Source organism: Planococcus soli (genome assembly GCF_016881065.1).
Taxonomy (GTDB): domain Bacteria; phylum Bacillota; class Bacilli; order Bacillales_A; family Planococcaceae; genus Planococcus; species Planococcus soli.
The window spans coordinates 1-56,123 of record NZ_WXYN01000016.1; the positions used below are offsets into that span (position 1 = coordinate 1).

62 protein-coding genes and 1 riboswitch (1 of these 63 running past the window's edge) are annotated in these 56,123 nt (G+C 45.3%); of the genes, 39 read left to right on the forward strand and 23 right to left on the reverse strand.

Annotated elements, in window-relative coordinates; genetic code table 11:
- Positions 1–191 precede the first annotated feature (191 nt).
- Positions 192–443 (forward strand): anti-sigma factor, encoded by a 252-nt coding sequence (locus GJB59_RS07665; RefSeq protein ID WP_142826680.1) that lies wholly within the window; start codon positions 192–194, stop codon positions 441–443.
- A 36-nt stretch (positions 444–479) separates the two neighbouring features.
- Positions 480–1,037, forward strand: coding sequence for a copper resistance CopC family protein (locus GJB59_RS07670; protein WP_142826681.1), 558 nt, complete (start codon positions 480–482; stop codon positions 1,035–1,037).
- 105 nt (positions 1,038–1,142) lie between these two features.
- Here GJB59_RS07670 and GJB59_RS07675 read toward each other — a convergent pair whose 3' ends face one another.
- Entirely contained in the window at positions 1,143–2,036 is an 894-nt protein-coding gene (locus GJB59_RS07675; RefSeq protein ID WP_142826682.1) for an SDR family oxidoreductase, read from the reverse strand.
- Positions 2,037–2,355: 319 nt separating this feature from the next.
- On the opposite strand from GJB59_RS07675, the gene GJB59_RS07680 reads away from it, so the two are divergent.
- Together GJB59_RS07680 and GJB59_RS07685 are read left to right on the forward strand one after the other, a co-directional pair.
- Entirely contained in the window at positions 2,356–3,315 is a 960-nt protein-coding gene (locus GJB59_RS07680) for a LacI family DNA-binding transcriptional regulator (protein ID WP_142826683.1), read from the forward strand.
- Positions 3,316–3,553: 238 nt separating this feature from the next.
- Positions 3,554–3,718 carry a hypothetical protein gene (locus GJB59_RS07685; RefSeq protein ID WP_185959990.1) on the forward strand — a complete coding sequence of 55 codons (165 nt, stop codon included), beginning with the start codon at positions 3,554–3,556 and terminating at the stop codon, positions 3,716–3,718.
- 21 nt (positions 3,719–3,739) lie between these two features.
- On the opposite strand, the gene GJB59_RS07690 is transcribed toward GJB59_RS07685, so the two are convergent.
- From GJB59_RS07690 to hxlA, 6 genes are all read right to left on the reverse strand, one after another.
- Positions 3,740–4,819 carry an AI-2E family transporter gene (locus tag GJB59_RS07690; protein WP_142826684.1) on the reverse strand — a complete coding sequence of 360 codons (1,080 nt, stop codon included), beginning with the start codon at positions 4,817–4,819 and terminating at the stop codon, positions 3,740–3,742.
- A 178-nt stretch (positions 4,820–4,997) separates the two neighbouring features.
- Positions 4,998–5,354, reverse strand: coding sequence for a winged helix-turn-helix transcriptional regulator (locus GJB59_RS07695; RefSeq protein ID WP_142826685.1), 357 nt, complete (start codon positions 5,352–5,354; stop codon positions 4,998–5,000).
- Complete coding sequence (locus GJB59_RS07700) at positions 5,326–6,186, reverse strand: Cof-type HAD-IIB family hydrolase (protein ID WP_142826686.1); 861 nt, start codon at positions 6,184–6,186, stop codon at positions 5,326–5,328. The genes GJB59_RS07695 and GJB59_RS07700 overlap by 29 nt, the downstream gene beginning before the upstream one ends.
- Positions 6,187–6,218: 32 nt before the next feature.
- Positions 6,219–6,839, reverse strand: a complete 621-nt coding sequence (locus tag GJB59_RS07705) for a cyclase family protein (RefSeq protein WP_142826687.1) — start codon at positions 6,837–6,839, stop codon at positions 6,219–6,221.
- A 166-nt stretch (positions 6,840–7,005) separates the two neighbouring features.
- Entirely contained in the window at positions 7,006–7,560 is a 555-nt protein-coding gene (gene hxlB / locus GJB59_RS07710; RefSeq protein ID WP_142826688.1) for a 6-phospho-3-hexuloisomerase, read from the reverse strand.
- A gap of 1 nt (position 7,561) precedes the next feature.
- Positions 7,562–8,203, reverse strand: a complete 642-nt coding sequence (gene hxlA, locus GJB59_RS07715) for a 3-hexulose-6-phosphate synthase (protein WP_142826689.1) — start codon at positions 8,201–8,203, stop codon at positions 7,562–7,564.
- Between the two features lie 275 nt (positions 8,204–8,478).
- On the opposite strand from hxlA, the gene zwf reads away from it, so the two are divergent.
- From zwf to GJB59_RS07755, 8 genes are all read left to right on the forward strand, one after another.
- Complete coding sequence (zwf, locus tag GJB59_RS07720; RefSeq protein ID WP_236015521.1) at positions 8,479–9,996, forward strand: glucose-6-phosphate dehydrogenase; 1,518 nt, start codon at positions 8,479–8,481, stop codon at positions 9,994–9,996.
- A gap of 161 nt (positions 9,997–10,157) precedes the next feature.
- On the forward strand, positions 10,158–10,721 hold the full coding sequence (locus GJB59_RS07725) for an NADPH-dependent FMN reductase (protein WP_142826690.1): 564 nt from the start codon (positions 10,158–10,160) through the stop codon (positions 10,719–10,721).
- Positions 10,722–10,914: 193 nt separating this feature from the next.
- Complete coding sequence (locus GJB59_RS07730; protein WP_142826691.1) at positions 10,915–12,681, forward strand: SulP family inorganic anion transporter; 1,767 nt, start codon at positions 10,915–10,917, stop codon at positions 12,679–12,681.
- Positions 12,682–12,708: 27 nt separating this feature from the next.
- A complete protein-coding gene (locus tag GJB59_RS07735; protein WP_425325247.1) occupies positions 12,709–13,041 on the forward strand; it encodes an ArsR/SmtB family transcription factor in 333 nt (110 codons plus the stop codon).
- A gap of 191 nt (positions 13,042–13,232) precedes the next feature.
- Positions 13,233–13,667 carry a MarR family winged helix-turn-helix transcriptional regulator gene (locus GJB59_RS07740; RefSeq protein ID WP_142826693.1) on the forward strand — a complete coding sequence of 145 codons (435 nt, stop codon included), beginning with the start codon at positions 13,233–13,235 and terminating at the stop codon, positions 13,665–13,667.
- Positions 13,668–13,737: 70 nt separating this feature from the next.
- Positions 13,738–14,721, forward strand: a complete 984-nt coding sequence (locus tag GJB59_RS07745) for a ring-cleaving dioxygenase (protein WP_142826694.1) — start codon at positions 13,738–13,740, stop codon at positions 14,719–14,721.
- A gap of 13 nt (positions 14,722–14,734) precedes the next feature.
- Complete coding sequence (locus GJB59_RS07750; protein ID WP_185959991.1) at positions 14,735–15,328, forward strand: NADPH-dependent FMN reductase; 594 nt, start codon at positions 14,735–14,737, stop codon at positions 15,326–15,328.
- A gap of 248 nt (positions 15,329–15,576) precedes the next feature.
- Positions 15,577–16,182, forward strand: coding sequence for a flavin reductase family protein (locus GJB59_RS07755; protein ID WP_142826696.1), 606 nt, complete (start codon positions 15,577–15,579; stop codon positions 16,180–16,182).
- Between the two features lie 73 nt (positions 16,183–16,255).
- On the opposite strand, the gene GJB59_RS07760 is transcribed toward GJB59_RS07755, so the two are convergent.
- Positions 16,256–18,652 (reverse strand): putative bifunctional diguanylate cyclase/phosphodiesterase, encoded by a 2,397-nt coding sequence (locus GJB59_RS07760; RefSeq protein ID WP_328822963.1) that lies wholly within the window; start codon positions 18,650–18,652, stop codon positions 16,256–16,258.
- A gap of 517 nt (positions 18,653–19,169) precedes the next feature.
- On the opposite strand from GJB59_RS07760, the gene GJB59_RS07765 reads away from it, so the two are divergent.
- From GJB59_RS07765 to GJB59_RS07775, 3 genes are all read left to right on the forward strand, one after another.
- Entirely contained in the window at positions 19,170–19,958 is a 789-nt protein-coding gene (locus tag GJB59_RS07765) for an N-acyl homoserine lactonase family protein (protein ID WP_142826697.1), read from the forward strand.
- A 32-nt stretch (positions 19,959–19,990) separates the two neighbouring features.
- On the forward strand, positions 19,991–20,959 hold the full coding sequence (locus tag GJB59_RS07770) for an aldo/keto reductase (protein WP_142826698.1): 969 nt from the start codon (positions 19,991–19,993) through the stop codon (positions 20,957–20,959).
- Between the two features lie 161 nt (positions 20,960–21,120).
- Positions 21,121–21,654: a glutathione peroxidase gene (locus GJB59_RS07775; RefSeq protein WP_142826699.1), complete on the forward strand. Its 534-nt coding sequence runs from the start codon at positions 21,121–21,123 to the stop codon at positions 21,652–21,654.
- Positions 21,655–21,758: 104 nt separating this feature from the next.
- Here the strand turns inward: GJB59_RS07775 and GJB59_RS07780 are convergent, their stop codons facing one another.
- The 3 genes from GJB59_RS07780 to GJB59_RS07790 all read right to left on the reverse strand — a co-directional run bounded on the left by GJB59_RS07780 (position 21,759) and on the right by GJB59_RS07790 (position 23,878).
- Positions 21,759–22,157: a RidA family protein gene (locus GJB59_RS07780; protein WP_142826700.1), complete on the reverse strand. Its 399-nt coding sequence runs from the start codon at positions 22,155–22,157 to the stop codon at positions 21,759–21,761.
- A 177-nt stretch (positions 22,158–22,334) separates the two neighbouring features.
- The gene (locus tag GJB59_RS07785) at positions 22,335–23,210 is read right to left on the reverse strand and encodes a hydroxymethylglutaryl-CoA lyase (RefSeq protein WP_142826701.1); all 876 of its coding nucleotides are present in this window, start codon (positions 23,208–23,210) and stop codon (positions 22,335–22,337) included.
- Entirely contained in the window at positions 23,210–23,878 is a 669-nt protein-coding gene (locus GJB59_RS07790) for a GntR family transcriptional regulator (protein ID WP_142826702.1), read from the reverse strand. Before GJB59_RS07790 ends, GJB59_RS07785 begins: the two co-directional genes overlap by 1 nt.
- 379 nt (positions 23,879–24,257) lie before the next feature.
- On the opposite strand from GJB59_RS07790, the gene GJB59_RS07795 reads away from it, so the two are divergent.
- The 9 genes from GJB59_RS07795 to GJB59_RS07835 all read left to right on the forward strand — a co-directional run bounded on the left by GJB59_RS07795 (position 24,258) and on the right by GJB59_RS07835 (position 33,403).
- On the forward strand, positions 24,258–25,466 hold the full coding sequence (locus tag GJB59_RS07795) for a CaiB/BaiF CoA transferase family protein (RefSeq protein WP_142827218.1): 1,209 nt from the start codon (positions 24,258–24,260) through the stop codon (positions 25,464–25,466).
- 19 nt (positions 25,467–25,485) lie between these two features.
- Complete coding sequence (gene leuC, locus GJB59_RS07800) at positions 25,486–26,904, forward strand: 3-isopropylmalate dehydratase large subunit (protein ID WP_142826703.1); 1,419 nt, start codon at positions 25,486–25,488, stop codon at positions 26,902–26,904.
- Positions 26,905–26,907: 3 nt separating this feature from the next.
- Positions 26,908–27,507 carry a 3-isopropylmalate dehydratase small subunit gene (leuD, locus tag GJB59_RS07805; RefSeq protein WP_142826704.1) on the forward strand — a complete coding sequence of 200 codons (600 nt, stop codon included), beginning with the start codon at positions 26,908–26,910 and terminating at the stop codon, positions 27,505–27,507.
- Positions 27,508–27,570: 63 nt separating this feature from the next.
- A complete protein-coding gene (locus GJB59_RS07810; protein ID WP_142826705.1) occupies positions 27,571–27,831 on the forward strand; it encodes a hypothetical protein in 261 nt (86 codons plus the stop codon).
- Positions 27,824–29,347 (forward strand): sodium:solute symporter family protein, encoded by a 1,524-nt coding sequence (locus GJB59_RS07815; protein WP_142826706.1) that lies wholly within the window; start codon positions 27,824–27,826, stop codon positions 29,345–29,347. Before GJB59_RS07810 ends, GJB59_RS07815 begins: the two co-directional genes overlap by 8 nt.
- 25 nt (positions 29,348–29,372) lie before the next feature.
- Positions 29,373–30,632, forward strand: a complete 1,260-nt coding sequence (locus GJB59_RS07820; protein ID WP_142826707.1) for an MFS transporter — start codon at positions 29,373–29,375, stop codon at positions 30,630–30,632.
- Positions 30,633–30,656: 24 nt separating this feature from the next.
- Positions 30,657–31,259 (forward strand): flavin reductase family protein, encoded by a 603-nt coding sequence (locus tag GJB59_RS07825; RefSeq protein ID WP_142826708.1) that lies wholly within the window; start codon positions 30,657–30,659, stop codon positions 31,257–31,259.
- Between the two features lie 282 nt (positions 31,260–31,541).
- Positions 31,542–32,561, forward strand: a complete 1,020-nt coding sequence (locus GJB59_RS07830; RefSeq protein ID WP_142826709.1) for a 2-hydroxyacid dehydrogenase — start codon at positions 31,542–31,544, stop codon at positions 32,559–32,561.
- A 389-nt stretch (positions 32,562–32,950) separates the two neighbouring features.
- Positions 32,951–33,403: a hypothetical protein gene (locus tag GJB59_RS07835; RefSeq protein ID WP_142826710.1), complete on the forward strand. Its 453-nt coding sequence runs from the start codon at positions 32,951–32,953 to the stop codon at positions 33,401–33,403.
- Between the two features lie 225 nt (positions 33,404–33,628).
- Here GJB59_RS07835 and GJB59_RS07840 read toward each other — a convergent pair whose 3' ends face one another.
- The 3 genes from GJB59_RS07840 to GJB59_RS07850 form a co-directional block, all read right to left on the reverse strand.
- Positions 33,629–33,814: a LapA family protein gene (locus GJB59_RS07840; RefSeq protein ID WP_185959992.1), complete on the reverse strand. Its 186-nt coding sequence runs from the start codon at positions 33,812–33,814 to the stop codon at positions 33,629–33,631.
- 181 nt (positions 33,815–33,995) lie between these two features.
- Complete coding sequence (locus tag GJB59_RS07845) at positions 33,996–34,373, reverse strand: hypothetical protein (RefSeq protein WP_142826712.1); 378 nt, start codon at positions 34,371–34,373, stop codon at positions 33,996–33,998.
- A 184-nt stretch (positions 34,374–34,557) separates the two neighbouring features.
- Positions 34,558–35,913, reverse strand: coding sequence for a hypothetical protein (locus GJB59_RS07850; RefSeq protein ID WP_142826713.1), 1,356 nt, complete (start codon positions 35,911–35,913; stop codon positions 34,558–34,560).
- A 254-nt stretch (positions 35,914–36,167) separates the two neighbouring features.
- Between GJB59_RS07850 and GJB59_RS07855 the strand changes: the two genes are divergently transcribed.
- From GJB59_RS07855 to GJB59_RS07865, 3 genes are all read left to right on the forward strand, one after another.
- Positions 36,168–36,572: a (deoxy)nucleoside triphosphate pyrophosphohydrolase gene (locus GJB59_RS07855; protein ID WP_142826714.1), complete on the forward strand. Its 405-nt coding sequence runs from the start codon at positions 36,168–36,170 to the stop codon at positions 36,570–36,572.
- Positions 36,573–36,604: 32 nt separating this feature from the next.
- Positions 36,605–39,499 carry a DEAD/DEAH box helicase gene (locus GJB59_RS07860; RefSeq protein WP_142826715.1) on the forward strand — a complete coding sequence of 965 codons (2,895 nt, stop codon included), beginning with the start codon at positions 36,605–36,607 and terminating at the stop codon, positions 39,497–39,499.
- Positions 39,500–39,635: 136 nt separating this feature from the next.
- Positions 39,636–40,082, forward strand: coding sequence for a DUF4357 domain-containing protein (locus GJB59_RS07865; RefSeq protein ID WP_142826716.1), 447 nt, complete (start codon positions 39,636–39,638; stop codon positions 40,080–40,082).
- A gap of 57 nt (positions 40,083–40,139) precedes the next feature.
- Here GJB59_RS07865 and GJB59_RS07870 read toward each other — a convergent pair whose 3' ends face one another.
- Positions 40,140–41,372, reverse strand: coding sequence for an AI-2E family transporter (locus tag GJB59_RS07870; protein WP_142826717.1), 1,233 nt, complete (start codon positions 41,370–41,372; stop codon positions 40,140–40,142).
- Between the two features lie 353 nt (positions 41,373–41,725).
- Between GJB59_RS07870 and GJB59_RS07875 the strand changes: the two genes are divergently transcribed.
- Entirely contained in the window at positions 41,726–42,097 is a 372-nt protein-coding gene (locus GJB59_RS07875) for a hypothetical protein (RefSeq protein ID WP_142826718.1), read from the forward strand.
- A gap of 72 nt (positions 42,098–42,169) precedes the next feature.
- Here the strand turns inward: GJB59_RS07875 and GJB59_RS07880 are convergent, their stop codons facing one another.
- The gene (locus GJB59_RS07880) at positions 42,170–42,754 is read right to left on the reverse strand and encodes a TetR/AcrR family transcriptional regulator (protein WP_142826719.1); all 585 of its coding nucleotides are present in this window, start codon (positions 42,752–42,754) and stop codon (positions 42,170–42,172) included.
- Between the two features lie 156 nt (positions 42,755–42,910).
- Between GJB59_RS07880 and GJB59_RS07885 the strand changes: the two genes are divergently transcribed.
- Positions 42,911–43,645 (forward strand): glucose 1-dehydrogenase, encoded by a 735-nt coding sequence (locus tag GJB59_RS07885; protein WP_142826720.1) that lies wholly within the window; start codon positions 42,911–42,913, stop codon positions 43,643–43,645.
- Positions 43,646–43,707: 62 nt separating this feature from the next.
- Here the strand turns inward: GJB59_RS07885 and GJB59_RS07890 are convergent, their stop codons facing one another.
- Positions 43,708–44,310 carry a hypothetical protein gene (locus GJB59_RS07890; protein ID WP_142826721.1) on the reverse strand — a complete coding sequence of 201 codons (603 nt, stop codon included), beginning with the start codon at positions 44,308–44,310 and terminating at the stop codon, positions 43,708–43,710.
- Positions 44,311–44,379: 69 nt separating this feature from the next.
- The gene (locus GJB59_RS07895) at positions 44,380–44,724 is read right to left on the reverse strand and encodes a hypothetical protein (protein WP_142826722.1); all 345 of its coding nucleotides are present in this window, start codon (positions 44,722–44,724) and stop codon (positions 44,380–44,382) included.
- A gap of 137 nt (positions 44,725–44,861) precedes the next feature.
- Here GJB59_RS07895 and GJB59_RS07900 point away from each other — a divergent pair, with 137 nt between their 5' ends.
- Together GJB59_RS07900 and GJB59_RS07905 are read left to right on the forward strand one after the other, a co-directional pair.
- Entirely contained in the window at positions 44,862–45,251 is a 390-nt protein-coding gene (locus GJB59_RS07900) for a DUF4181 domain-containing protein (RefSeq protein WP_142826723.1), read from the forward strand.
- A 5-nt stretch (positions 45,252–45,256) separates the two neighbouring features.
- Positions 45,257–45,649, forward strand: coding sequence for an RDD family protein (locus GJB59_RS07905; protein ID WP_185959993.1), 393 nt, complete (start codon positions 45,257–45,259; stop codon positions 45,647–45,649).
- Between the two features lie 170 nt (positions 45,650–45,819).
- Here the strand turns inward: GJB59_RS07905 and GJB59_RS07910 are convergent, their stop codons facing one another.
- A complete protein-coding gene (locus GJB59_RS07910) occupies positions 45,820–46,407 on the reverse strand; it encodes a hypothetical protein (protein WP_142826725.1) in 588 nt (195 codons plus the stop codon).
- 153 nt (positions 46,408–46,560) lie between these two features.
- On the opposite strand from GJB59_RS07910, the gene GJB59_RS07915 reads away from it, so the two are divergent.
- Positions 46,561–47,286, forward strand: coding sequence for a class I SAM-dependent methyltransferase (locus GJB59_RS07915; RefSeq protein WP_142826726.1), 726 nt, complete (start codon positions 46,561–46,563; stop codon positions 47,284–47,286).
- 115 nt (positions 47,287–47,401) lie between these two features.
- Here GJB59_RS07915 and GJB59_RS07920 read toward each other — a convergent pair whose 3' ends face one another.
- Positions 47,402–48,073: an HAD family hydrolase gene (locus GJB59_RS07920; protein WP_142826727.1), complete on the reverse strand. Its 672-nt coding sequence runs from the start codon at positions 48,071–48,073 to the stop codon at positions 47,402–47,404.
- 94 nt (positions 48,074–48,167) lie between these two features.
- Positions 48,168–49,106, reverse strand: coding sequence for a Gfo/Idh/MocA family protein (locus tag GJB59_RS07925; RefSeq protein WP_142826728.1), 939 nt, complete (start codon positions 49,104–49,106; stop codon positions 48,168–48,170).
- Positions 49,107–49,204: 98 nt separating this feature from the next.
- Here GJB59_RS07925 and GJB59_RS07930 point away from each other — a divergent pair, with 98 nt between their 5' ends.
- Complete coding sequence (locus GJB59_RS07930; protein ID WP_328822964.1) at positions 49,205–49,444, forward strand: PTS sugar transporter subunit IIB; 240 nt, start codon at positions 49,205–49,207, stop codon at positions 49,442–49,444.
- A 134-nt stretch (positions 49,445–49,578) separates the two neighbouring features.
- On the opposite strand, the gene GJB59_RS07935 is transcribed toward GJB59_RS07930, so the two are convergent.
- Positions 49,579–49,989: an Lrp/AsnC family transcriptional regulator gene (locus GJB59_RS07935; RefSeq protein ID WP_142827219.1), complete on the reverse strand. Its 411-nt coding sequence runs from the start codon at positions 49,987–49,989 to the stop codon at positions 49,579–49,581.
- 117 nt (positions 49,990–50,106) lie between these two features.
- On the opposite strand from GJB59_RS07935, the gene GJB59_RS07940 reads away from it, so the two are divergent.
- Positions 50,107–50,868, forward strand: coding sequence for an MBL fold metallo-hydrolase (locus GJB59_RS07940; protein ID WP_142826729.1), 762 nt, complete (start codon positions 50,107–50,109; stop codon positions 50,866–50,868).
- Positions 50,869–51,363: 495 nt separating this feature from the next.
- Positions 51,364–52,257 carry an alpha/beta hydrolase gene (locus tag GJB59_RS07945; protein WP_142826730.1) on the forward strand — a complete coding sequence of 298 codons (894 nt, stop codon included), beginning with the start codon at positions 51,364–51,366 and terminating at the stop codon, positions 52,255–52,257.
- Between the two features lie 197 nt (positions 52,258–52,454).
- On the opposite strand, the gene GJB59_RS07950 is transcribed toward GJB59_RS07945, so the two are convergent.
- Positions 52,455–53,117, reverse strand: a complete 663-nt coding sequence (locus tag GJB59_RS07950; protein ID WP_142827220.1) for a sulfite oxidase-like oxidoreductase — start codon at positions 53,115–53,117, stop codon at positions 52,455–52,457.
- Between the two features lie 81 nt (positions 53,118–53,198).
- A riboswitch (SAM riboswitch) is annotated at positions 53,199–53,309 on the reverse strand.
- 171 nt (positions 53,310–53,480) lie between these two features.
- Between GJB59_RS07950 and modA the strand changes: the two genes are divergently transcribed.
- The 4 genes from modA to GJB59_RS07970 form a co-directional block, all read left to right on the forward strand.
- On the forward strand, positions 53,481–54,251 hold the full coding sequence (gene modA / locus GJB59_RS07955) for a molybdate ABC transporter substrate-binding protein (RefSeq protein ID WP_142826731.1): 771 nt from the start codon (positions 53,481–53,483) through the stop codon (positions 54,249–54,251).
- Complete coding sequence (gene modB, locus GJB59_RS07960; RefSeq protein ID WP_142826732.1) at positions 54,248–54,931, forward strand: molybdate ABC transporter permease subunit; 684 nt, start codon at positions 54,248–54,250, stop codon at positions 54,929–54,931. Before modA ends, modB begins: the two co-directional genes overlap by 4 nt.
- Before the next feature lie 4 nt (positions 54,932–54,935).
- Positions 54,936–55,580 (forward strand): ATP-binding cassette domain-containing protein, encoded by a 645-nt coding sequence (locus GJB59_RS07965; RefSeq protein WP_142826733.1) that lies wholly within the window; start codon positions 54,936–54,938, stop codon positions 55,578–55,580.
- A gap of 83 nt (positions 55,581–55,663) precedes the next feature.
- Positions 55,664–56,123: the start of a ThiF family adenylyltransferase gene (locus tag GJB59_RS07970; RefSeq protein ID WP_142826734.1), read on the forward strand. It continues 560 nt past the right edge of the window; only the first 460 of its 1,020 coding nucleotides appear in the window; it begins with the start codon at positions 55,664–55,666; the stop codon falls past the right edge of the window.

Sequence of the window (56,123 nt, forward strand, 5' to 3'; positions counted from 1 at the left end):
GTTCCCATTCCTATGGGTACTGGCTGGCTTGATGCTTGCGGCTCTGACGACTGCAGTAGCTGTTCGCACACGCAAACAGTAAGATTTATTGACGGTCATGAAAAGCTAGCCTTAACCGGCTAGCTTTTTGTTTGCCGCAACAGCGGCTCATGCTGGATAACGGTTAAGAATACAAAGGGAGGGATTCAATTGTGAAGATGGAATGCGACCTTGTGGTAGACTACATCAATGGATCTTTGCCATTTGATAAACAGTGGGAAGAGAGAATTGAAAAGCACTTGGCGGTTTGTCGGGAGTGCAGGGAACTTGCAGAATTGATGAGCGAACTTCCCAAATTAATGAATGAAACAACATTCTTTAAAGATATGAAAGCCAGGATATTGGCTATAGTATTTGAAGAAAGGACGGAATCGGGTTCTTCATCATATGGCTACAGCGTGTAAAAAAGCCAAAAGAACTGGAAATGGAGGGACTAAGAGATGAAAAAAATAATGATACTGCTTGTACTGGCAACTTTTTCGCTGCCTTTGATCGGGCAGGCGCATACGACGCTGTCTTCGTCATCACCTGCAGAAGGAGAAGTCATGGTTGAACCGTTGGAAGAGGTGGTTCTAACTTTTGGAACTGTCATCGAACAGGGAAGCTCGATGACGCTGGAAAGTGAAGGCACTAGTTATGAATTTGACGAAATCACACTTTCAGATAGTGTCATGACGGGATCTCTGTCGGAAGAACTGCCAAATGCGGCTTACACCATCCGCTGGGAAATCATTGGAGCAGATGGCCATCCGATAGAAGGCGAAGTGCCGTTTGAGCTGAATGTTGAAGCGGTTGCAGAGGAACCTGCGGCAGAAGAGGCAGAAACAGAGGAAGAACCAACAACAGAAGAAGCTGTAGTTGAAACAGAAACTCCAGCTGAAGAAGAGAATGCTGTCCAACCCGCAGAAGATGAAGGGAACTCGATGATTACAGTTTTCCTTGTGGTAGCATTACTGGCAGTCGCATTTATCGCTTACAGGCTATTGAAGAAAAAGTGAAAAATGATCGATTGTTGCAGGAAAGTGACTTTAAGATAAAGAAAAAGCTTACAGCGCCGAAAAATCGGGCGTTGTAAGCTTTTTTTATAATGATTAGACTTTGTTTTAAGCAGTTGGCATTCCGCCGGTTATGCTGTAAATTTGTCCAGTCACGTAGCTGGATTCGGTTGAAGCCAGGAATACGTAGACAGATGACAATTCAACAGGCTGTCCTGCGCGGCCAAGTGGCGTCTCAGGTGTGCCTTTTCCGAATTCAGGAATGTTTTCCTGCGGCTGTCCGCCGGAAATTTGCAGAGCTGTCCAGATTGGGCCTGGAGCAACCGAATTTACACGGATGCCTTTTTCGGCCAATTGTTTAGATAATGCTTTCGTGAAGCCGATGATGGCAAATTTCGTTGCTGCGTAATCGAGCAGCATCGGGCTCGGGTCAAACCCTTCAACAGAGCTGGTTGTGATGATGGAAGCCCCAGCAGGAAGATGCGGAAGTGCTGCTTTTACGGTCCAGTACATGGAATAGACGTTGACTTGGAATGTTTTTTCAAGCTGCTCTGTCGGCAAATCCAAAATGTCTTCGACCGCTTGCTGCTTGCCTGCCACTAATGCCAGGATGTCCAGTCCGCCAAGTTCGGAATGTGCCTTTTCGACAAGTTCTTTGCAGAAAGATTCGCTGCTCAAATCTCCAGGAATCAAAATAGCTTTGCGCCCTTCAGCTTCGATCAGTTTTTTGACTTCTTCTGCATCCGGCTGTTCGACCGGCAAGTAGTTAATGGCGACGTCTGCGCCTTCCCGTGCGTAGGCAATAGCAGCTGCACGGCCGATTCCAGAGTCACCGCCGGTTACAAGCGCTTTACGTCCGGTTAGTTTGCCTGATCCGGTATAGCTCGTTTCTCCGCAATCGGGAAGCGGGCTCATTTCGTTTTGAAGGCCTGGCGGCTCTTGATATTGTTTCGGAAAGTTGTCCGTTGTGTATTGTGTTCTAGGGTTTGGGATATTCGTCATTTGAATTTCTCCTCCTGTTGGTATTAAATGGGTTCTTTCTTTATCTACCACTTAAAAGAAAGGTGAAACCTGCATGAGAAAATGTAAGCGATTCATGAAAAAATAATTGCTCTTTGAATGAAAAATCAGCCATCATCTTTAGCTGCCCCGTAGTTATAACACGCTAAGTATCAAACAAGCGTAATACAAAAGGTCTTGTTTAATGTCGGGAAGCTTTTATAAGGATTTAGCAAGCTCGTTCTTTATTTTATTCATGTTAAAATCACTTATATGACAGACATACCTTATTAAGATGAACTAGAAGCGAGGAGGCGATATATTGGCTACTATCAGGGATGTTGCCAGATTGGCGGGAGTGTCTGTAGCCACTGTTTCACGTGTCTTGAATGACCATCCATATGTAAAACGGGAAAAAGTGGAAGCGGTAAAAAAAGCCATTGCAGAAACGGGATATATCCAAAACATCAATGCGATCAACTTGAAAAAGGGCAAAACGAACTTAGTGGGTATGGTGCTGCCGCTGCTGGACCATCCGTATTTTTCGCAATTGATGCAAGGCATATCTACGGCTGCTTCCGTTCATCACTACAAGCTTGTGCTTTATCAGACTGGATATCAGGAAGGGCAGGAAATGGAGGCATTGGAGATGTTGAAACTCAAGCAAATCGACAACCTGGTCATTTGTTCGAGACAAGTTTCTTTGGCTGTTATAGAACGCTTTCGCCAATACGGAAATATCGTGCTGTTTGAAAATGGCGGGAACACGCCATTGAGTTATACATTCGTCGATCACTATGCTTGTTTCATGAATGCGTTAACTTATTTGTATGACCGGGGACATCGGGAAATCGGGTTTTCCATCAATCGATCCGATGGAACGAACAGCAAGCAGAGGGAGCAGGCTTACAAAGATTTTTTGGAAACGAAAGGGCTGCGGTACCGTAAAGAGTATATCGTTAAAGACTGTCTTTACCTGGAAGACGGCGAACGCGTGTTAAAGCAGTTCTCAAAATTGCAGCAGCGCCCTACAGCTTTACTTGCAACCAGTGATCAAGTGGCAGCCGGAATAATGATCGCCAGTCCTGAATACGGAATCTCCATTCCGGAAGATCTTGCGATTATCGGCTTTGATAATCATCCGATTGCCAAGGCGATGAACATCACAACAATTGGCATTCCGCTAAATTCCATTGGGCAGACTCTCTTTGAACAGACCCTGTCAGAATCAGCTTCACATAAAGAAGTTCCCGTTAGCTTGATTGAAAGGCTGACAGTTTGAATGCGGAAACTGTATAAGGCTGTTGGTGACGAAATGGCAAAAAGCAGCCCGGGCTGGAGTCAGTAAAAGACAGAGACTTAGGCGTGATCATGCCCTGAAATAGGTTACACTCACGAAAGACATCGCTGAATTATTAAAAACTAGCGGGAACTGCTTTTCACCTTAAGCATAGTTTATGATATCGTTCTCAGGTCAAGTGATTTCCTGCAACTTTATTAAGCTGGTTTGAAGGGGGAAAATGAATAGGAACTATTGGAGTGAAATCATGCTCCAAGAAGAAATTTTCCGAAGAGACAGAGGGAAAGCAACGGGTTCTGCACAAGAAAAGCAGAAACTGTATGAGTATGAAGCCATAGAAACCCGAATAGAGTCACTTTTTCAAGTGACCAACATTCGGGTTTAATTTTTGGTGAGATTTTTTAGCTTATACTTCTCTTGTAGCTGTCTCTTCAATTTCTTTTCGTTTGCTATAGAAATTAGTAATCACTGTTTTTACAACGGCGTAGAAAGGAACGGCCAGTATGATGCCCCAGATTCCGGCAATATTCCCGGCGGCCAATATTAATGTGATCACAGTCAGCGGGTGAACGTTCAGTGCATTGCCCATGATGTTAGGCGTTATTAGGTTTCCTTCAATCTGCTGTGCAACAAGCATGATAATGGCTACGTAGACAGCCATTATCGGATCTTGAAACAGTGCGATAATCATGGCTGGAATTACTGCGATATAAGGTCCAAGGAAAGGGATGACATTAGTCGCGACACCGATTAAAGCGAGCAGGAACGCATAGTCAAGTCCGATGATCAAGTATCCGATCAGCAGCATGGTACCTACAATCAAACTCACAAATAGCTGACCCACGATGTAGGACTTTAAGGTTTCATCTATATCATGCAAAGTTTTGCGAATCCAGGTTTTTCTTTCTCCTGAAAAGAAATGGGCGACGAATGGCGCAAACTTCTCGTGGTCGATCAGGATATACACCAGGAAAAAAGGAACAAGAACAAGAGCGAGCACACCAGATAACAGACTTGTCAAGAAAGTCAGAAGCCATGAGCCGATATTGGCTGCCCAGTCCGTAAATTGTCCAGTGACACTGTTTATTTGTTCTCGGACAGAATCCGGCAAGTGTTCACGCTGGTTTAGAAGATATTGCCCGTAGTCCTCTGTGCTTTCAATAATTTCTGGAAAATTGCTTGCAAGGGAGTTTGCCTGCTCGGAAACAATCGGAGCCAGCAACACATAAAATAACCATATAAGGAGACCCATGAACGCAAAAATGAGTAAGATGGCTGCCCATTTGGGAACCTTCTTTTTTTGCAGGAAACGCAGGATGGGCCGTGTTAAGTAAAACAGCGCTCCACCCAGCAGCAAAGGCAGGAAAATCGTTTCTGCGACAACGAAGAGTGGCGAAAACACACCCTGTACTTCAATAAATAAACGAATGATGACTAAAGTTAATATAATCGCGACAGCTGTTTGAAACCAGACTTTATGTGTCATTAGAACACTCCTTTCGATAGAGAGTTAGTGTGGGGGATGACGAGGAAAAAGGCGCGAATATGCTGCCCGCTTTTATCATACGTACCCTTTGCAGAATCACTTTAACCGGCATAATTCGAATTCACGAAAAAAGACGGATTGCATTTATCTGCAACCCGCCTTGTTTATTTAGTAGTTTTTAGCTGTTTTCTATTTTCGTATCCAATAGGTTATGTTCCATGTAATCCTTGCCCCATTCATACATGGAGTCAAGAATGGGAATCAGGCTGCGTCCCTGGTCAGTCAGGGAGTACTCGACTTTAGGGGGCACAACCGGATAGATTTCGCGGTGCACAATCAAATGTTCTTCCAGTTCACGCAATTGAGTCACAAGCATGCGCTGGGTGATGCCTGGCATCAGATTTTTCAGCTCGCCAAACCGTTTTGTTCCTTCTTTGCCTAAATGCCAGAGGATCAACATCTTCCACTTTCCGCCGATGATCGAAAGCGTCAGTTCTTTTTCGCAATTAAAGCTTTTTTCTCCCAAGTTGGGCATGGTCTTCGCTTCCTCTCTCCGCTGCAGCCACTTTCTGCGGTTCTAAAATAAACGCATCAATCGCATGGCGTACACCTTCGTCATTGTTGGTAAGCGAGGTGTAGTCGGCAATCTCTTTCACTTCCTGTACAGCATTGCCCATGGCGATGCCAAAACCGGCCGCTTTGACCAGCTCAAAATCATTGTGGTTATCGCCGATTCCGATAATTTCGGAGCGGTCGATGCCAAGATGGTTCGCCAGGAATAAAAGAGCGGTTCCTTTGTTTGCTTCGGGATGTGTCACTTCCAAGTAGTTCTTTTTGGACTTCTCGATATAGGCCGAGTCGCCGAATATTGTCTGCAATTCTTTTTGCAGAAGATCTAACACATCAGGTTGGTCGATAAAGAGCAGTTTCGTAAACCCTTTTTGCGCAAGCCCAATCAAGTCCGGTTCTACCGCATACGGGACTTGGACAGCTTCGGCATAAGCGATCAACTTATCGGTTTCTGCGGCCCCGTAAAGAATATCGTCCTGATAGACCTGCAAGTGAATGTTTTTCTCGCGGGCAATGTGGATTAACTTTTTGGCAATGTCAGGGGAAACGGCGCGCTCATACAATGCGTTTGCTTCCCCTGCAGCCTTGATCATGGCACCTTGGTAAGTTATTAGCGGTGCATCAATTCCCAACTGCTGTGCCACGAGTTTTGCAGAAGAGAACATCCTCCCCGTCGCAATCGTGACCACCGTTCCCAGTTCCTTCGCTTTTTGGACGGCTTCCACCGTTCCCGGTGAAATCGTCAGTTCGTCTGTGAAGAGCGTCCCATCAAGGTCGATTGCAATCATTTTATACATAGGTTCGCTCCTTGGAAATTCTTTTGCCAACTTTAAAAATTCAATCCTTCAAACAGCATGACTCTGGCAGGAGAAGCGTCGGTGCCGGCTAATTTTAGCGGTGCTGCGACCATAAAGTATTCGCCTTGCTCAACTTCCTTCAAGCGCAGGCCTTCGATGATGATGATGTCATGGGCGAATAAGGTTTTATGCGTTGGGTGGCCTTCCTGGCTTCGTTCGATTCCGAGGGCGTCTGTTCCCACTCCGCGAACCCCGAGCTCTGAAAGATAGTTTGCACCATCTTCTGCAAGGTAGATAAAGTCAAAATTGAAATGGTCGTCAAAAGAGTTTTTTGTTTTAAATAGAACAAAGTCTTCCTTTTCAATCTCGAAGCCCTCCAGGTCCGCTTTTGAAATGCCGTTCTCGGATGCCGTCAAATCCAGCACTTTGCATTGTCCTACAAGTTTGTCCAACGAAATCGATTCAAACGTTTCGCCGCCAACAGTCATATGAAGCGGGGCGTCGATGTGCGTTCCCGTATGGACATCCATCTCCAAACGTGTTTCTGTCACATAGCCGTTTGTCAGCTGATTTAGTTTTGGCTGTTTTTCCGGCTTGTCTTTATATACGGCCATTCCTTCAAAAATTTCACCTGTTACATCATACATTTTCATCCAATCAATCCTTCCGTTGCAGATAGTTTCTTTCACAGTATGTTCAGCTTGGCATGCTTTTTGGGCGTCTGTCCAGTGATAGTGCTTGGACTACTCCCGGCTTTGGGTCTGTGGAATAAGGAAAATAAGCATGAGCCTAAAAAAATCAGGCTCATGCTTATTTATTTTACTCTAAATTGGCGTGCCTGCCGTACATAGTATCGGATTCGAGCCCTTTTTTATCCATAAATCTCAGGATCACCGCATCGTAGAAAAGGAGAAGCGACTGCTCAAACAGCGAGCCCATCGGTTGGATGGACTTGCCGCTGGCGCCGTCCGCTTTTGCTTGAGCCGGAATTTCAATTGTAATGTCTGCGAGACTTCCAATTGTAGACTGAGGATTAATGGTAATGGCCACTACCAAAGCGCCGATGTCTTTTGCTTTTTCTGTCATCGCTGCAAGGCTCTGGGTTTCGCCCGAACCGGAACCGACGATGAAAATATCACCGGGTTCCAAATTCGGAGTCACCGTTTCGCCTACCACATATGCATCCAAGCCGACGTGCATCATGCGCATGACAAAGGCTTTTGCCATAAAGCCCGAGCGGCCGCCGCCTGCGACAAATATTTTCTGTGCCTGTAGGATGCCGGCCACCAGCTTTTCAGCTTCTGTATCGTCAATAAGTGTTAGCGTCTGGTTTAGTTCGGCCAAAATTTCTTCTGTAAAGCTCGTGGTGTTCATGTTACACGGTCACGCTTTGTTTGATCAGGTTCTGGATTTTTTCAGCTTCTGCGCCTTTGTCGTCTTTGCTTGTAATGCCGCCGCCGACAATGATCAGGTCAGGCTGTGCTTTGATGACTTCTGGCAATGTTTCCAGTTTGATGCCGCCAGCTATAGCTGTGCGTGCGTTTTTCACGACGCTTTTAATGGTGCGCAAGTCTTCAAAAGAATCTTTGCCTTCTGCCTGCAAATCGTATCCAGTGTGGACACAGATGTAATCTGCTCCAAGGAGATCAAGTTCTGCCGCACGTGTTTTAATGTCTTTTACTGCAATCATGTCTACAAGGATTTTCTTGCCTTGTTTTTTCGCTTCTTCCACTGCACCTTTGATAGATGAATCTTCTGCTTGTGCAAGGATTGTGACAATGTCTGCACCTGCCGCAGAGGCATTCGATACTTCATAAGCTGCAGCGTCCATAATTTTTACGTCTGCAAGAACTTCCAGGTTCGGAAACGCTGCTTTCATTTCTGTAACGGCTTTTAAGCCTTCTTTGTTAATGACCGGAGTTCCGATTTCAACGATATCGATAAACGCCTCTACTTCTTTAACCAATTCGATTGCTTGTGGAATGTCTACTAAATCTAATGCTAGTTGTAATTTCATATATGTGAATCTCCTCATATTCTTATTTTGGCTCACACTCAGTCTAAGTCCTATTGGTGTTTTTGTGAAGTACGCACTTTGAAATCACATACTGACAAAAAGTATACCATCAGTGGCGGCGGGGATAGAATTGTTTCTGTGCCAGGCACCTAATGGTTTTTAAACTGCGTACTTACATAAAAGGAGACAAGCCACTATAATGGAAGCTGTTGTGATTATCAGATGCGTTTACAAGCTGCAGAAAATAGAGTGATAGAGTGGGAGAGGTTTAGTGCATGAGTATCGAGAGTTTAACGGAAGAATTTAATCATATAGATGAATTGGATGAATCTCAAAGAGAATGGGTCATGCAAGACATGACTTTTGTTTTGTTTGGAGCGACCGGGGATCTGGCACAGCGAAAGCTGTTTCCTGCGCTTTATAACTTATATCTTGATAACAAGCTGCCAGACACAATTTCGATTGTAGGATTGGGCAGAAGAAATTACACAGACAGAGTGTTTCAAGAGAAAATAGAAAAATCGCTCCATACCTATTCCAGAAAAGCTGTTCGATCAGCTACTTTGCAAGATTTTTTAGAGAAGTTCCGGTATTGCATATTCGACGCAACCGAAACACAGGCCTATCACCAGCTGGATGAACTCATCGAAAAAAGAGAAAACGAACTGGGCATTCCGCAAAATCGGCTGTTTTACTTGTCAGTGGCGCCAGGGTTAATCGATGGAATTGCTTCCAACCTGCACGCAACCGGAGTCTCAAAGAGCAGCGGATGGAATCGTCTCATTGTTGAAAAACCATTTGGCCGGGATCTGGAGACGGCAAGAACGCTCAATCATAATTTGGGGAAAGTGTTCAGGGAAGAGGAAATCTACAGAATTGACCATTACCTTGGCAAGCCGATGGTTCAAAACCTGAAAACCCTGGTTATGGCAAATCCGGTGCTGGGGTCGCTGCTGAACCATCACCAAATTTCAAATGTCCAAATTACTGCGAGCGAGACGGTCGGGATAGAAGACCGCGCAGGTTATTACGACAAAGCCGGGGCGATTCGCGACATGGTCCAAAATCACCTGTTGCAGCTGGTAATGATGACTGCCGTCCATTTGCCGGACAACCTTATGGTAAGTACAAGCCGGGTCAATAAGACCGAAATCATTGAGTCGCTTCAACCGATTGTAAAAGAACATGCGCATCAGAACATTATCCGTGGACAGTACGAGTCTGGAGAGATTCAAGATTCCCCGGCTGCCGGGTACCGGGAAGAAGAGGGAGTCGCTGATCTCTCGAAAAACGATACGTATGTTGCTGCACGAATTGCGATTGACCATCCATCGTGGAGAGGAATTCCTTTTTATATCCGGACCGGCAAGCGAATGAACGAAAAATCTACACAAATTGTCATTGAGTTTGAAAACAGAGCGATGGATTCAGAAATGCTAAAAGGAGCCGCTCCCAATTTGGTGATGGTTGAAATCAGCCCCAATGAAAGCATTTCGCTGCGCGTAAATTTAAAAGATGCTGCCAGCAACGAATTCAAGCCGGTTTGGACCAATTTGTCTACAAACTCAGAAGATCAGCCGGAAGCTTACGAGCTGCTATTGTTCGATGCACTCCGCGGCAACGCCACATTCTTTGCCAACTGGAGAGAAGTGGAACTGTCGTGGGAATGGATTCAGCCGGTATTGGAAGCTTTCCAGGAAGATTTACTGCCGTTGCATTTTTATCCTGCCGGTTCAAAGGGTCCGAGGGCTGCCAACGAATTGTTGATGGTCGATGGATATAAATGGTGGTAGAAAGCATTCTTAGAGAGAGCACATAGCACCGCTGAGGATTAAAAAGACTATTCAGACATTTAGTTTGAAACTGAGAGTTATTTGTCATATGATAAAGGGGCATCAAGGAGTGAAAGTTCACAAATCAAAAGAAGGATCACAATTTGAGGAGGAATTTATCTATGACAAAAATCGGCATCATCACAGGAAGCACACGTCCTGGACGCAACAGCGTTCAGGTTGCAGAATGGGTTAAGAACATCGCAGACAAGCGCGGAGATGCAGAGTATGAAATCGTGGATTTGGCGGATTACAATTTGCCGATGTATGCAGAGCCAATATCAGCTGCATATAGCCAGGATTACAAAACCCCTGAAGCGATTCCGTGGTCTCAAAAAATTGCAGAACTGGATGGCTATGTCTTCGTTTGTCCGGAATATAATCATGGCGTAACGTCAGCGTTGAAAAATGCCATCGATTACTTGTATGTAGAGTGGAACAACAAAGCAGCAGGCATTGTCAGCTATGGTTCTTCAGGCGGCGTCCGTGCGGCTGAATCGCTGCGCATCATTTTAGCGGAGCTGCAAGTAGCTTCTGTCCGAGCCCATCCGGCAATGTCTTTATTCACTGATTTTGTTAAGATGAGTGAATTCAAACCGGCTGATGTCCATGAAGGTTCGGTTACAACATTGCTCGATCAGGTCAATGCCTGGACCAATGCGTTTGAACCTTTGCGGAATAAATAAGAAATCTTACAGAACATTCAATGGCCAAGAGCAGTCCGTTTTTCGGATTGCTCTTTTTGTGTTGAAGATCTTTTGGGTCAATAAATTATCTTGAATCGAAAATAGTTGACAATCGATCGACTAGGTGTATATTGGAACTAATAAATATTCAAATAATCAGATATACTATAAAAAGAAAAAGAAGGTCTTTATTATGAAGAAGAAGCCGTTTTTCACTGGAAGATACGCAGGTTATTCATTCCAAAGCTTCAAAAAGGACCTTCTCTCAGGTTTGGTTGTCGGCGTTATCGCCATTCCTTTAGGGATGGCTTTTGCCATCGCTTCCGGAGTAAATCCAGAGTACGGAATCTATACCACCATCATTGCTGGTATTCTCATTTCGATTTTCGGCGGATCCAAATTTCAGATTGGCGGTCCTACAGGAGCCTTTATCCCGGTCTTGTTTGCCATAGTCATCGCTTACGGGTACGAAAGCTTGCTGCTGGCAGGATTTATGGCGGGCGTCATCATGCTCTTTATGGGGATTTTCAAACTTGGTTCATTGATAAAATACATCCCGCGTCCGGTAACGATCGGCTTTACGTCTGGAATAGCTGTCATCATTTTTGTGGGACAGGTGGCTAACTTTTTAGGACTGACTGGTGTAGAAAAACATGAATCCTTCTTGCCGAATGTCAAAGAAATCTTCCTCCATATCCAAACAGTCAATCTATATAGTGTCTTAACCGCTGTTGTCTGCCTGATCACAGTTATTATAACTCCAAAGATTATTCCCAAAGTTCCCGGGCCTTTGATCGGTTTACTCGTTTCGACAATCGTTGCGAGTGTGTTTTTCCCTGCTGAAGTTGCAACGATCGGTTCTACTTTTGGGGAAATTTCAAATGCTCTTCCGCAATTTCATGTTCCTGAAATTACTTTTGAGCGCCTCCAACTGCTGATTGGCCCAGCATTTGTCATTGCTATGTTGGGTGGGATTGAGTCTTTGCTCTCTGCCGTTGTTGCTGACGGCATGACAGGCAGTAAGCACAACAGCAATCGTGAACTGGTTGGGCAGGGGATTGCGAATATGGTTACCCCTTTGTTCGGCGGAATTCCTGCTACCGGCGCCATCGCCAGAACAGCAACCAATATAAAAAACGGGGCAGTGTCTCCTTTTTCAGGAATAATCCATGGGGTGGTTGTTTTCCTAGTCCTTATTCTATTTGCCCCTTATGCCTCAGTGATTCCATTAGCGAGCATGGCGCCGGTCTTGATGATCGTCGCCTGGAATATGAGCGAAAGGCATGTATTTGTCGCCCTGTTAAAAACAAAAACAGCAGATTCGCTGGTTTTGGCTGCCACTTTTCTGTTGACCGTTTTTGTCAGTTTGACTGTCGCTGTAGAAGTCGGGCTCCTATTTGCTGTCCTATTGTTCACCAAACAAATGAGTGAGTTGCTGGTAACAGCTAAAGCGCTGCCGGACCCAAACCACAAAGATGAAAAAATGGCGACGCATATGGTGACAGATATTCACGATTGCCCGCAAATAAGCATATACAATATAGAAGGGCCTTTGTTTTTTGGTTCAGCTCAGGCTTTTGAGCAATCCATTATGAATACCATCAATTACAAACCGAATGTACTGATGCTCAGAATGGGCAAAGTGCCTTTTATGGACACAACAGGTGAATCGTACTTGTCCAGCATCATCACAGATTTTTCAAAGCAAGGCACTGTTTTAATCTCTGGCATGAAACCCCATCCGATATCGGTAATGAAAAAAACCGGATTGTATGCCTATACTGGAGAAGAGCATTTCTTTGAGCATACCGGCGAAGCTATCAACTTTTCCTTGGGCAAGCTCGACAAAACCAAATGCTTGGGCTGCCAGCATTTTGCTTTCAAGGAATGTACGGCTCTTTCAGCTGGACTGGAATTCGTAAAAACGGCAACCGATAAAGAAGCGAACAATTTAAAATAGCTATAGAAGGGAAGAGAAGGCTTGGATATGGAAATGCAGCGGTTTAAATCTGAATTTTTTAAGGCTTTGGCTCATCCGCTTCGGATTCGCATTCTGGAAATATTAGCTGAAGGCGATAAAAGTGTGAATGAAATCCAGCTATTAGCTGAAAGTGAAGGATCGGCAGTATCACAGCAACTGACGGTTTTAAAAGCGAAAAATATTGTCACCGGCACAAAAGAAGGAAATCGCGTCATTTATTCGTTGCGGGACCCGATGATCACGGAACTATTGGATGTGGCTAAAAGGATCTTTAACAACCAGCTGTCGGAAACGATTACGATTTTGGACCGGCTCAAGTACACGGATAAAGAAGAATAGAGTTTAATGGAAACACGGAGGAATGGAGAGGCTGATATCCATTCCTTTTTTATGCAAAAAAGAGATGCGGAACGTCTGTATTCGGCAGGCTAAAAGATAATTCAGCGCAGATGGTTGACGTCGGAAAATACACATGGTATGATTATCTCGAATTAAAGATATATTAATTCAAGGTAAATGAGGTGAACCGAATGGAAGTGCTGAATCTTAACTTGAAAGCATTGACTGTACTGGTTCGGGCCACAGATGCTCTTCACGAACTGATTAAAAGGGATGTCGCGCAATACGGGCTGAACCCGACCGAATTTTCGGTGCTGGAATTGCTGTACCATCGGGGAAGACAGCCGATTCAATCCATCGGCAAAAAAGTCTTGATTGCCAGCAGCAGCATCACTTATGTGGTCGATAAACTGGAAGCGAAAAATTACGTCGAACGAAAAGCATGCCCGGAAGACCGGCGTGTGACCTTCGCGGAACTGACGACTGAAGGCCAGCAAATAATGGAGACGATTTTTCCGAAGCATGAACAAGCCATCAACAATGTGTTTCAAGGAATTGAGCAGCAGGAACTGGAAGAAATGATCTGCACCGTCAAAAAGATAGGCTGCCGATCACAAAATGCTTAAATTTTTTTAATCCTATATCTCGGCTTCGAGATAATAACCATACTAATACCAAAAATGAGGAGAGATACTTATGAACGAATTAAAAGGAATGCACCACGTAACCGCCATCACGAGCAGCGCTGAAAAAAACTACGAGTTTTTCACTTACGTACTGGGCATGCGCCTGGTTAAAAAAACCGTTAACCAGGATGATATCCAAACCTATCATTTATTTTTTGCGGATGACAAGGGTTCGGCGGGGACCGACATGACGTTCTTCGATTTCCCGAACATCCCGAAAGGCACTCACGGCACGAATGAAATCTACAAAACAGCATTCCGTGTTCCAACGGATGATGCCTTGTCTTATTGGATCAAACGCTTTGACAAATACGAAGTGAAGCACAAAGGCATCCAGGACGTATTTGGCAAGAAAACCTTATCATTCGTCGATTTCGACGATCAGCAATACATGCTGGTATCGGACGAAAACAACGAAGGCGTAGCATCCGGGACGCCGTGGCAGAATGGGCCGGTTCCCCTGGAGTTCGCCATCACTGGCCTTGGCCCAATCCATATCCGCATCGCGGAATTTGAATCATTCAAAGAAGTATTGGAAAAAGCCATGCTCATGCGCCAAGTCGCAAAAGAAGGATCTTTCTACCTGTTTGAAGTAGGCGAAGGCGGAAACGGCGCACAAGTGATTGTCGAGCACAATAAATTGTTGCCTTCCGGACGTCAAGGCTTCGGAACTGTTCACCACGCAGCCTTCCGTGTAGCGGATACGAGCGTGTTGCAGGAATGGATCGACCGTATGCAAAATCTTGGATTCAATACGTCCGGCTACGTCGACCGCTTTTTCTTCGAATCGCTGTATGTGCGGGTAGCACAAGGCATCCTGTTCGAATGGGCAACAGATGGGCCTGGCTTTATGGGCGATGAGCCTTACGAAACAGTGGGCGAAAAATTGTCATTGCCGCCATTTTTAGAGCCGAAACGCGACCAAATCGAGAAATTGGTGCGACCGATTGATACGGTGCGCAGCACACGCACCATCGAAAAAGAATATCTGTAAACAGGGGGAAAACATGAGTATTTTCAGTAAATTATTCGGAAAACAACAAGAGGAGGAAACAACAATGACTAAACTAAACATCGGCATCATTTTAGGGTCCACACGCGAAGGGCGCTTAAGCCCACAGGTCGGAAACTGGGTAAAAGAATTGGCAGACAAACGCGGAGACGCGAACTATACAATCATCGACATCGCAGATTATAAATTGCCTTTGCTTGGCGAACACGGCAGTGACGCATCTGGCGCGGCCGGCTGGTCTGAAGCGGTCGCGAAACAGGACGGTTTCGTCTTTATCGCACAGGAATACAATCACTCGATCACAGGATCATTGAAAAATGCACTCGATTACTTGCGTGTGGAATGGAACAATAAAGCAGCCGGCATCGTATCTTATGGGTCAGTAGGCGGAGCACGTGCTGCAGAACATTTACGCGGTATTTTAGGTGAATTGTCAGTGGCGGATGTGCGCGTCCACCCGGCTCTGTCCCTGTTCACAGACTTTGAAAACGGTGCCGAACTAAAAGCGGCGCCAGTCCAGGAAGATTCTGTCAATCAAATGCTGGACCAGGTCATCCCGTGGTCAACGGCATTGAAAACCATCCGTTAATCCATCTTTTAGATATAAATCACAGAATGTGCATAAACAGCTGCGCATTCTGTTTTTTTAGCTACAATAGAGATGTGCAGGGATATACTTAGAGGAGTAGAATTTGTTTCCCTGCTCTTACAATAGAAAAAATAATGTGACTCCTATTCTTCGATGATTGGCCAAGCGCCAGCGCGTCCACAGGTTAAGTGAAGCAGGAAGCAAAATCAATGCAAATTTCAATTCCATCAGTAAAGGAGCAGATAAGAATGATTTCAATCGATCCGGAACAAAACAAAGAACGGGACAACTACAAACTGCTGGTCGGCTCGATCATTCCGCGTCCCATCGCATTCGTCACGACGCAATCAGAGTCGGGCGTGGTCAACGGAGCGCCGTTCAGCTATTTCAACATCGTCTCCTCCAATCCGCCCATGGTCTCTCTGTCAATTCAGCGGCCGACAGCGGAGCTGAAGGATACAGCTCGCAATATTTACGCGAATGGCGAGTTTGTGGTGCATATTGTGGACCGCGATAATGTCGGCAAGATTAATGAAACTGCGGCTTCTTTGCCACCTTCGGAAAGTGAAGTGGAAATGGCCGGCCTGACGCAGATTCCGAGTCAGCTCGTTTCGGTTCCAGGGGTTCAGGAATCGAAAATCCGTATGGAGTGCCGCTTAGTGGAATCTGTTGCACTGGGAGGCGACGGTCCTGGCAGTGATTTGTTTATCGGACAAATCGTCCAGTTTCATGTGGACGACAGTATTTACGAAAACGGCCGCATCGACCCGCGAGGATTGGATGCAGTGAGCCGGCTCGCAGGATCGAGCTATGCGGCAATTGGCGAGATCTTTTCGCTGGAGCGGCCAAAATAAAAAAGGAAGAAAAGGCGCTTTTTGGAAAGCGCCTTTTCTTCCTTTTTGCTTGAATTGATATCTTTTCTACCGATTAAACGATCTTCTCGGAAGGCAATCCTTGTGCAAGCAAAGCTGTAAATTTCTCGGCAGTCAGCGGCTTGCTGTAGAAATAGCCCTGGATTTCATCACATTCGAGTTCTTTCAGCAATGCCAGCTGCTCTTCGGTTTCCACACCTTCCGCAATGACCGACATGTCCAAGCTGTGGGCAATGAAAATCATGGCCTCAACCAGTGCTTTGTCATCAAGGTTGGTAGCCATGTCCTGAACAAAAGGTTGAGCGATTTTCAAGTTGTTGAGCGGAAAGCGCTTCAGGTAGCTCAACGATGAGTAGCCGGTGCCAAAATCGTCGATGGCAATCTGCACGCCCAATTGCCGCAATGCCTGCATGCGGAAAATGGCTTTTTCCGCGTCATCAACGGCAACGCTTTCCGTAATTTCAAGTTCGAGCGAAGAGGCGGGAAAACCTGTTTGCTCAAGAGCCTGTTCGATTGTGTACAGCAAATCATCTTGTGCAAACTGCAGGGGAGATAAATTCACAGCCAGTTTCAGCTGAGAAAATCCTGCGTCATGCCATTCTTTAGCCTGCCGGCAGGCTGTATAGAGCACCCATTCACCCATTGGCAGGATCAGCCGTGTTTCTTCTGCCAAAGGAATAAACTCGCCTGGTGAAATAACGTCCCCGCCTGCTTTTTGCCAGCGGATCAATGCTTCCATGCCGATAATTTCTCCTGTTGAAGTCTCAACCTGCGGCTGGTAGTGCAAGATAAACTCATCATAAGTAATTGCGCGGCGCAGATCGTTTTCGAGTGCTATTTTTCTAGAGGAGGTAAAAGCCATTTCATCCGTAAAGAATTGATAACTGTTCTTCCCCTTTTCCTTGGCATGATACATGGCGCTGTCGGCGTGCTTCAGTAATTCTTCTGTTGTGTCACCATCTTTAGGAAAGACAGCGATGCCGATGCTCATTGAGATATGCAATTCCTGTTCATTGACAGTAAGCGGCTTTGAAAGAGCGGACTGCAGCCTGTGGATCATTGGGATAATGTCGTTTTCGGTTTGGATATCGTTGAGAATTAACGTGAATTCATCGCCGCCCTGCCGGGAAATGACATCGTTGGAACGCAGGTTTTCGCTGATTTTTTGCGAAAAACGCCGCAGCAATAAATCCCCAAACTCATGGCCGAAAGTATCATTAACGTTTTTGAACCGGTCCAAATCAATGAACACAACAGCGACTTTTTTTGAACTTTGTGCCGCCGCAGAGATGGAGGTTTCAAGTTTTTCCAAGAACAGCCGCCTGTTCGGCAATCCGCTCAGCACATCGTGGTAGGCCATGTGCTTCATCTGTTGCACTGCTTTTTCCAGCTGTTGGTTTTTGGAAGTAATTTCTTCCGTTCGCTGTTCGATTTTGTGCTCGAGCACGGAAGTCAGGCTGTGGTATTGGTATAACAGCTTTTGGTTGTTCCGCAAAGTAAAAATCTGTCTGGTGATCAACAGGAGAACAGAAGCTCCAGCGCCGGCAATCAGCCCGTTCATCTCTCCCTGTTGTTCAAAGATCATGACGACAAACAGCAGAATCATGCTGAAGTATGGAAGCAGCAGCCGCAAAGTGATTTTTCCGTCAGGCAGTGCAATAGCGGTTTGCAAAACTGGTTCTTCGGAACTTTCAAGTGACTGCAAGCCGGCAAGTGCCATCAAGAGCAGGCCAAAAGACCATAGAGGATCGTATAAATTACCATAGCTGTAACTGCCGGCAATCGTTGAGTAAAGATGTACGTTATCTGCAATTACCTGCACGATCAACCCCGCTACAATAAAAGCCAGTACGCGACGCGGGAAAAAGTGGAGAGAGCCGTGGTAAAGGCTGATGGCCCCGAACAGCAGCAGCAAGTCACCGACAGGGTAGCCGATCGATACAGCAAACAGCAGAGGAGTTGAAGAGCCTGCAACAAGGGGGTAAATTAGAAAATGCCAGCTGAGCGCTGTGGATACCGAGACAAGGACACCCATATCAAAAAGAAATTTAATCTGGTAGGCGCTCTCTTTCTTTTGTAAAATTTGATAAGCAAAAGCAGCTATGTAGAAAAACATCTGAAGAAAATAAAACAAATCTGGCCATCCCGGATAGGCGACTTCGCTGGTTGTTGCGATGTGGCTGTATAACCAAAAGCTTTCAGCGATCGTGTAGCTGAAGCATCCCAGTGAAGCCAAAAGCCAGAAATAGCGGTCCCTGCCGGCTGATTTCAAATAGACAGTGAGCAGGGTGATTGCAGCAGCCAAAGGAGCGATCCATGACAGTAAATGAAGGGCCAGCAATTGGCTGCTTCCGGTACCCCCAAATATAATCCAGCCATAATAGACGGAAATGTGAAGAAGGATAAAACCAGAAAACAGTTTTTTTGTTTTGGAAGGAATAATCTTCTTCACCTCATTTTTAGTATGGGAATTTGAAAAGAACTATTAGAATTTAACAAATTCATTCATATTTCTTTCCATTATAAAGAAGTTTATCGTATAAAGAAACACAAACATTACAGATAATAACAATTTTGTGTAAATAATTACTCATTTTTTCAGGTGAAAAGTCTAATGGCCTATTTAAATGGAAGGTACTTTTATATGGTTCACGGTAAAGAAATCTACTTTAATCCGGAATAAAAGAACAGCATTGTTGGATAACCATATAGAATTGTCATGAAAATTATTAGTAGTTACCAATAAAAAACGGGTAATTGAAATGTTGATGTGTGGATGAAATGGAAGCACAGCTAAAACGGAAAGTTACCATTTCGGCTGTGATTTTTTGAAAGTGATTTTTTCTAAGCAGCTTTAAGAATTTAAACTTTTATAAACTAAAGGATATTTAAGCGGTGCTATGGAATACATAGAAGGTGCGTGAAATAAACTTAATTTTCAAACATAATTTTATGTTAGGAGAGAAGCCGTGAGCGAAGGGGTCTACGAAGTGTTTGCCATCAAATATGCTGCAAGAGAAGCGAGGGCATCTGAACATTTTTATGGCAGGAGCGATCCCCATGAAGATGGTTCCATGCCGATGGATTATTTTATCTGGGTCGCGAAATCCAATACACACACGGTTGTCATTGACGCGGGATTCACTGAAGCGGTGGCGGCCCGAAGAAAGCGTGACTTTTTAAGATGCCCCATTGAAACCTTGGGCAGTTTGGACATCAAAGCGGAAGATGTCAAGCATGTCATCGTGACGCATATGCATTACGACCATATCGGGAATCTGGAAAAGTTTCCGGATGCCCAATTTATTCTGCAGGAAGCCGAGATGATGTTTTGGGCAGGGAAGAACGCTTCCCGCAAGGAGTTCAGGAAATTGGTGGAAGCGGAAGACGTCTTGCATCTGGTTAAAGAAAACCTGGAAGGCCGCGTGGATTTCGTGTCCGGCATAAAAGAAATTGTACCGGGCATCACGGTATACGGGACAGGCGGCCATTCAGCGGGTCTGCAATTCGTCAAAGTGCAAACTGTGGAAGGAAACGTCATCCTAATGTCCGATGTCAGCCATTTCTATGCAAATTTTGAACAAGAACGTCCTTATCCAATTATCCATGACCTATCGAAAATGTATGAGGCATTTGATCTGGTCCGTTCGGTGAGCGATGAGGCAACCATTCGGGTCCCCGGCCATGACCCGAAAGTGATGGAAAGGTTCCCGGCACCGAGTCCTGAGCTGGAAGGAATTATTGTAAGGATATCGTGATTGATTGGAGAACGATCAAAGGGGGAAAGACGATGGACTATGAAACACTTGGCAATACCGGGATTCAAGTATCAAAGCTGTGTTTTGGGACGATGTCGTTCGGGGGGAATGCCGACGAAGAAACCTCGCGTGCCATGTTTAACCGATGCCGGGAGGAAGGCATCAACTTTTTCGACTGCGCCAATGTCTACAATAAAGGGGTGTCAGAAGAGATATTGGGCAGATGCATTGCGGACAGTCGGAACGACATCGTCCTGACGACGAAAGTCAATGGAGCCACTGCGTCCGGCATTAACAATAAAGGATTGTCCCGCCGGCATATGATGCTGGAAGTTGAAAACAGCCTGAAGCGATTAAATACGGACCGAATTGAGTTTTACTTTGTCCATGCTTTCGATCCACTGACGCCGATTGAAGAAACCTTACGGACCATGGATGACCTTCAGCGCCAAGGGAAAATCCTTTATCCTGCAGTAAGCAATTGGGCTGCTTGGCAAATCGCCACCGCTCTTGGCATCTCGGCCAAAGAAAGCCTGGCCCGCTTCGAATGTGTGCAGCCGATGTACAACCTGGTGAAACGGCAGGCGGAAGTGGAAATTCTGCCGCTTGCTGCTGCGGAGAATATGGGAGTGATTTCCTATAGTCCGCTTGGCGGCGGCTTGCTGACCGGGAAGTATGCAGGCGGTAAAAAACCGGAACAGGCCAGGCTGGTCGTGCAGAAAAACTACCAGAAACGCTATGCTGAAAATTCCTATTTTGAGACCGCGGACCGCTTCACGCAATATGCAGCTGAGCGGGAAGTGCATCCGGCCACGCTCGCCGTTGCTTGGGTCATGTCCAATCCGGACGTTAGGGCACCGATTATCGGAGCCCGCAGCCTTGAACAACTGGAGCCTTCTCTTGCAGCGTTGAAAATCGACATGACACCGGAGTGGCGACAGGAAATCTCGGGATTATCGGCAGCGCCGCCGTTGCCAACGGATCGTTCAGAAGAAGGGTAAGGGTTTAATGGAAGAGGAAAAGGACTGGTCCCTTGTAATTAAGGGCTAGTCCTTTTTCATTTTGGGGTTTATGGAAACACCGAATTTGTAAAGGATGCCGAAAAGCGGGATACTAAGCTTGTATGGAGTAAATACACCATAGTTATTGAAGGAGGATTTTCATGTCGATTTATTCGTACCAGACGAAATTATCAAATGGAGAAAAAATAGATTTCGGAACTTTGAAAGGCGAGGTCCTATTGTTCGTCAACACCGCCAGTAAATGCGGATTGACCCCTCAATACGAAGAATTGGAGGGATTGTACAAAGTGCATAAAGAAAAAGGCTTTGAAATCATCGGGTTTCCATGCGATCAGTTCGGGGGACAGGAGCCTGGCACGGACGAAGAAATAATGGAGTTCTGTTCAACCAATTTTGGTGTCAGTTTTCCGCTTGCCCAAAAAATCGAGGTAAATGGTGAAAATGCTCATCCGATATATCAATACTTGCGCAGCCAGGCCGCGGCGGATGAGGAGTTTGATGAGGCAGGTGCTTTGCAAAGGGAAGATCGTGACATGTTGGAAAGCTCGGATATCCAATGGAATTTCACCAAATTCCTGATAGACCGTAAAGGAAATGTGGTGCATCGCTTTGCGCCGACAGTCAAACCGAAAGAGATGGAACGCATCATTGAGCAACTCGTGAACGAAGCTTGATGAATAGAATAGGATAGAAGAAAGCAGAAAACCAAAAGCAAGGCTGAGCGGATACCCGCTCAGCCTTGCTTTTTTCTTTTGTCTCCATAAAAAAGATCTTCGTGCTAAACTTTAGCCGCCCAAATCTCAATTTCAATTTTGATTTCAGGCAAGCCCAATTCCGTGATGTATCCAACAGTCATTGCAGGATAATCCCCGCCGAACAATTGTGACCACTCGGAATACATGAACTCCCAATCAATCTTCTCGGTTGCCCATATATTCACCTTGATGATGTCACCGGCGGTTAACTGCTCGGAAGCCAGCACTTTGCGTATATTGGCGAAGGTATTGGCAAGCTGTTGATTAAAGCTCTCTGGAAGCTTCCCACTGAAATCCACGCCAATTTGACCGGAAGTCACATATAGTTCGGCATTTCTCGGTATTTTGGTGATGTGGCTGTAATTACCGACAGGTTTTGGCATATTCCCGGGATTTCGTCGTGTGATTTTGCTGTTGTCCATTTGAGTTTTCCGCCTTTCTGGGTGGTTGAAAGGTTAGCAACTGAATTTTTTAACCTAATTGTAATTATTCCATAGTGCACTATACCGCAACTTCTTACAAAAGAGTCTTAAGCTGCTTTGTTCAGATTAATTTTTTTCGCATGCGCGTAGTATTGAATTCTACTGAGCTTGTCCACCTTACAGCTTCATCATCATGCCATCCAGCGGGCGCTCCATCTGCAATTCCATCCATACAGCGGTATCGATGAGTCCTTGGAGGTCCATTCCAGTTTCGATGCCCATGCCGACGAACATATTGACCATATCTTCGGTGCAGACATTGCCGACGGCTTTCGGCGCAAAAGGACAGCCGCCCAGACCGCCGATCGAGGAATCGAAGCGGCGGATTCCGGATTGATAGCCCGCTAATACATTTGCCAACCCCAACCCTCTTGTATTGTGAAAGTGGAGGCCGAGTTTAATGTCATTTCCGTACTGCTTCTGGAATTCCTGAACCAAATGACTCACTTGGAGGGGAGTGGCCAGTCCGGTTGTGTCGGCCAATGTTATTTCGGTTGCGCCTGCTTTGACGAAGGTCTCGGCTATTTCAAGAACCCGGTTAACCGGAACATCTCCAGAAAATGGACAGCCGAAAGCTGTGCCGAGAACGCCTGCTACTGTTTTCTTCGCATCAGCCGCTTCTTTTATGACCTTCACTAGCTCTGCTACATTCTGATCAACGGTTTTTCTGGCATTTTTTAAATTGAAGGCATCGCTGGTTGCCGTTACAACATGATAACTGTCGACAGCTGTTTCCAACGCTCTCTTCAAACCGGAATAGCTCAAGACAAGACCTGCATAGGAAACGCCATCAAGCCGGGGAACTAGCTTCATGACTTCTTCAGCGTCAGCCATTTGCGGAACAACTTTCGGATTTACAAATGATACTGCTTCTATTTTTTGGGCGCCTGCATCGATCAGTTTGGTGATCATATCAACTTTTTGGTCAGTGGTGACCAGTTTCTTTTCATTCTGCAGTCCGTCACGAGGACCCACTTCACAAATTTCAATCATTAGACTTCCCCTTTCCATAACTCTATTTTCGGGTTGGCCATCTGGACCAGGACATCATCCCGGCCTTGATAGATGTGCTCCTGCATGGCGATTTTCGCACGTTCCGGTTCCCGGTTCTCAATCGCTTTCAAAATGGTCTTATGCACTTCCAATGAACGAAGAAGCTGGCGTTCGTTATACCAATAAAATGAACGGAAGATCAAAGGGACGACAACAACTTTGGAAATATGGGACCTGAGGTGCTCGTTTTTCGTCGCTTTGAAAATTTCTTCATGGAACTCCTGATTGGCTTGCTGAATGTTTTTTATGGTGGAGATATCGGATCTTTTCAGTTTGCTGATGGCTTGCTCATAAGCTGTATTTTTTTCATGCATAAACTGCAGTTCTTCTTTGGTGCGGTTTAAAGCGGCTTCGCCGGCGCCATGACTTTCCAGCAATGCACGCAAATTATAAATTTGGCGGATGTCTTCGATGGAAAACTCCTTGACGATATAACCTCTGCGTTTAAATGGAATAATCAGCCCGTCCGATTCCAGTTGTTTAATGGCATCCCGGATCGGGGTTCGGCTCACTTGCAGTGATTCCGCAAGAGCTTCTTCTGTTAAACGCTTGCCTGGCTCATATTCTCCGATAATGATTGCGCTCTTGATCGCGTTATACGGGTTCATATAATCTCCTCGCTTTTAATTTATTGTATACAATAAAAAATATAACAGCAAACTATAATCAATTTACTGTGAATATAAATGTTTTTTCAGTGATTTTAGCTATTTAATTACTAAGGATTAAAAATAAGTTGACCTACTGTATACAATGTGATAGTTTTTAATCAATTGCTAATTGTTAGAAAATTATGTTTTTAACTTTGGATCTTTCGAAGAAACCGCAGTTAGCAGCAATTGAAAAAGACGATGGCTATACCAAAAAAGAAAGCGCTCTCAATAGAGGCTTGTTTCAAGGCTACAGAATTATACCTCGGAGGTGCAATGGATGACAACAGATAATCACACAATGGAAGCAGAAGGAACGACTCTTGGTACGGCGACGATGAACGAACAACAAGAAAGATCACCACTCGAAGGAATCCGTGTGCTGGAACTGGGAACATTGCTTGCGGGCCCATTTACCGGACGCATGCTTGGAGATTTTGGAGCGGAAATCATCAAGATTGAAGCACCGGACAAAGCGGACCCGATGAGGCAATGGGGACAGCAAAAAGACGGTGAAGGACTTTGGTGGCCAATCCAGTCACGCAACAAGAAATCTGTGACGTTAAACTTGAGGACCCAAGAAGGACAGAATATTTTCAGGGATCTGGTCAAAGAAGCGGATATAGTCATCGAAAATTTCCGGCCGGGCACCATGGAAAAATGGAATCTTTCTTATGAAGAATTATCTGAGATCAACCCCCGGATCATCATGACACGCACATCAGGCTACGGGCAAACTGGCCCTTACCATAAACGCGCTGGATTTGGCAGTGTGGGTGAAGCGATGGGCGGTATCCGCCACGTCACCGGATTTCCTGACAGGGCACCTTCGAGAATCGGAGTTTCGCTGGGAGATACGTTAGCGGCATTGTTCGCGACGATCGGTACATTGACCGCATTGAATGAACGGCATTTTTCAGGAAAAGGGCAAATGGTCGACACGGCCATATATGAGTCGGTGTTTTCGGTTATGGAAAGCACCATCCCTGATTATCTGCTGGCGGGTTATGTGCGTGAGCGGATGGGGAATATTCTTCCGGGTGTGGCACCGTCTAATATTTACCTGACGAAAGAAAATACCTATGTGGTCATCGGCGGAAATGCAGATGGGGTTTTCAAACGGCTTTGTGAAGCGATGGGGCAGCCGGAATTGTTTGAAAGCCCGAAATACCATACGCATCATGCCAGAAGTGAGCATATGACAGAGCTTGACCAATTAATTGAGAAATGGACGAAATCCATAAATACGAAAGAGCTGCTGGAAATACTGGCAGAGAAAGGGGTTCCGTCCGGGCGCATCTATTCAGCGAAAGATATTGTGGAAGATCCGCATTACGCAGCGCGAGACATGATCATCAAAACAGATCATCCGGTTTTGGGGGAATTCCCCATGCCTGGTGTGGTTCCAAAACTTAGCAGGACTCCTGGGAAAGTGAAGCATGTGGGAGCTGAATCCATTGGAAAAGACAACGCCGCCGTTTATGGGAAATTGTTGAACTATGATGAAGAAAAACTGAAGGACTTGAAGGACCACCAAATTATCTGACCGAAAGAAGGAAGCTGCTATGGGAAAAACGCTTTATGAAAAAATTTGGGACCGCCACGTCGTGGTGCAACAGCAAGCGCAGCCAGATATTATTTATATCGATCTTCACTTGATTCATGAAGTAACGTCACCACAAGCTTTTGATGGACTTCGGCTGGCAAACCGGAAAGTCCGCCGGCCGGATCGGACATTGGCGACGATGGATCATTCGATCCCAACAACAGATCGCCATCTTCCGTTCGAAGACAAAATAGCTGAGCAGCAAGTAGAGGCATTACGCCAAAACTGCAAGGATTTCGGCATTGAATTATTCGACCTTTTTAGCGCCAGACAAGGAATCGTTCATATCATCGCGCCAGAGCTGGGCTTGACCCAACCGGGACAGACGATTGTCTGCGGAGATAGTCACACCGCAACGCATGGCGCTTTCGGAACACTTGCTTTTGGTATTGGTACAAGCGAAGTTGAACATGTACTGGCTACCCAGACGCTAAAGCAGTATAAATCAAAGACGATGGCCATCAATTTTAACGGCAAGCTGCCAATCGGCGTAACTGCAAAAGATTTGATCCTTGCGCTGATCGGGAAGTATGGCCATGATTTTGCGACCGGCTACGTCCTGGAGTACCGCGGCGAAGCTATCCGCAATCTGACAATGGAAGAACGGATGACGATATGCAATATGTCTATTGAAATCGGCGCACGCGCCGGGCTGATTGCCCCGGATGCTACGACTTTCGACTATTTGAAAGGAAAGGAATATGTGCCGCAAGGACAAGAATGGGAGGCGGTAATGGAAGATTGGCGACTGCTTCAAAGCGATGAAGATGCCGATTTTGACCGTGCTGTCGAATTTGACTGTTCGGAAATCGAACCGCAGGTGACATGGGGAACCAATCCGGGTTTGGTGGTTGGTATAAACAGTAAGGTGCCGGGACCTGCGGAGGTGGCAGAAGAAAAACGCCAAATGGTTGAAAGCGCACTGGCCTACATGGATTTGGAGCCTGGAACGGCCATAACGGATATTGCCGTCAATACGGTTTTTATCGGATCCTGTACAAACGGGCGTATTCAGGACTTGCGTGAAGCCGCTAAAGTGGTTGCCGGTTATCGAGTGGCATCAGGGATTCGTGCTCTTGTGGTGCCGGGCTCACAGTCTGTCAAACAGCAGGCGGAGGACGAAGGGCTGGCAGAAATCTTCATGGATGCCGGATTTGAATGGCGTGAAGCCGGATGCAGCATGTGCCTTGGGATGAATCCCGACATCGCAAAGCCTGGGGACCGGGTTGCCTCCACTTCAAACCGCAACTTTGAAGGGCGTCAAGGAAGGGATTCAAAATCACATTTGGTCAGCCCATCCATGGCTGCAGCAGCGGCAATCAAAGGACATTTCGTAGATGTCCGCAACTGGCCGATTAAAGTGGGAGAAGGGGTGTAGTCATTGGAAGCCTTTAAAACACATACTGGAATTGTAGCGCCGCTTGACCGGGCGAATATCGATACGGATGCCATTATTCCGAAACAGTTTTTGAAACGCATTAAAAGGAGCGGGTATGGGCAGTTTTTATTTTATGACTGGCGCTTCGACAAAAACGAACAGGAAAATCCTGATTTTTTGCTAAATCGTGAACCTTACCGCAATGCCACAGTTCTGCTGACACGTGACAATTTCGGCTGCGGCTCTTCGCGCGAACATGCTCCATGGGCCATCGAGGATTTCGGTTTCCGTGCCGTCATCGCCCCATCATTTGCGGATATTTTCTATAACAATTGTTTTAAAAACGGCATTTTGCCGATTCAGCTGCCGGCGGAAGACGTGCAGCAGCTTTTTGAAAAAGCGTCTGTCCCGGGTTATCAGCTGACAGTCAATCTGGAAAAAAACTTCATAGCAGATGGGCAAGGCTATGAGAAAAGTTTTGAAGTGGACGATTACCGGCGGAATATGCTCCTTAATGGACTCGATGAAATTTCAGCGACAATTCAATACGATGCCGAAATTACCGATTTTGAAAAAAACCATAAAATTCATTACTCCCTCTGAAAAGGATCAAAGGATAAGGGTTGCAGATGATCAAAATAACAGAACGTTAAAAGGAGCTATCTTATGGACAATAGGCCAATCAAAGAACCGATTCGTAAAAAATGGATTTGGATTGTTCTGGTACTGATCGTGCTCGGCAATGTTCCCTGGTATATGCCGGCAGGATCATATGAACCACTCATTTTAGGCATCCCTTATTGGGCATGGATCATTGTTGGGTTTTCTCTCCTGCTTTGCGCTTACTTGAGCTGGGCAACTTTGAAGCACTGGAATATTGTGGAGGATATTGAAGAAGAAGAGAAGAGGAGGAAAGCGAATGAATGATTTAACCTTTTCAGGTATGGATGGTGTCTTAATCTTATCTGCCTATGCGGTTGTCATGCTGCTGATCGGTTATTTTTCAGGGCGCGGCGATAAAACGCTTCATGACAGTATGAGCAACTATTACTTGGCCGGGAAGAATCTGGGCTTCATCGCTTTGTTCTTCACACTTTATGCGACACAATATAGCGGAAATACGATTATCGGATATGCACCGACTGCTTATCGGACCGGTTTTGCCTGGCTGCAGTCCATTACGTTCATGACGATCATTATCGGCGTCTACTTATTGTTTGCCCCAAGATTATATGTAATATCCAAAAAGCTGAATTTTATCACGCCGGCCGACTGGATTGCTTACCGTTTCAAATCCAAGGCAGTCACCATTTTGGCTGTACTGTTAATGCTTTGGGGTCTTGGGAATTATCTTTTGGAGCAGTTGGTCGCTATCGGACAGGCAGCTTCAAGCCTGACGGGAGGAACCATTCCATACCAGGTAGCCGTAATCGCCTTTGTGCTGGTCATGCTGATTTATGAATGGTTGGGCGGAATGAAAGCGGTTGCATTCACGGATGTCATGCAGGGGCTCGTTTTAATGGTGGGAATCGTGATATTCCTCGCGGGAGCTGTCTATTTGGTCGGCGGCAACTTTGCAGGCGCCACCCAATTTATCGCTGAAACCGAACCAGCCAAGCTCGGGGTTCCGGAAATGATGACTTCGGTCAATTGGCTGAGCATGATCCTGCTGGTCGGCTTTGGAGCAGCAATATACCCGCATGCAGTCCAACGGATTTTTGCGGCTGAAAGCGAGCGTACGCTAAAACGGTCATTTTCCCGGATGGCTTGGATGCCCCCGATTACGACGGGGCTTGTATTCATCATCGGAATTTTAGGGATTGCCCTTATACCTAACCTCGATGTGGCAGGATCGGAACAGCTGGTCGGTTTGATGGCCAACGAAATAGCCGGCATCAATGGGTTCTTTTACTGGGTGATGATCATCTTCTTCGGTGCGATTGTTGCGGCGATTGTATCGACGGCAGATTCTGTATTATTAAGTTTTTCATCGATTGTGTCCAACGATATTTACAGCCGGTTCATCAATCCTAACGCGCCGGAGCGCAAGAAAGTTTTGGTCGGGAAAGTGACGGGTATCTTTGCTGTAGCTATCCTCTTGTGGATCGCCTGGTATCCGCCAGCAACTTTATATGAAATCTTTGTTTTGAAATTCGAATTGCTGGTTCAAGTATTCCCGGCATTTGTTCTCGGTTTGTATTGGAAACGAATGGCTGCACAACCTGTATTTTGGGGAATGTTGACAGGGGCTATCATTGCAGGAGTCCTTACGTGGACTGGGCATAAAACTATATTCGGGGTTCACGGCGGTGTTATCGGCTTGGCTGCCAACTTCCTGATTGCGGTTGTCGGCTCTTACCTCGTAACAGCTACCGTAACAGAAGAAGAAGAGGAAGACTTGAAGAAAATCGATTTGGCTTATCGGAGAGAATACTCTGATTAAAGCCCATAAAAAGAGATGACTAGGTATGAATAAATCTATACTGCAAGATGGTGTATTGGTAAATATAAACCCTTGGCGGATGCTTACATGGCTGCTGATTGCCCAGATCATGGTAGCATTTGTCGGCCGAAGCTTAGCGCCGCTTGGGGTATTGATCGGAGAAGATCTGTCGCTGACGAAAGCGCAGATCGGTATGCTGCCGGCCGCATTATTTTTAGGGCAGTCTTTGGTATCCATACCCGCCGGTTTTGTGGCGGATCGGATTGGATCAAAAAAACTGCTTTTTCTTTTATCGTTGTGCCTGGGACTGTCCTTCATCCTCATGACGCTAACTTCTGTCTATGCACTGGTGTTATTCATGGTGGTACTTGGAGGAATCGGCTATGGGACGATGCATCCAACGTCCAATAAAGGCATCATCTACTGGTTTTCCGAAAAACGCGGAACGGCTATGGGCATCAAACAGATGGGCGTCACTCTTGGTTCGGCTCTGGCCGCACTCTTGATGCTGCCAGCTGCTGTTGCCTGGGGCTGGCGGCCAGTCCTGTTCGGAGCGTGCCTGCTATTAATCATCACCGGCTTGTTGGCTTATCGGTTTTATCACGATCCCCCGGCAGCAGAAGCGCAGGGGACGGAAAAGCCGGCACGCTTGTTTGCTTCAGTTCTTCAGATGTTCCGGGAAAAACCGCTGGTCCTCGTCAGTCTTGCGGCCATGGGACTGAGCGGAAGCCAACTCATCCTGAATACGTATATTGTGCTGTTTGCCTATGAGCATCTGGGCATCAGCTTAGTATTGGCCGGCATGCTGCTGGTCATCTCCGAAGTCAGCGGTTCGTTCGGCCGTGTTGCCTGGGGAGTAATCAGCGATAATTTGTTTTCGGGCAAGAGAATTATCGTTCTGGTCATTATCGCGTCCTTATCGATTTTGACTTCGCTTGTCATCAGTCAGCTGCCAGAAGGAACATCCTTTTGGGTCATGGTGCCGATTACGGTGCTGTTCGGATTTTGCATTTCAGGCTTTAATGGAATCTGGATGAATGCTGCAACCGAGCTCGTGCCGATCAAACAGGCAGGCATTGCCAGCGGCTTCAGTTTGACCCTGGGTTCGTGGGGAGTCATTATCGGGCCGCCGCTGTTCGGCTATATTGTTGATGTGACTGGCGATTTCACATATGGCTGGCTGTTCCTCGCCCTTATGCTGGCAGCGGTGATTATTCTGCTGCTTTTGGCAATGGCTATCGTGAAAAAAGAACATCGGAATCAGAAAATACAAGATGAGGGTTGATGAAACTTCACTGGAGGAGTTAGCATGAATATTGATTTAAGGGATATTGATACGCAGCAGGCGTATAAATTGATGTCAGGATCTGTAGTGCCAAGAGCGATTGCCTGGGTGTCCAGCATAGACGGGAATGGCAAGCGCAATCTCGCACCTTTCAGCTTTTTCACTGTCGCCTCAAGAAATCCGCCGATGCTGTGCATCTCAATCGGACCAGGCGTTGGAGAGCGGGAAGGCACCGTCAAGGATACGCTGGAAAATATTCGGTCGCAAAGGCAGTACGTCATTAACATTGTCAACACGGAATTGGGCAATGAAATGCATGAAAGCGCCAAAAATTTTCCGAGTGATGTGGATGAATTCGAAGCCGCTGGAGTGACAGCGGCAGACAGTGTATCCGTTGCTCCCCCAAAAGTGGGAGAAGCGCCTATTTCATTTGAGCTCGAACTTGACCGCATCATTGAACTGGGAAGCGACCACTTGATTCTTGGGAAGGTGGTCCATTACCATATTAAAGACGCCTACTACCTTGGAAACTATAAAGTGGATCTGGAAAAACTGAAGCCGCTCGGCCGATTGGCAAACGGCTATAGTGAAATGCAAGGGTTTTTTACATTACCGAGGGAAAACTGAGGAGTGGCAACGGCTAACGAAAAAGTCGGATTTTGTGGATATTATTATTTCCACGCAGGATTACTTCTAAAGAGTATGCAACCAATAAAAACAAAGTAAGCTGCTCGATAACAAGCTGCCCTTCGCAATATAGGGCAGCTTTTTTTAGTTGATCTACTGACCAGGTTCTTCTTTCTTTGGTGACATCCTAATAAATGAAACAAGTAACTAATTTAAACAAGGGAATGGGCTCCGCAGTATCGAAGTTACTGACAAGCCCTAAAATTAAAGAGGAGGCACCACATGAAACCTAAAGTTTACATCGCCCGCCCTATCTCACAAGAAGTGGAAGAATACATCGGAGAACATTGCGATTACCGGAAGTGGCAGGGGGAAGGACGGATTCCGCTGGACATGCTGATGGAAGAAATAAAGGATGTGGAAGGCGTGCTGGTTCAGCATGCACCTGTTACGGATGAACTGTTGGAGGGTGCGCCCAAATTGAAAGTCATCAGCAATTCGGCAGTCGGCTACGATTCCTTCGACCTGGAAGCGATGAAACGGCGCAAGGTACTGGGTACGCACACGCCTTTTGTGCTGGATGAAACGGTAGCGGATCTGGTCTTCAGCCTGGTTCTTTCCACTGCGAGACGCATACCTGAACTGAACAATTTCGTGAAGCAAGGAAAATGGGATAAAGAAACGGAGTCCCGCGACTTATTTGGCATCGACGTGCATCATGCCACTATGGGCATTATCGGTATGGGCCGCATCGGTGAAAAAATTGTCAGAAGAGCCCGATTCGGTTTTGAAATGGATGTCCTCTACAATAGCCGCACGCCCAAGCCGGAGCTGGAAGAGAAATACGGCATCGTCTATAGCGAGCTGGAAACGCTTCTGGAAAAATCCGATTTTGTCGTCCTGATTGTGCCATTGACTCCTGAAACGCATCATCTGATGGGGGAAAAGCAGTTTGAAAAGATGAAGAACAGCGCCATCTTCATTAATTGTGCCCGAGGTGCGGTCGTGGATGAAAGAGCGTTGATTCATGCTTTGGAAACAGGGCAGATTCGCGGAGCGGGTCTCGACGTCTTTGAACAGGAACCTGTCAGCCCGGACAACCCGCTGCTGCAGATGGAGCAGGTCGTCGCTCTTCCGCATATCGGATCAGCCACGGAAAAAACACGCGCCGCGATGGCCATGAAAGCCGCGGAAAACCTGGTTGCTGGTGTGACCGGCAAAAATCCTCCAGACGTGGTCAAGGAGTTGCGAGGATTGTTGGATGATCCAGACCGATTCTCCGAGAAATTCAACTCAAAATGAAAAAGAGGCGCAATTCTTTTAAGGGCGCAATAGCAACAAAATTATCTTGCTAACGGTGTCCAATTCTTATCGCCGACATTAAACCTATAATGCATAAGACCATCAAATTGTGTGTAAACTTGATGGTCTTTTTCTGTTGCTGTCACAATGTTTTACTTATAAGGTACGTTTAAATTGCAGTGTAGCATAGGCCAACATATTGACCTGCAGATTCATACGTAGGTTAACATGCATTTATTTTCCATTAAATTGAATATTTATTGATTTTCGCCTTTTAAGGAGTAATCTGACTACTTGTGTTAAAATAGATAGTAAGATTGTGAGCCATTACACCTCCACTAATGAGGCAGCAGAGTTAAAGGGGCTGTCAAAATGAAAGGTAGGATACCATGGATGAAGCGCAGTGGGATATACGAGAAGTTAAGCATTTAAAAAAGATACAATTAGTTCAAGGCAATCTTGCAATGCTGTTGTTATTCTTGCTGCTTGTTTATTTTGCTGATAGCGGGAGGCATTCCATCATTATTGGGATATTTTTTGTAGTGATGTGGATAGTGCTAGCCATCACCTTATACACCCTAAAAACGGGACGCCCAGTTGGTACAAAGACAAGTAAACGTGTGCAGGAATTTGATAAAGATCGTCTGGGAGAGAAACGTTGGAGACGAAATAGAATAATTGAAGCTGTCGGCATCGGTATCGTAGGCGTTGGCATTGTAATTTTATTGTTTGTTGTGGACTTTAGCGCTGCACGATTGGACTCTCCCAGCTATCATTTCCCATTCATTGGGGCTTGGGTAGGCTATAACATAGGAGAGATTATTAGAATCAGCAGTTTATAAGAGCAGCCGAAAAGTATGTGATAACTTTTGTTCAATTAATGTTTTTAGTTGAACAAGTAATTGAAAATAAGTAAAGAAAAATTTAAGTTACAATTATCTTTACAAAATAAGATAGGGTTCGCTATGCAAAATAGCACTTCGATTCACGAAAATGCGGATCGGAGTGCTGTTTTTTGTTTGAACTTACTAGTTAAGGGTTTAAAATATCTAGAGGCTTGAGTTGCCTTACATACTGTCTTGGCTATTTTTGAGTCTTTGATTTTCTTCTTCCAATGCTTGGATTTTCTTTTCGTATTCGGTTATTTTTATCGAACGAGTTGAACTTTTTGCCATAAAGAACAAAAAAACGATAATGAGGCCAGCTAAAAACACCATTAGAAGTATCGGTGACAAGGCAATAATGTTTTCCATATAATTTCTCCTTTTAATATAATGCTCAAATTCCCGAAGGATTCGGATAGATTTTACATTTAAAAACATTGTTGCTAATAGTGTATCAAAGAAACCGTTAGTTCCTATGTGAATTAACGGTTTCTTTGATGCAAATACTAATGCGGTCTAATGAACGAAAGCTATGTTGTTCGATTAAAACTTATGTATCCTCTGCTTCTTTTTTGGATGCACGGAGGTATTCAAGCCAGAAAATCCACAAGGTTGCCGCAGCACCGACCCACAATGAAGGGCTCGACAGCGAGATGCTGTTGCGGGATTCTCCACCAAGCAAAGTTAAGACAGCGAGCACGAGCAATGGCACCACGATCATCAGTACGGGGAAAATGATCATATAGCGTTTCTTTTCCCGGCGCGGCCGAAGCGTCAATGCGCTCAATACGACCATGAGGGCAATCACTGCAAACAGGATCCACGTGGGAATGCCGAGCGAAGAAAGCGTTCCAGGGAAATAATCATTCACCAGGAGTGTACATAAATTAATCAATAAAACGGCAACGATGAGCCAATAGGTCTTCAAAATAAAAATCCTCTCGGTGTTGGTGTAGTAGCTAAGTCTTCCCCTTAGTGTAACAAAGCTAGTTGGATATAGCAGGGGATGGAGAAAATCAGTTTCTTATTGTGAAGTTAAGGTGAACTATTATTTTATTTGCTGAGAAAAAGCTTAAGGGCTGCGGCGTCTCAATACTGAGTTTATTAGACGCTCAAAGAATGAAATACAAAGTGGAGATCACCAAATAACAAACCATCCAGATCAGCAAGGCGAATTTAAAATTCAGTTTAAATGCGATATAGACAGAGTTTTTCCGGCTAATCGCAGCCAACAGCAGATTCAGTCCGGAAAATGGAGAAGACAGAATGGCCAGGATCCAACCGCTCAGCAAACCAAGGCTCAAATACAGATGGTCATCCGCAAACAATGGGGAGTTGCTCAAAGTAATGGCCAAAATAGCGGCGGTAATGATTGGATGGACGCCAATCCATGCCGGAATGGTCATCAGCAAGGCCAGCACCGGAATCAAAAGCAGGACATGGGTGATATTCAACGCTTCCAAAAGGGAACGAATCCAATCGTCTGCTCCATTGTTTAGAAGAGCCGTACCAAAAGCACCGGCAATGATGAAAATCGACAGCTCATTTCCCATTGACGGAACTTTAACGTAGATGTATTGCTGGAAATTCGCGGCAAGCTCATGTGGAGTACCGAGAAACAATGACCATACGGCAGAGACGACAATCGCCGTCAGCGGAATGATGGTCAACACGGATAAATCGCTCAAACTCTCAATAAAAAGGATAACAGCAGTAACAGCCAGCAGGATCACAGCGAGCTCAAACACTTTCCGCTTGGCCGTCCCAAGGCTCACCGTGTTTTTAACAGCAGCTGCTTCTGGTATAGAGCGATTGTTTTTGCGCTCCCCCAAAAAGCCGAGGCCCATCATGATGGCGGTGACCGCAAGGCCGATTGGGAAAAGCTGCAGCCAGGTAACATCAAAATAAGACAGCACCAAGGCCATAGAGATGAAATATGGCGACCATAAAAAGGCCATGACAAATCCTCGGCTCAAGGCCTTCAAGCGCACTTCGTCAAATGGCTTGAACGATGAGGTGTCTGTCAAATCATAGAGGATCGGGAGCGTCCCGACGTTCATGACGGCACCGATACTGCCAGCAGCCACTGTCGAAAACAAGTAAAGATGATGCGTTTTCTTAATGGAGTGGGCGAAAATGACTTCTATGTACTTTAAATACTGCCCCTGCTGAATCGGAATCGACAGCAATGGCACAAAGATGAAAATCGCCAAGAGGTTGGCGTTGGTTTGAAGCGCCCCAAAAAACTCCCGCACCCCATTGCCGCTCGTGTCCATCAATAACCCCACAACGAGCAGCACCGAAATCAGGATCTTCGGCGTCCGCGGGAGATACGGGAAATAGGAAATGAGCACAACTAGCGCGAACAGGCTGATCAAAAATGTGGCGTAAGGAAAAGGAACGAAAAAAGACAGCAAATAAGTTCCACCCATGAGCAGGGTGCTGAGAGGGCGGATGATTGGTTTCATGTGGAGGACTCCTTTTGGAAATGGTACGGTTTTATTTAGTGTGACAGAAAAGTTTGGGGGCGTCTTTAAAGTTGCTCTAGAACATTTCGCAATATAAAGCCAAGTTATACACTGCTGGAGCAGTATTTAAGCAAATGATTCAAATTCGGTAACAAAGAAGAATAGATCGTCAATAGAAAATGGTAGAATAAAGAAAATTGAAATTTTACCGTTATTAGTATCACTGATCATTATAGAAGCAGGTGAAGAAACTTATGAAAAAAGATATACATGTAGTTGGAGCTGTCATCACAAGTGGTGATAAAATCTTATGTGCGCAGCGGGGCTTGGAAAAAAGTTTGCCCGGCCTATGGGAATTTCCAGGTGGGAAAATAGAAGAAACAGAAACACCTCAATCAGCCCTGCAACGAGAAATTCAAGAAGAAATGCATTGTCAGGTAGAAATTGGTGACCGGCTTGAACATACGGTGTATGAATACGATTTTGGAATCGTTCATTTAACGACATTTTATTGCCAATTAGTCCAAGGGACACCTGTGTTAACGGAACATATTGCGATCCAGTGGCTGAAAGCGCATGAACTGGAAAAGCTCGAATGGGCACCGGCAGACATACCGGCGATACAGAAATTAAAACAGACGTACCAAGCTCAGAAATAAGCGGGTTGATTGGGAGGAGCGGGGGGACGAATATGAATTTACTTCAGAGCTTAGAAGACTCAATTTACAAAGGATTTATCGATCAAACAAAACCGAGTGGAGAACGTTTTAAGCCAACGTTACTGATCAATAACACCAAAACAAACGAGACCGTATTAAATTCGATTACGGAGGAATTGGATAGCTGTCAATCGTTTCTCTTTTCTGTAGCTTTTGTGACGGAAAGTGGCTTGGCGACTTTAAAAACCCATTTATCGGACCTGCACCAAAAGGGGATTAAAGGAAGAATCCTGACCTCGACTTTTTTGAACTTTAACCAACCGAAAGTATTTAAAGAACTGATGAAAATCAATAATGTGGAAGTCCGATTATCCAGTATGAAAGGCTTTCATTCAAAAGGATATATTTTCTCTCATAACACGCATCAAACATTGATCGTCGGGAGCTCTAATTTAACGGCGCAAGCCTTGAAGGTTAACTACGAATGGAACGTCAAATTGAGTTCGCATGAAAATGGCGAGTTGGTTTCTCACTTTTATCATCAATTCGAAGAGGTTTGGGAAAATGCGCAACCACTGACAGAACAATGGATCACAAGCTATGAACAATCGTATGTGCCCATGGAATACCGGAAAGAATTGACCAATGTGGCCGAATTCCCTGAAGTGTATACAGAAAATCCGTTAGAAGAAGCCATCAACATCAAACCGAACAAAATGCAGAAAGCCGCTCTTCAGGAAATCCAAGCAGTGCGGGAATCTGGGAATGACAAAGGCTTGGTGATTTCAGCGACTGGTACAGGGAAAACTTACCTATCCGCTTTTGATGTACGAGACTTTGCGCCAAAACGAATGTTGTTTATCGTCCACAGAGAGCAAATTCTTCAAAAAGCCAAAGCTGATTTTATTCGAATATTAGGCGGTGTAGAAAAAGATTTCGGGATTCTTTCGGGCAATTTGCGGGAGACGGATGCGCGATATTTATTCGCAACAATCCAAACGATTTCCAAGGAAGAAACGCTCCGTCAACTAGACCCGCAGGCGTTTGACTATATTTTAATTGACGAAGTACATAAAGCAGGAGCGAAATCATATCAAAGGGTAATTGAGCATTTTCAACCGAAGTTTTTAATGGGAATGACTGCAACACCTGAACGTACAGATGACTTCAATATTTACGAGCTCTTCGATTACAATGTGGCTTACGAAATTCGCTTGCAGGAAGCATTGGAAGAAGACATGCTTTGTCCGTTTCACTATTTTGGCGTAACAGATGTCGAGTATGAAGAAGGCGTGATTGACGAAGCGACGGTTTTTTCAAAACTGATAACGGAAGAACGTGTCGATCATCTTCTGCAAAAGGTCGATTACTACGGCCATTCAGGCGACAAAGTAAGAGGTCTCATGTTCTGCAGCAGAAAAGAAGAAGCAATCAAACTTTCAGAAGAGCTTAACCGCAGAGGCTTAAAGACTGTCGCGTTGACCGGACAAGATTCTCAAGAAGAGCGTATTTTGCAGGTCGAACGGTTAGAAAATGGCGTCATTGATTATATTTTGACTGTTGATATTTTCAATGAGGGAATCGATATTCCAAGCGTCAATCAAGTCGTTATGCTGAGACAAACACAGTCGAGCATCATTTTTATCCAGCAGCTCGGACGCGGACTTCGAAAACATGGATCCAAAGAATTCGTGACAATCATTGATTTTATTGGGAATTATAAAAATAACTACCTCATTCCCATCGCTTTGTCTGGTGAGCGTTCGCAGAACAAGGACAATATTCGCCGCCGAATGAAAGACACGAGCTACATCAAAGGGATATCCACAGTGAATTTTGAAGAGGTAGCGAAAAATCGAGTGTTCTCAGCGATTAAAAAAAGCAACTTAAGTGACATGAAGATTCTTCGCGAAGCCTATATCGAGTTGAAAAACAGAATCGGGCATATTCCACAGCTTCAGGATTTTATTCACCACAATTCAATCGATCCGTTAGTGATTGTTCAGAAGTATACAACCTATCATCAGTTTTTATTGAAGCTTAAAGAAATTGATCCATTGGTAAATGCGTACGAAGAACAGGTGCTAACTATGCTTTCTTTGGAAATCTTAAATGGCAAGCGGCTGCATGAAATCCTGTTGCTTGAACTATTGCTCGAAAAAGAAAAAGTCACAATGGATACATATGAACAATACATACAATCATATAACTGCTCATTTGATCCAGAAACCTTAGCGTCGGTGCAACGAATCATGGATCTGAGTTTTTTCAACCAAGGCCCCCGAAAAAAATATGGCACGAAGCCACTGGTGGACTTCGGGACAGATGGCATCGAGTTTAATGAGGAAATTCAAGAGAGTCTAGAACAAAATTCAAGCTTTCAGGCGATGTTATTGGATATTGTCATGAGTGCAAAAGAGTTAAACAAAAATTATCGATGCGATCAAGCTTTAACACTTTATAAAAAATATACCCGCAAAGATGCTTGCCGATTATTAAATTGGACAAGTGACGAAAGCTCGACGATTTATGGCTATAAAACAAAGCATGGGACCTGTCCGATTTTCGTTACCTACCATAAAAATGATGAAGTGGAGTCGAGTGTGGCTTACACGGAAGGCTTTATCAGTCCCGAAATCTTCACATGGTCCACAAGAAGTAACCGTACACTAGCGTCTGCAGAAGTAAAAACAATTATTGGAGCTGCAGAAAGCAATATTGATCTTCATTTGTTTATTAAGAAAGACGATGACGAAGGCGGGGATTTTTATTACCTGGGACAGGTTCTTCCGGATAAGTCCAGTGTGGAACAAGCGTTAATGAAAGATAAAAACTTAAAAGATATACCCGTAGTTCATATGAATTTATCGCTGGAAAACACGGTGGAAGGAAAGCTGTATCATTATATTGCCAGCGAGGAAAATTGATTTTGCAATCTCATTGACACTAAAGTTTATTTTCCCGCGATTGTATCCTTTTCTGTCCTCCTCTCCTATCTCTAAGGTAACCAGGTATCCGCTATCCTAGCGAAAGTCTGTATTTAATTTAGAGGAGGAAGAAAAAATGAAGGAATACTTTTTGAAGAAAATCCACCATCCCAGGGAAGGTGAACTTTATCAATTCCTGGAGCTGGACGCCCAAACCGGCCAAGAGCAAATCATCGATCCATTCGAATCGGGGATGCTGCAGCTTTATCCTGAAAAGGAGCCAGCATCTGACGTGTTTACGATCACTTCCAAACGCGGAGCAGATGCGACCGGGTTTTACCGGGGTGAAAAGTTTGTTGTACAGCGCGGTTCCAAGTTTGCGGCATCGACTTCGCCGAAATGCCCGAAAAAGTACATCAAACTGCGGGAAAATCTGATGCTGGATAAGCTGCTTGTACCGTTTCAGCATCAGCTCTTGTTGATGGAAGACACCGAATTCAATTCGCCGATGATGGCGATGGGTGCGGTGATCGGCGGCTGGGTGCGCGGGTCGCATGACTGGAAAGAGGCGGAAAAGAACTAGTCTATGAAAAAGCGTAAGAACCGATATTCGGATCTTACGCTTTTTTGTGTTTTTTAGTCATCTTAGTTTCTTTTTCAGACTCAGCTGTTTTTTCCTTTTCTTTTCTGAAATCAGCGGCTTTGGCGCCGGATTGTATTGATCGTCATATAATCCGGTATAAGTCTGGTACCAGTTGAACAGATGCGCGAGAATTACTTTGCTGACAGCATAAGCCGGGATTCCGAGAATGACGCCCGGAATGCCAAAGAGGTTGCCAGCTGTCAGCAGGACCGCGATGATGGTCACGGGATGGATACTTAAGTTACTGCCGAGAATGAGCGGCTGGATGACGCGTCCTTCCAGTGTCTGCTCGATGAAAAAGACAATCAGAACTTTGACCAGCATGATCGGCGAATGGACTACGAGCGCAATGATAACGATCGGCAATAAGGCGATAAAGGTACCTAAAAACGGAATCAAGTTCAAAGCACCCGCGAGGATTCCAAGGGTTAGGGCATACTCAAGGCCGACAATGCTCAAGCCGATCCAGAACATCAGTCCGACAAAAAAGGCGACTATCAGCTGGCCGCGGATATACTGGCTGATTTGCAGGTTCATTTCACGCAGCAGGACATAGGTGTGTTCCCGCATTTTCGATGGGACAAGCTTCATGATGTGGTAAGGCAAGTGATGGCCGTCCTTCAATAGGTAAAACAGGATGAAGGGGGTCGTAATCACTGCCAGTACGGTAGTCGACAGGATGCCGAAGACACTGCCGATGCCGGTGACGGTTGTACCAACGACATCATCCGCCTGCTCCGTGATGGAAGTGGACAGGCTGTCTCCATTGCCGGTCAGCTGCGTTTGCAGCTGCGACAGAATATCGCTTTGGAAAAAGCTATCGATCTGCGAGATGAAACTGGCTAAATAATCCTGCCAATTTTCCAGCAGGCCCAGCGTCTGCTCGCGAATGATGGGGATCAGGGTCGCAATGCCCCAGGCAAGCAAACCGATAATCACGACAAAGACGATGGAAATGCCCCCGATGCGCTTAATGTTTTTCGTTTCCATCCAGTCGATAAGCGGATTGAGCAGGTAATACAAGACGCCTGCCATGATCAACGGCAGTCCCATGACATCAAAAAAAGCGAACAAGGGCTGAAAGACGTAGCTGACTTTTGGGAGCAGCAATAAATTCAATAAAATTAAAAGAATAATGACCAGTACGGATACCGCCTTGTTGTTCAGCACCCATTTCACAAACCAGGAAGCTGCATGGCTCAACGCATTTTTGTTTTTGTCCTGCTCCATCACGTGCACCTCTTTCCTGGATAAAACAGCTTGAGACGCTGTGCAAATAGTGTAATCTTTCCTTCATTATAAGCCTAAAATACCCGTATGGCGCAGTTTTTACACTGACAGGAAAGTTTATTTTTCCGACCTCTCCTCCCTCCATCTCCGTGCCATAAAACTCTCTTCCCTCCGTTTGCCAGAAAACATCTACGATACGTTATCCACATGTGGATAACTATCAAATGTAACGAAACGGCAAAGTTATCCCCGATTTACGGTGAAACCATCCACATATCCAGTAACAAGTGTGATGATTGGAACTTTCATACATTTTATCCGTAGAATAGACAAGAGTTTAGGAGGTGTGAAGTATGTGGCTATTAATTATTTGGCTGATCGTCATTTTCGGCTTCGGATTTTTGCGGATGTATTTAAAAAAACGGTTCGGCATTGATGAGGAAGAGCGGGCAGGTGTGCCTGTCAAAAGATTCGAGCGTTGGAATGGTTGGGTTATGCTTGCAGCAATAATTGTTTTATATATCGTTTTCATAGATTCGCTAGCCGTATTTTTCTTTTGGCTGTTAAGTGTTTTTTTGCTGGTATGCGCAGCGCAAATCTATTTGGAGTGGAAATACCTAAAAGGATCAAGGAAATATCAGGCATCCATTGTTTACTTCACGATTACAGCACTGGTGATGATCATCTTCATCGCTATTATCAGGTGTCAAACTGAGTTGTTTTAAATCTTTCGAATCAGAAGAAGTTCATTGTGCGCAAAAAAGCATTCCCTCAGCGGAATGCTTTTTTCATTGCGGCTATTTATCCAGGACGACAGCACCTTTGTACATTTTGCCATGCAAGGCAGCTAATTTTTCAGCCATAACTTCTGGAGAATCCTTAAAATCCTGTTTGGTCCAGTAAAGGAAGAAGCCGAGACTACCGTAAGTCATGAAATAATTGAGTGTCGGAATTTCCAGTTCGCTTTCCTCCTCAAGGCGAAGCTCGGTTGTGGCAACTTGAACGAGGCTTTCACAAAACTGGTTTTGCGACCCTGGCAGCACCTCCCCTGTGATGATCAGACGGAAGATGAATTGATGCTCATAAATGTATTCGAAGATCGGCAGGTGCCGCTGGACATCTGTCGAAGAAAAGCGTTCCAAATCCTGAAAGCCTTTTCGGAAATAACTTATGAGGCCGTTCAGATGATCGTCAACGATAGCGGCCAGAAGCTCGTTCAAATCCTTGTAATGGGAGTAGAAGGTAACGCGATTGCATTTTGCCTGTTTCGTGACTTCCGTGATGGTCAACTCATCGAGGCTTTTTTCTTCCAATAACTGCAGCAGCGACGTTTTCAGCTTTTTTTGTGTCCGCAAGATGCGGCGGTCTTCTGTGGCATTCAAGCTGTTCTCCTCCTGTTGTGTCCGAAAAAAGGACAGGTTTGTGAATTTAGTATGACATGAATCTCTAGATATGGACAAATTGATTTATTATCTGTTAAATTACAAATGTAGTTTATTTATAAAGGGGTTTTCAGCTAATCATAGGAGGAATAAAACATGGCGCGTTTAACGGGAAAAGTTGCAATCATTACCGGAGCGGCACAAGGCATGGGTGCATCCCATGCGAAAAAGTTTATCGAAGAAGGCGCGAAAGTTGTACTGACAGATTTGAATGAAGAGAAAGGACAGGCTTTGGCAGCGGAACTTGGAGAGAACGCATTGTTCATCAAGCACAATGTGACAAGCGCTGAAGACTGGGAGGCTGTTGTGACTGAAGCCGAACGAGTATTTGGTCAGGTAAATGTACTGGTCAACAATGCCGGCATCACCATGGCGAAATCGATCCTGGAGACGACGGAAGAAGAGTATCGCCGAATTGTGGATATCAACCAGGTTTCGGTATTTCTTGGCATGAAAACGGTCATCCCGTCCATGCAGAAAGCGGGTGGCGGTTCGATCGTCAATATTTCATCGATGAACGGCTTAGTGGCCGGGGCAATCGGCTATACCGACACGAAATTCGCTGTCCGCGGCATGACCAAAGCGGCAGCGATGGAATGCGCCAACTACGGCATCCGCGTGAACTCTGTCCATCCGGGTGTCATCGCGACGCCAATGGTTGTTCAGGAAGACACAAAAGCGGCTGTCGAAGAATTTTCGAAGCACATTCCCTTAAAGCGCGTTGCCCAGTCAGAGGAAGTTTCCAGTATGGTCTTGTTCCTGGCGTCTGACGAAGCAAGCTATTCCACAGGCTCGGAATTTGTGGTGGACGGCGGCATGACCGCGCAATAAGCAGAAAAAATACAGCCGTTACGCAGCATTTAGCGTAACGGCCGTATTTGTTTATCGAGTTTTTAAAGCGTCCGGCGTTTTTTATTGATGAACAGCACAATCACCGGTCCGATAATCGGAATCCATGCAAAGGTTTTATGCCGCGCCTCTGGATAAAAGCGGTGGACGGCATAGACGGACAAGCCCCATAGCACAAACCAGTCGACGGTCATGACAGAAACCAGGCCCGACGCAAAAAAGGCTTCGCGGTAAGCGGCCAGTGAAAAGCCCTGCAGCAGCGTCAGGCTATTTGCGGCCCAAGACACCATCAGGAGGATCAACCAGAACCGGGAACTGAGAAAGCGGACGAGCCAACCGGGAGTCCGCAGCCTTCTTTCGGCTTTTCGGTCGCCGAATGCGAAATAAAGCAAGAGCGAAAAAGCGCCGACCACAAAAGACAGCAGCGCGAACGGCCACGCCGTCCATTTCTGCCGGTCATTCAGCAGCAGCAAAGTCAAAAACACCATCGGAAACAAGCCCAGCGAATTGAAAACGGCAAACACCAGCGGATCGATCGCTCCGAAATTGCCGCTGAATATGTTCGACAGGACAGGATCAGTCTCACCGCCTGGTGCAAGAAAAACAGCGTAGCCGACCAGCAGCAGCCAAATAATAAAAAAGATCACGGTTATCACCCCTTTTTTCGTCATACTCTATTAATCCATGGCTTCCCTCAAAGACATAGCGGCAAACCGTCAGTCCACGTTCAGGTAAATCATCAAACACATCAAGGCGAACATTACCAAGCTTCTTGGCTTGCTGATCCTCCACGTATCGATTACTGAAAAAATCCCACCTGCAACGAATATGAACACCCCTATTGTTTTCAGTGGTGTGACTGAAAGCAAACTGCTAAGATGCAGGAAGAAAAATCCGAGCACTACAAACCCTATCGTGAAAATAAATCGGCGCGATTTAAAATCATCCACGGCCGATCTTTGGTCATCTGCATCCATCTTCAAATAGGCCCGCCTCATCATAAAAAAGGGGATAGTCCAGGCAAATAGAAATAATACAAGCGAATCTGTATCGATGTTCAAGCAAGTTCCTCCTGTCGTGTGCCACAACTTTACCATAGGAACGTCATAAAGCTCAGTTGCTTTTCATTAAATTCCACTGTGATTAAAGAAGGGGAACAGGGCCAAAGTGTAGAAGTACATCATTTAGGAGGTTTCTCATGCAGCCAGCTTTGATCATTGGATTAGCTGTTCTTTTTACATCCTATTTTCTCTTTGCACGTTTTTATTTGAAGAGAAAACGCGGCATAAAAAGAACTTCGAGAAGTATTTTTCACGAGGATAAAAATCGGTATGGAGTAGTCGTACAGGGAATTATTTTTGTAGGGTTTGTGTTTGCGATGATGTATGTATATGTGGAAATGGAAATCTCCGAACTGTCGCTGGCAGTCCGATTGAGCCCTATTGCAGGCCTGTTTATTCTGCAGACATTTTTCACAGGTCTCGAGGAGTGGCTGCTGCACCGGGAAAAAGAGCGTTATTGGTATGAATGGTCGGAATCTGTACTGATTTTTTCGGCCTTCTGCCTAATACTAATTATGGAAGGGTGAATGATATGAATGAATTAGCAAAAAAACGGGGAAAAGCGATATTGATCGACACAGTGATTTCTTCAGTAATATCGTTTGCACTAGAACCTTTGTTAAAAAAGAATACGAAAAGCAGTTTTGTCTATACGGTAGTGTCGCCGAGCGTAATTTTCTGGGGCTTGGAGTACGCTCAGCTGCGGCTCAGTGGCCAGACAGTCGGACAGAAACTGATGAGCATCGAGGTACAGAACGAAAACGGCGGTGAACCGACGCCTGAACAGATCTTAAAACGCATGGTACATCGTGATACTGTCAGTCCCATTGTGTACTTGAAAGACCGTACTTACTATGATGCCTACGAAGGCGAAAAATTCCCGCACGATCTTTATTCACATACAATGGTTAAAGAACTGAACTGAAAATTATTATTGGGCTTTCCTGGATAAAGGAAAGCTTTTTTATGTTTTCTTAAGAGCCTGGAGCAACAATTCCGCAGGATTAGGCTAGAGATAATCACAGCGGTACTAAGAATCGGTAAGCTGTTTCCTTGTTCTCAAACAGCGATTCAACTGCGGTTTTTTGTGATGCTTTATTTAACAAAAAACTCTTCTATGAAAAAATCATTTTTAATTTCCTCAACTAATTCTTCATTTCCATCCAAAAAATTAAGGTTGGGGGACACTGTGTCCTTTTCTAATTCCTGAGGAAAAAACCAGAGAATGACATCTTCGGCATCGGCGTTGGAAATATAGTCTGTTAGCGGATAAACTGCTAACGCGTCTTCAAATTCAGGGTCTCCTGGACTTTCTAAGTATTTTACTTCTTCACTTTTAACAAGACCGTAAGTGTACTCCCAATTCCCGGGTGCATTAAGAAAAGCGATGGTTTGATCGAGATCCACATCGAACACATTCAAGTTAGTAGGGAAAATTTCGAAGTCTGTGTAAAATATGTTAAATAAGAAGCCACGCTCGGTAATCATGAGTGCAACGGAAAGCGCACCTTTGTCATCAATCAAGATGACATGCCCCTCATCTATCGTCTGAATAGGTGTGGCATCTGTCGATTCTAGCAGTTCATTGTATGCACCCTCTGGAGTGATGTGATAGCTGGAGACGAGATAGATAGCGAGGACGATTACAGCGATGTTGACAAACCACAATACAACTTTTTTCATCTTTCATCTCCTTTCTCTAAATAAGACAAATTTCAAGATAAGTCTATTGTAGTTTAACTAGTCCATATTTACTTGAAATGATGGAGAAGTTGTTTTCTATCAAACTTTCCTTAGCCGCTATATAATAAAAGAAAAGTCGGAAGGGTGATCCACATGAAACTGTACAAGGAATTGGCAGAATGGTGGCCGCTATTGTCTCCGCACACGGAATACGAAGAAGAAGCTGATCTTTTCCTGAAAATTATGGAGCGGTACCATCCCGCGATCAAAGATGCGCTGGAATTTGGTTCCGGAGGCGGCAGCAATGCTTTTTACCTGAAAAAGTATTTTTCGATGACTTTGACGGATCTGTCCCCGGACATGCTGGCTGTCAGCCGCAAGCTGAATCCGGATTGCCCGCACCTGCAAGGGGATATGCGGACAATCGAAGTCGACGGTACGTATGATCTGGTATTCATTCATGATGCGATCACCTATTTTACAGACAAAGCTGATTTGCTGGCGGTCATGAAAAACGCCAAAAAGCATCTGAAACCGGACGGCCTGCTATTTATCATGCCGGATGAATACACGGAAACTTTTGAACCACGGACAGCTCATGGTGGGATCGATAAGGACGGACGTGGCATGCGCTATTTGGAATGGAGCTATGACAGCGATCCGGATGACCATATGCTGGTAACGGAATATGCCTATGTTATGCGGGACAGGGACGGGCAGGTCACCCATGAACACGACAGCATGAAAGCCGGCTTATTTTCCATGCCCGAGTGGGAGGGGCTGCTTGCAGAGGCAGGGTTCAAAGCCCATTTCGAACGGGTGGAATTTTCGGAAGAACCGGGAACCTATTTCGGCATTGCCGCAACGCAGCTGGAGTAAAAGAAAAATGAGGCAAAAAGTGTTCTCAAATCATTTTTTATTGCCACTACTGAGAAAATAATATGCAAATCAAAAAAGATGGCTCTGGTTGAATACCAGAAGCCATCTTTTGAGTTTAACGATCTGCTTTCAATGAAGATACATACTCAATTAAATCTTTTAACGGCATATCCGCCATCGAATCCAGCCGGTGCTCAACCTCGCAAAAATCCATGGTATGGGTCACTTTGTTCGGTACGATGACACAGCCCATGCCCGCACGTTTCGCTGCCATTGCGCCATGCGCGGAGTCTTCAAAAACCAGGCATTCTTCCGGATGCAATTCCAGGCACTGAGCCGCTTGAATATACAAAGCGGGGTCGGGTTTCACTTTTTCCACATGGTCCGAAGTCCGGATGCAATGGAAGTAATCGTACAGATCCAGGTTTTTCAAATGGCCGGAAACCCAGCGGTAGCTGGAGCTGGACGCTAAGCCAATCTTCAACTCCAATTTTTTGGCCATTTGCAGGTAATCTTCCACGCCGTCACGAGCCTTTTCCAGGGACAATGTCGAAAGAAATTTTTCGTCGTACTTTTCTGCGAGAAGCGCGTGCTCGACCGGTTTCCCAATCTGCTCCTCCATATAGTGGAATGGAGAAAATCCGCTGTCCGTGCCAATTTCATTTTGCCACAGCGCAAGCGGCAGCTCACTGCCGTGTTCGCCGAACATTTCCTGAAGAATATGGTATTGATGTGTTTCCGTATCAAAAATCAACCCGTCAAAATCGAATATGATTCCTTTTATCATAAGGCACTTCCTTTGCTGGAAAATAGTGATTTTTACTTTTAATTATATGCAGGACGCTCAGCAGAAAGAGCGAAAGACGGCGATTTCTTCTGCTTTAACTCAGCAGCTTTGTCACTTCACGTGAAATGGCGTGCGTGTTGATCGCAGATTCCAGTTGTCCATTTTTGACGCAGTCCATAAACTCTGCCAGCTCGTAATACATCGTATCAAATTCATGCGCTACAGAAAGGTCCTCTGTGCTGCCGTCTCTGTATTTGATGGTGATGTTTTTCGGGTCGCTGATCCGGTCTATTTCAATAATGCCGTTCTCGCCTTGAATTTCACTCGGCATAAACGAATCCGAAATCTTCGAATACATGATAATCGCTTCCATATCAGGATAGGTCAAAATCATGCTGCCTTGGCCATCGGCACCCGTCGATAATACATAATTGTTTTTCATGGCCGACTCGGGAGGGCCCGCTAAATGGATGACAGGTGCGATGCCGTAAACACCGAGGTCCATTTTGGCGCCGTTGCCGAGCTCAGGTTTAAAGGCATTTTCAATGATGCCGTTCTTGTAATTGTCGTAGCGTGAAGAATATTGGTTATAATGAAAGACGAAGCGACGGACCGGGCCGATCTTATCCAAATTCTTTTTTAAATTCAAAAAAGACGGAGTAACCGTAGATTTCATTGCTTCCACATAGGTGATTTTATGGGCATTTGAAGCATTGATGACGCGGTCCATTTCCTCGACTGACGTAACCGCAGGCTTTTCACACAGAACGTGAATGCCATGCTCCATAGCCAAAATGCTTTGTTCGGCATGGTAGGCATTGGGGGACGCGATATAAACAGCCTCAATATCCCCGCTGCTGAACATTTCTTTCATATCCGTATAGACGTTTTCCACCTCATGCTTTGCTGCAAACGCGCTGCCGGTTTCCATCGCGCGGGAATAGACCGCTCCGATTGTGAATTCTGGATGCTGTTTTGCCGCTTTGATGAACCGGTCAGTAATCCAATTGGTTCCGATAATGCCAAATTTCATTGTGATTCCTCCTAGGATAGCTGATGTGCTTATCTTCTATTCTAACGCAGATTTCCAAAAGGGAGGGGGACTCTTTTACTCTGTGAAGCGGAAAATTGATGGGCAGAGTTGTAAGCGTTCTCAAAATAAACCGAGAATACAGTTGGATAATTTTTGAAATGAGTTTTGGAGGGGGAGAACATGAAGAATATATTTTTGCTTGTTCAGCAGGGATGTCCACCAGTCTATTGGCTGCTAAAATGGAAGAAGCGGTGAAGAGCAAAGAGATTGTTGTAACAATCTGGGTATTCTCACAGGACAAGGCACCTATGACATGGAAAAGGCATATGTCCTATTGATTGGACCGCAAAAGAGATTCTTGAAAAAATTCTCAAAGTGTTTTGACACGTTTATGAACGCATAACTAAAAGATCCCAGTGTAATGAATGCTTTTAGAAAGCTACATTACATCCGGGGTCTTTACAAGTGAGATTTATTTACTGATGATGATTGATAACTTGTAATTTACAAACTCGCTCAATCCAACCAAAAATTCATCGAGTACTTCGTTGGAAGGGAATTTGCATTCAAGGAGGTAACAACTGTCTCCGCTGATTTTATAGTTCTGAAGGACAAAAGGAGCCTGTGTTTTTATATAGGAAAGATAAGGTTCGTGATGACTGCCTTTCATGATTACGCTAATCATTGCATGAACAAAGTAACCCATCTTCAGCTGGTTTACTTTGATGGTATATCCTTCAATTATGCCCGCAGTCACCAGTTTTTCCACTCGTGCCGAAGTGGCAGGACTGCTTAAATGGACTTTCTCACTCAGCTCTTTCATAGTGATGCGGCTGTTCTTGGAAAGTTCGTCCAAAATTCGCAAATCCGTCTGATCCAAGATTTTTTCCATTCCTTTCATTTATAAAGTCAAAGCGGCAAAAGACTTTATTTAATCTATATAAATTCGAATTGGCTCTAGTATACAATGGTTGGACATCAAACAAAAGGAGTTGGAATTATGAACATCCGCCACATTCGTAACGCAACCTTGGTAGTAGACTATGCAGGGAAAAAGTTTTTAGTTGATCCATTTTTATCAGAGAAAGGAGCGTTTCCGCCTTTTCCGAATTCAGCAAGACAAGACCAGAACAATCCTCTCGTTAGCTTGCCCGTTTCAATTGAAGAAATAATTGCTGGCGTGGATGCCGTAATTGTTACGCATACCCACCTGGACCACTGGGACGATGCAGCAAAAGACGCGTTGCCAAAAGACATCAAACTGTTCACGCAAAATGAAGATGACAAAACCGAGATTGAAGGCGCTGGCTTCACTAATATCGAAGTTCTTCAGGAGGAAACTGTATTTGAAGGCATCCAATTGATCAAAACAAAAGGCGAGCACGGCAGAGGCGAAATCTTGAAAATGGCCGGCCGTGTATGCGGCGTTGTCTTCAAGCATGAAGACGAAAAAACGCTTTATGTAGCCGGAGACACCGTGTGGTACGAAGAAGTGCAAAAAACGATCGATGCTCACACCCCTGAAATTATTGTGGTTAATGCAGGAGACAACCAATTTCTTCAAGGGGGTTCACTTGTCATGAACGAAGAAGATGTCCACGAGGTGTATAAAGCGGCACCTGAAGCGAAAATCATCGCTGTTCACATGGAAGCGGTCAACCATTGGAATCTCTCCAGAGCAGATTTGAAAAGATTTGCGGAAGAAAAAGGCATGACTTCGAATATATTTATTCCAAATGATGGAAATTCCTATTCATTCTAAGCTTTAAATCGAGCAGCTTTGCTGATCTCTCCTTATAAGAATGGAAGGAACGATTAACGGGTCAGTTGAAGCAAATAAAGAGTCGATTCGCCATTTTTACGAAGCGATAGGACGAGAAGATTACGGGGCTTTAAAAGAGTTTGCTCACCCTGACTTTGTGATCTATCCGCAGATTGATACACCTTGAAGGCCTTGCGGAATCCGAAAAGAAGAACTTCGATGCTTTTCCTGGCTTTTAAGATCCCGATTCAATCAATATTTGCGGCAGGAAATCAAGTAGCTGTTTATTTAATTTTGAAGACAAACATACAGGCATCCGGTTGATGGGGGTTCAAGCTACAGGAAAAGATGTAACACTTTCTCTTATGATGCTTTTGCAGATCGCAGACGGGAAGATTGTCGAGAAAAGATCGATGTCAATGTGCATGAGGTTATGCGATAACTTGGGAGAAGAAAACGTTTATTGTGTGTTCTTCAAGATAAGGAGCGAAAACGATGAATCAGTTTATCACCATCAATGATCGGAAAATAGAAGTAGTGCAAAAAGGCGAAAATGGAGTACCTATCTTTATTTTACCGGGAATGGGCTGTTCGTTTGAGGAATGGTTTGAAGTGACAGAAGCTCTGAGTAAAACGAATAAGATTATTATGTTCCACCGTCCAGGATCAGGAGATAGTGAAATAGGAGAAGAAAAACGCACGACAACGGCTAATGCTGAAGAGATGAAGCAACTAATGAAGAGGTTAGAAATAGTAGATCCAGTCATTCTGGTCGGACATTCTTATGGGGGCTTATGCGCACAGCATTTTTCAAAACTCTATCCTGAAAAAGTAAAAGCATTGCTCTTAATTGATTCTACATCTGAGGACTTGGAAAGACTGGATGAGCTTGAACTTCCTGGGCTAATGGGAAATTCATCTAACAAAAATTGGCGAGAGGATTTTCAAAACTATGCAAGGATGACCGAAGAAGAACTCAGAGAAATTATACATCCCCAATTAAGCGAAAACCAGAAAAAGCTGCCTTCACGTATACAAAAGCAATTAATCCAGTTTCGGCAAAAGCCCAACTTGTACAAAGCCATGATATCTGAGTTCGTAAACTATAAAATAGATGCAAAAACGATAAAAAAACTAGATATGCTGCCCAATATTCCAATAGTCGCTGTCGGCCGCGATAAAAACCATGTAATTCAAGAAGGTGTAAGCAGAGGTTTGCCTGAGTCGGAACTGTTGATGTTAGAAAACATGTGGCAGCAATTAATTCTCGAACAAGGAAAGCTTTCGAAAAGAAGCACAGTTAAGTTTGCAAAGAGCGCAGGACATTCGATACATTTGGATCGGCCGGATTTTGTCATATCGACTTTAAAAGAATTAGTAGAAGACTAAATTTTAAATAGCTTTCAAGTAACTAAAAAGACAGTAAGCTTCGCGAAGAAGCTTACTGTCTTTTTACAGCTGGTTGAGAAACTGAAATTATACTCAACCAACGCCGGGCTATTCAGGAATATTTTCAAACACATCTGTTTTTTAGGCCTTCTTGCTAAGCGAGAGGGCCATTTTCTTGATATTTCGATTGGCTGGAGTCAGTCAAAATCTTTTTTCTCCCATTCATCATCCGGAATTTCCAGGTCTTCACCGGAAAAGCGCTCTTCTTGAAACGGGTCTCCATTCATATGGAAGCCGTTCTGTTCCCAGAAGCCGGGCTGGTTTTCATCGATAAATTCGATGCCGCGGACCCATTTGACGCTTTTCCAAAAATACAATTGGGGCACGACAAAACGCAGCGGGTAGCCGTGCTTGGCAGTCAGCGGCTCACCGTCAAGCGTATGGGCAAGCAGCACGTCCTCGCGGTCAAGGTCTGAAAGAGCGACATTGGTCGTGTAGTCATAGTCGCCATGCAGCATGACGTAGCCGCTTTTTGGCGTGACGCCCAATTCTTTCATCAAGTCGATAAAGCGGACACCTGTAAACGTATTGTCGAAGCGGGACCAGCGCGTCACGCAATGGATGTCACGGGTTACAGTCGTTTGCGGCAACTTCAGTAGATCGTCGTAATGCAAGGTAATTTCTTTGTCGACCTGCCCGAAGATTTTCAATGTCCAAGTTGCCATATCATATTCCGGTACTTCACCTTCGTGCAGGACAGGAAAACGTTCAGTCAAAACTTGACCAGGCGGCAGGCGTTCTGCCAGCGCGGGATCCACTACGGGTACCCGTGTTCGTTTGATCCGTTCGGCTTTGCTCAATTTCATGCAATCACTCCCTAAAATTAATAAAACTCTTCCGCTGAAAAGAGGAAGAGTGGCTGGCTGCTGGTAAAATTCTCTTCCTCATCTTTCAGAACTCTGCGGTTCTGTTGGATTTGGCACCATTCCAGTTAGTGAACTGGCGGTTGCCGGGCGTCGTCGGGCCATTCCCTCTGCCTCTCTTGATAAGGGTGGTGCAGTATTTAATTTTTTGCTTGCCTCATTTTACCTAATCTCTTCCTTTCTTACAAGATTATTCGGAAAATTATTCAGCTTCTCTCCCGCTGGCGTTATACTGGAATTACGTGGAGAAATTGCCCAGAATGAGAGATCTCTGCTTTAAACGAATAAGGAGTCCTTTAAATGAAAAAAATGATCGGTCTTATAAGCATGGTTGTGCTAATGTACGGCTGCAGCAATACATCAGCAGATGACAGGGAACTGTTGGTTTCATCTGCCTCCAGCCTGACGGAAGCGATGGGAAAGATGGAAGAAGAATTTCAAAAGATAGAACCGGATATTGAACTGAGCTTTAACTACGGATCATCCAGCAAACTGCGGAGCCAAATCGAGCAGGGGGCGCCAGCCGATTTGTTTTTGTCTGCCAGTGAAAAAGATATGGATTTGCTTCGGTCCCAACAGCTTATCGAATCAGAAAGCGTGATGCCTTTCGCTGAAAATCGCCTGGTCCTGGCTTCGCTCGAAAAGTTTGCAGAAACAGCTGATTTTGCGGAAGCATTAATGAATACAGAAGAAACCATTGCGGTCGGAGAACCTGACAGTGTACCGCTTGGAGATTATACGAAGCAGGCGCTGGCCAGCCAAGATTTATGGGAACCGCTTGAAGGCCGCCTTATCTATGCTAAAGATGCACGGCAAGTTGTAACTTATATCGAAAGTGGAAATGCCGAACTGGGCATCATCTATTCCTCCGATGCTGCTATTTCCCGGGAAATAAGAGGGACGCTTGAAATGCCAGGACAGACGGATCCTGTCGTCTATCCTGGGGCTGTCGTAGAGGCTTCACAAAAACAGCCCGAAGCAGAAGCATTTTTGGATTTTGTCACCGGTCCAAAAGGGCAGGCAATTCTTGAAGAATACGGTTTTTTGGCGCCAAGTGGAGAAAACCCATGATGCCATACGATCTGTCTCCACTTTGGCTGTCGCTGAGAGTTGCGGTTATTTCCACCCTTTTTGTATTTTTGGTCAGCCTGGTGCTGGCGCGATTGATTAACAGGCGCGACTTTTTCGGCAAAAGCTTTGTGGAAGCCTTAATTTTGCTGCCGTTGGTTTTGCCTCCGACGGTCATCGGCTTCGGTCTGATTGTCTTGTTCGGTGTTAACGGTCCACTGGGTATGTTATTGGAGCAGTGGTTTGGCTTTCGCGTAGTTTTCACCTGGATCGGTGCGGCAATCGCTTCATTTGTCGTTTCTTTGCCGCTGATGTATCAAAGCGTCCTTGCTGCTTATGAAAAAGTGGATCCGCGATGGGAAAACGTGGCACGGACGATGGGGGTCTCCGAATGGCGTATTTTCAGGACCATCACGTTTCCGTTGGCCTGGTCGGGCATTCTAGCAGGTCTGATCCTGGCCTTTGCACGCGGCATCGGCGAGTTTGGGGCGACATTGATGATTGCGGGCTACATTCCAGGCGTGACGGAAACGGTGCCGTTGGCGATTTATTTTGCCTATGAAGCAGGAGATATGGAAAAAGCCTTGTTTTGGGTAGTGATTATTTCCTCGCTTGGAGTGGCTGCCATCACCTGGGTCAACTACTGGCGCAAAAAGAGCGCTATACGGATCGGGAGGGAATGAGCCTATGCTTTTAGTGGATTTTCAAAAACAACTGGACCATTTCAGTTTGGAGATGCAATTTGAGCTGGACCGGGAGATCCTGGCACTGGTCGGCTCTTCCGGTTCGGGCAAAACCACGCTGCTGAACTGCCTGGCAGGCATCGTCCACCCGGATGTTGGTACGATTTCCTTGAACGGCCGAGAGTTTTTCAGCGGAGGACAAAAGCCGCTGAAGATACAGAAAAGGAAAGTCGGCTATTTGTTTCAAGACTACGCACTGTTTCCGCATTTGAGCGTCGAACAAAACATACTGTACGCTCTGTCCCGGGGGACTGATGTTTCTCATATTACCGAACTGACAAAAATTCTTGGCATCACCGGCTTGCTTGGCAAATACCCGCACCAGATTTCAGGCGGGGAGAAACAGCGTGTCGCGTTGACGCGTGCAATGGCCGTACAGCCGGATATCCTGCTGCTTGATGAACCTTTTTCAGCATTGGACGACGCCAATCGCGACCGCTGCCAGGACGAATTGCTGCGAATTCACCAGCAATGGCAAATTCCGATCATCTTTGTGACACACCGTATTGCGGATGCCGAAAAGCTGGCAGATCGTGTCCTGCGTATTGAAAAAGGGCAGATGACTGAACAAACGGCAGACTCATACTGACTGTAGTTTTGGGATGCCAATGGTAAACTTAGTATACGGAAGAAAAGGCTTGAGTGATCGAGCGATAGAAAGTGGGAATCAACGTGGATGAACGCTATTCAAGGCAAGTCCTATTCAAGCCGCTTGGCCAAACCGGACAGCAAAAGCTGGCCTTATCAACTGTCACGATTATCGGCTGCGGAGCGTTGGGTTCGGCGATCGCCGAAACGCTGACGCGTGCCGGTGTCGGAACCATCCATTTGGTCGACCGCGATTATGTAGAGTTGTCGAACTTGCAGCGCCAGCAGCTTTTCACTGAAACGGATGCTCACCAGATGCTGCCGAAAGTGACTGCGGCGGAGCAAAGGCTGAAAGCTATTCGCAGTGATCTGCGTTTGTTCACTTATTTGGAGCACTTGGATGCAGCAGGGATGGAAAAACTGGCAGCGATCAGTGACTTGATCCTCGATGCCACTGACAATTTTGAAACCCGCCTGTTGATCAACGATGCATCCGTAAAGTATGGTGTGCCTTGGATTTACGGCGCCTGTGTTGGCAGTTCAG

Bases quoted from the DNA above. Each gene is read 5' to 3' on its own strand.
- GJB59_RS07670 (WP_142826681.1), top strand. From the start codon at position 480: ATGAAAAAAATAATGATACTGCTTGTACTGGCAACTTTTTCGCTGCCT.
- GJB59_RS07675 (WP_142826682.1), bottom strand. From the start codon at position 2,036: ATGACGAATATCCCAAACCCTAGAACACAATACACAACGGACAACTTT.
- GJB59_RS07685 (WP_185959990.1), top strand. From the start codon at position 3,554: ATGAATAGGAACTATTGGAGTGAAATCATGCTCCAAGAAGAAATTTTC.
- GJB59_RS07690 (WP_142826684.1), bottom strand. From the start codon at position 4,819: ATGACACATAAAGTCTGGTTTCAAACAGCTGTCGCGATTATATTAACT.
- GJB59_RS07695 (WP_142826685.1), bottom strand. From the start codon at position 5,354: ATGCCCAACTTGGGAGAAAAAAGCTTTAATTGCGAAAAAGAACTGACG.
- GJB59_RS07700 (WP_142826686.1), bottom strand. From the start codon at position 6,186: ATGTATAAAATGATTGCAATCGACCTTGATGGGACGCTCTTCACAGAC.
- GJB59_RS07705 (WP_142826687.1), bottom strand. From the start codon at position 6,839: ATGAAAATGTATGATGTAACAGGTGAAATTTTTGAAGGAATGGCCGTA.
- hxlB (WP_142826688.1), bottom strand. From the start codon at position 7,560: ATGAACACCACGAGCTTTACAGAAGAAATTTTGGCCGAACTAAACCAG.
- hxlA (WP_142826689.1), bottom strand. From the start codon at position 8,203: ATGAAATTACAACTAGCATTAGATTTAGTAGACATTCCACAAGCAATC.
- zwf (WP_236015521.1), top strand. From the start codon at position 8,479: ATGAGTATCGAGAGTTTAACGGAAGAATTTAATCATATAGATGAATTG.
- GJB59_RS07725 (WP_142826690.1), top strand. From the start codon at position 10,158: ATGACAAAAATCGGCATCATCACAGGAAGCACACGTCCTGGACGCAAC.
- GJB59_RS07730 (WP_142826691.1), top strand. From the start codon at position 10,915: ATGAAGAAGAAGCCGTTTTTCACTGGAAGATACGCAGGTTATTCATTC.
- GJB59_RS07735 (WP_425325247.1), top strand. From the start codon at position 12,709: ATGGAAATGCAGCGGTTTAAATCTGAATTTTTTAAGGCTTTGGCTCAT.
- GJB59_RS07740 (WP_142826693.1), top strand. From the start codon at position 13,233: ATGGAAGTGCTGAATCTTAACTTGAAAGCATTGACTGTACTGGTTCGG.
- GJB59_RS07745 (WP_142826694.1), top strand. From the start codon at position 13,738: ATGAACGAATTAAAAGGAATGCACCACGTAACCGCCATCACGAGCAGC.
- GJB59_RS07750 (WP_185959991.1), top strand. From the start codon at position 14,735: ATGAGTATTTTCAGTAAATTATTCGGAAAACAACAAGAGGAGGAAACA.
- GJB59_RS07755 (WP_142826696.1), top strand. From the start codon at position 15,577: ATGATTTCAATCGATCCGGAACAAAACAAAGAACGGGACAACTACAAA.
- GJB59_RS07770 (WP_142826698.1), top strand. From the start codon at position 19,991: ATGGACTATGAAACACTTGGCAATACCGGGATTCAAGTATCAAAGCTG.
- GJB59_RS07775 (WP_142826699.1), top strand. From the start codon at position 21,121: ATGTCGATTTATTCGTACCAGACGAAATTATCAAATGGAGAAAAAATA.
- GJB59_RS07780 (WP_142826700.1), bottom strand. From the start codon at position 22,157: ATGGACAACAGCAAAATCACACGACGAAATCCCGGGAATATGCCAAAA.
- GJB59_RS07785 (WP_142826701.1), bottom strand. From the start codon at position 23,210: ATGATTGAAATTTGTGAAGTGGGTCCTCGTGACGGACTGCAGAATGAA.
- GJB59_RS07790 (WP_142826702.1), bottom strand. From the start codon at position 23,878: ATGAACCCGTATAACGCGATCAAGAGCGCAATCATTATCGGAGAATAT.
- GJB59_RS07795 (WP_142827218.1), top strand. From the start codon at position 24,258: ATGAACGAACAACAAGAAAGATCACCACTCGAAGGAATCCGTGTGCTG.
- leuC (WP_142826703.1), top strand. From the start codon at position 25,486: ATGGGAAAAACGCTTTATGAAAAAATTTGGGACCGCCACGTCGTGGTG.
- GJB59_RS07810 (WP_142826705.1), top strand. From the start codon at position 27,571: ATGGACAATAGGCCAATCAAAGAACCGATTCGTAAAAAATGGATTTGG.
- GJB59_RS07815 (WP_142826706.1), top strand. From the start codon at position 27,824: ATGAATGATTTAACCTTTTCAGGTATGGATGGTGTCTTAATCTTATCT.
- GJB59_RS07820 (WP_142826707.1), top strand. From the start codon at position 29,373: ATGAATAAATCTATACTGCAAGATGGTGTATTGGTAAATATAAACCCT.
- GJB59_RS07825 (WP_142826708.1), top strand. From the start codon at position 30,657: ATGAATATTGATTTAAGGGATATTGATACGCAGCAGGCGTATAAATTG.
- GJB59_RS07830 (WP_142826709.1), top strand. From the start codon at position 31,542: ATGAAACCTAAAGTTTACATCGCCCGCCCTATCTCACAAGAAGTGGAA.
- GJB59_RS07835 (WP_142826710.1), top strand. From the start codon at position 32,951: ATGGATGAAGCGCAGTGGGATATACGAGAAGTTAAGCATTTAAAAAAG.
- GJB59_RS07840 (WP_185959992.1), bottom strand. From the start codon at position 33,814: ATGGAAAACATTATTGCCTTGTCACCGATACTTCTAATGGTGTTTTTA.
- GJB59_RS07850 (WP_142826713.1), bottom strand. From the start codon at position 35,913: ATGAAACCAATCATCCGCCCTCTCAGCACCCTGCTCATGGGTGGAACT.
- GJB59_RS07855 (WP_142826714.1), top strand. From the start codon at position 36,168: ATGAAAAAAGATATACATGTAGTTGGAGCTGTCATCACAAGTGGTGAT.
- GJB59_RS07860 (WP_142826715.1), top strand. From the start codon at position 36,605: ATGAATTTACTTCAGAGCTTAGAAGACTCAATTTACAAAGGATTTATC.
- GJB59_RS07865 (WP_142826716.1), top strand. From the start codon at position 39,636: ATGAAGGAATACTTTTTGAAGAAAATCCACCATCCCAGGGAAGGTGAA.
- GJB59_RS07870 (WP_142826717.1), bottom strand. From the start codon at position 41,372: ATGGAGCAGGACAAAAACAAAAATGCGTTGAGCCATGCAGCTTCCTGG.
- GJB59_RS07875 (WP_142826718.1), top strand. From the start codon at position 41,726: ATGTGGCTATTAATTATTTGGCTGATCGTCATTTTCGGCTTCGGATTT.
- GJB59_RS07885 (WP_142826720.1), top strand. From the start codon at position 42,911: ATGGCGCGTTTAACGGGAAAAGTTGCAATCATTACCGGAGCGGCACAA.
- GJB59_RS07900 (WP_142826723.1), top strand. From the start codon at position 44,862: ATGCAGCCAGCTTTGATCATTGGATTAGCTGTTCTTTTTACATCCTAT.
- GJB59_RS07905 (WP_185959993.1), top strand. From the start codon at position 45,257: ATGAATGAATTAGCAAAAAAACGGGGAAAAGCGATATTGATCGACACA.
- GJB59_RS07910 (WP_142826725.1), bottom strand. From the start codon at position 46,407: ATGAAAAAAGTTGTATTGTGGTTTGTCAACATCGCTGTAATCGTCCTC.
- GJB59_RS07915 (WP_142826726.1), top strand. From the start codon at position 46,561: ATGAAACTGTACAAGGAATTGGCAGAATGGTGGCCGCTATTGTCTCCG.
- GJB59_RS07920 (WP_142826727.1), bottom strand. From the start codon at position 48,073: ATGATAAAAGGAATCATATTCGATTTTGACGGGTTGATTTTTGATACG.
- GJB59_RS07925 (WP_142826728.1), bottom strand. From the start codon at position 49,106: ATGAAATTTGGCATTATCGGAACCAATTGGATTACTGACCGGTTCATC.
- GJB59_RS07930 (WP_328822964.1), top strand. From the start codon at position 49,205: ATGGGCAGAGTTGTAAGCGTTCTCAAAATAAACCGAGAATACAGTTGG.
- GJB59_RS07940 (WP_142826729.1), top strand. From the start codon at position 50,107: ATGAACATCCGCCACATTCGTAACGCAACCTTGGTAGTAGACTATGCA.
- GJB59_RS07945 (WP_142826730.1), top strand. From the start codon at position 51,364: ATGAATCAGTTTATCACCATCAATGATCGGAAAATAGAAGTAGTGCAA.
- modA (WP_142826731.1), top strand. From the start codon at position 53,481: ATGAAAAAAATGATCGGTCTTATAAGCATGGTTGTGCTAATGTACGGC.
- modB (WP_142826732.1), top strand. From the start codon at position 54,248: ATGATGCCATACGATCTGTCTCCACTTTGGCTGTCGCTGAGAGTTGCG.
- GJB59_RS07965 (WP_142826733.1), top strand. From the start codon at position 54,936: ATGCTTTTAGTGGATTTTCAAAAACAACTGGACCATTTCAGTTTGGAG.